56 protein-coding genes and 1 tRNA gene (1 of these 57 cut by a window edge) are annotated in these 56428 nt (G+C 73.9%); 24 read left to right on the top strand and 33 right to left on the bottom strand.

What is annotated here, in order from left to right; translation table 11 throughout:
- Positions 1-77 carry the 3' end of an acyl-CoA dehydrogenase family protein gene (locus tag DQ237_RS17450; RefSeq protein ID WP_113801414.1) on the top strand. The gene continues 1075 nt to the left of window position 1, outside the view, so the window shows 77 of its 1152 coding nt (coding positions 1076-1152); its start codon lies off the left edge, out of view; the stop codon is at positions 75-77.
- 23 nt (positions 78-100) lie between these two features.
- On the opposite strand, the gene DQ237_RS17445 is transcribed toward DQ237_RS17450, so the two are convergent.
- From DQ237_RS17445 to DQ237_RS17420, 6 genes are all read right to left on the bottom strand, one after another.
- Positions 101-631, bottom strand: a complete 531-nt coding sequence (locus DQ237_RS17445; RefSeq protein WP_205730271.1) for a hypothetical protein — start codon at positions 629-631, stop codon at positions 101-103.
- Entirely contained in the window at positions 621-1139 is a 519-nt protein-coding gene (locus DQ237_RS17440; protein ID WP_113801413.1) for a SigE family RNA polymerase sigma factor, read from the bottom strand. The genes DQ237_RS17445 and DQ237_RS17440 overlap by 11 nt, the downstream gene beginning before the upstream one ends.
- Before the next feature lie 121 nt (positions 1140-1260).
- Entirely contained in the window at positions 1261-1626 is a 366-nt protein-coding gene (locus tag DQ237_RS17435; protein WP_113801412.1) for a hypothetical protein, read from the bottom strand.
- Between the two features lie 100 nt (positions 1627-1726).
- Positions 1727-2740, bottom strand: coding sequence for an NADPH:quinone reductase (locus tag DQ237_RS17430; protein WP_113801411.1), 1014 nt, complete (start codon positions 2738-2740; stop codon positions 1727-1729).
- Positions 2741-2778: 38 nt separating this feature from the next.
- The gene (locus tag DQ237_RS17425; protein WP_113801410.1) at positions 2779-3147 is read right to left on the bottom strand and encodes a hypothetical protein; all 369 of its coding nucleotides are present in this window, start codon (positions 3145-3147) and stop codon (positions 2779-2781) included.
- A 116-nt stretch (positions 3148-3263) separates the two neighbouring features.
- Positions 3264-3680 carry a hypothetical protein gene (locus DQ237_RS17420; RefSeq protein WP_147251847.1) on the bottom strand — a complete coding sequence of 139 codons (417 nt, stop codon included), beginning with the start codon at positions 3678-3680 and terminating at the stop codon, positions 3264-3266.
- A gap of 245 nt (positions 3681-3925) precedes the next feature.
- On the opposite strand from DQ237_RS17420, the gene DQ237_RS17415 reads away from it, so the two are divergent.
- Positions 3926-4495, top strand: a complete 570-nt coding sequence (locus DQ237_RS17415) for a helix-turn-helix transcriptional regulator (RefSeq protein WP_205730270.1) — start codon at positions 3926-3928, stop codon at positions 4493-4495.
- Complete coding sequence (locus DQ237_RS17410) at positions 4492-5757, top strand: MFS transporter (RefSeq protein WP_205730269.1); 1266 nt, start codon at positions 4492-4494, stop codon at positions 5755-5757. Before DQ237_RS17415 ends, DQ237_RS17410 begins: the two co-directional genes overlap by 4 nt.
- On the opposite strand, the gene DQ237_RS17405 is transcribed toward DQ237_RS17410, so the two are convergent.
- From DQ237_RS17405 to DQ237_RS17375, 7 genes are all read right to left on the bottom strand, one after another.
- On the bottom strand, positions 5744-8347 hold the full coding sequence (locus tag DQ237_RS17405) for a bifunctional FO biosynthesis protein CofGH (protein ID WP_113801408.1): 2604 nt from the start codon (positions 8345-8347) through the stop codon (positions 5744-5746). The two genes, DQ237_RS17410 and DQ237_RS17405, sit on opposite strands and share 14 nt — an antisense overlap.
- Before the next feature lie 75 nt (positions 8348-8422).
- Positions 8423-9271, bottom strand: a complete 849-nt coding sequence (locus DQ237_RS17400) for an ABC transporter permease subunit (protein WP_113801407.1) — start codon at positions 9269-9271, stop codon at positions 8423-8425.
- On the bottom strand, positions 9268-10251 hold the full coding sequence (locus DQ237_RS17395) for an ABC transporter ATP-binding protein (RefSeq protein WP_205730268.1): 984 nt from the start codon (positions 10249-10251) through the stop codon (positions 9268-9270). The genes DQ237_RS17400 and DQ237_RS17395 overlap by 4 nt, the downstream gene beginning before the upstream one ends.
- Positions 10248-11318 carry a hypothetical protein gene (locus DQ237_RS17390; RefSeq protein WP_113801406.1) on the bottom strand — a complete coding sequence of 357 codons (1071 nt, stop codon included), beginning with the start codon at positions 11316-11318 and terminating at the stop codon, positions 10248-10250. Before DQ237_RS17390 ends, DQ237_RS17395 begins: the two co-directional genes overlap by 4 nt.
- Positions 11302-11898: an RNA polymerase sigma factor gene (locus DQ237_RS17385; RefSeq protein ID WP_113801405.1), complete on the bottom strand. Its 597-nt coding sequence runs from the start codon at positions 11896-11898 to the stop codon at positions 11302-11304. The genes DQ237_RS17390 and DQ237_RS17385 overlap by 17 nt, the downstream gene beginning before the upstream one ends.
- A gap of 46 nt (positions 11899-11944) precedes the next feature.
- Positions 11945-12457: a flavin reductase family protein gene (locus tag DQ237_RS17380; protein WP_113801404.1), complete on the bottom strand. Its 513-nt coding sequence runs from the start codon at positions 12455-12457 to the stop codon at positions 11945-11947.
- 48 nt (positions 12458-12505) lie between these two features.
- Positions 12506-12988, bottom strand: coding sequence for a hypothetical protein (locus DQ237_RS17375; RefSeq protein ID WP_147251846.1), 483 nt, complete (start codon positions 12986-12988; stop codon positions 12506-12508).
- A 206-nt stretch (positions 12989-13194) separates the two neighbouring features.
- Between DQ237_RS17375 and DQ237_RS17370 the strand changes: the two genes are divergently transcribed.
- The 3 genes from DQ237_RS17370 to DQ237_RS17360 are packed head-to-tail and all read left to right on the top strand — an operon-like array spanning position 13195 to position 16474.
- Positions 13195-14619, top strand: a complete 1425-nt coding sequence (locus DQ237_RS17370; RefSeq protein ID WP_113801402.1) for an NAD(P)/FAD-dependent oxidoreductase — start codon at positions 13195-13197, stop codon at positions 14617-14619.
- A 22-nt stretch (positions 14620-14641) separates the two neighbouring features.
- Positions 14642-15607 carry an epimerase gene (locus tag DQ237_RS17365; protein ID WP_113801401.1) on the top strand — a complete coding sequence of 322 codons (966 nt, stop codon included), beginning with the start codon at positions 14642-14644 and terminating at the stop codon, positions 15605-15607.
- 57 nt (positions 15608-15664) lie between these two features.
- The gene (locus DQ237_RS17360; protein WP_240619709.1) at positions 15665-16474 is read left to right on the top strand and encodes an SGNH/GDSL hydrolase family protein; all 810 of its coding nucleotides are present in this window, start codon (positions 15665-15667) and stop codon (positions 16472-16474) included.
- Between the two features lie 55 nt (positions 16475-16529).
- On the opposite strand, the gene DQ237_RS17355 is transcribed toward DQ237_RS17360, so the two are convergent.
- A complete protein-coding gene (locus DQ237_RS17355) occupies positions 16530-18482 on the bottom strand; it encodes a bifunctional diguanylate cyclase/phosphodiesterase (protein ID WP_240619708.1) in 1953 nt (650 codons plus the stop codon).
- A 241-nt stretch (positions 18483-18723) separates the two neighbouring features.
- Between DQ237_RS17355 and DQ237_RS17350 the strand changes: the two genes are divergently transcribed.
- The 3 genes from DQ237_RS17350 to DQ237_RS17340 all read left to right on the top strand — a co-directional run bounded on the left by DQ237_RS17350 (position 18724) and on the right by DQ237_RS17340 (position 21221).
- A complete protein-coding gene (locus DQ237_RS17350; RefSeq protein ID WP_113801400.1) occupies positions 18724-19761 on the top strand; it encodes an LLM class flavin-dependent oxidoreductase in 1038 nt (345 codons plus the stop codon).
- 13 nt (positions 19762-19774) lie between these two features.
- Positions 19775-20422: a LysE family translocator gene (locus DQ237_RS17345; RefSeq protein ID WP_205730267.1), complete on the top strand. Its 648-nt coding sequence runs from the start codon at positions 19775-19777 to the stop codon at positions 20420-20422.
- Positions 20423-20534: 112 nt separating this feature from the next.
- Positions 20535-21221, top strand: a complete 687-nt coding sequence (locus DQ237_RS17340) for a hypothetical protein (protein ID WP_113801399.1) — start codon at positions 20535-20537, stop codon at positions 21219-21221.
- A 68-nt stretch (positions 21222-21289) separates the two neighbouring features.
- Here the strand turns inward: DQ237_RS17340 and nadC are convergent, their stop codons facing one another.
- Genes nadC through nadA form a run of 3 tightly spaced genes read right to left on the bottom strand, consistent with a single transcriptional unit; the run spans position 21290 to position 24880 of the window.
- Entirely contained in the window at positions 21290-22186 is an 897-nt protein-coding gene (nadC, locus tag DQ237_RS17335; RefSeq protein WP_113801398.1) for a carboxylating nicotinate-nucleotide diphosphorylase, read from the bottom strand.
- Positions 22183-23865 carry an L-aspartate oxidase gene (locus DQ237_RS17330; protein WP_113801397.1) on the bottom strand — a complete coding sequence of 561 codons (1683 nt, stop codon included), beginning with the start codon at positions 23863-23865 and terminating at the stop codon, positions 22183-22185. Before DQ237_RS17330 ends, nadC begins: the two co-directional genes overlap by 4 nt.
- A 1-nt stretch (position 23866) precedes the next feature.
- A complete protein-coding gene (gene nadA, locus DQ237_RS17325; RefSeq protein ID WP_113801396.1) occupies positions 23867-24880 on the bottom strand; it encodes a quinolinate synthase NadA in 1014 nt (337 codons plus the stop codon).
- Between the two features lie 62 nt (positions 24881-24942).
- On the opposite strand from nadA, the gene DQ237_RS17320 reads away from it, so the two are divergent.
- Positions 24943-25656: an NUDIX domain-containing protein gene (locus DQ237_RS17320; protein WP_166509665.1), complete on the top strand. Its 714-nt coding sequence runs from the start codon at positions 24943-24945 to the stop codon at positions 25654-25656.
- Here the strand turns inward: DQ237_RS17320 and DQ237_RS17315 are convergent, their stop codons facing one another.
- Both DQ237_RS17315 and DQ237_RS17310 read right to left on the bottom strand, forming a co-directional pair.
- On the bottom strand, positions 25657-26958 hold the full coding sequence (locus DQ237_RS17315; RefSeq protein WP_113801395.1) for a lytic transglycosylase domain-containing protein: 1302 nt from the start codon (positions 26956-26958) through the stop codon (positions 25657-25659). It abuts the gene before it with no gap.
- Between the two features lie 139 nt (positions 26959-27097).
- A tRNA-Arg gene (locus DQ237_RS17310) sits at positions 27098-27170 on the bottom strand.
- A 316-nt stretch (positions 27171-27486) separates the two neighbouring features.
- Between DQ237_RS17310 and DQ237_RS17305 the strand changes: the two genes are divergently transcribed.
- Both DQ237_RS17305 and ettA read left to right on the top strand, forming a co-directional pair.
- Positions 27487-28002, top strand: a complete 516-nt coding sequence (locus tag DQ237_RS17305; RefSeq protein ID WP_113801394.1) for a single-stranded DNA-binding protein — start codon at positions 27487-27489, stop codon at positions 28000-28002.
- 101 nt (positions 28003-28103) lie between these two features.
- Positions 28104-29774 (top strand): energy-dependent translational throttle protein EttA, encoded by a 1671-nt coding sequence (gene ettA, locus DQ237_RS17300; RefSeq protein WP_113801393.1) that lies wholly within the window; start codon positions 28104-28106, stop codon positions 29772-29774.
- Between the two features lie 87 nt (positions 29775-29861).
- On the opposite strand, the gene DQ237_RS17295 is transcribed toward ettA, so the two are convergent.
- On the bottom strand, positions 29862-30290 hold the full coding sequence (locus DQ237_RS17295) for a protein phosphatase (protein ID WP_113801392.1): 429 nt from the start codon (positions 30288-30290) through the stop codon (positions 29862-29864).
- Between the two features lie 107 nt (positions 30291-30397).
- On the opposite strand from DQ237_RS17295, the gene DQ237_RS17290 reads away from it, so the two are divergent.
- On the top strand, positions 30398-30811 hold the full coding sequence (locus DQ237_RS17290) for a thioesterase family protein (RefSeq protein ID WP_113801448.1): 414 nt from the start codon (positions 30398-30400) through the stop codon (positions 30809-30811).
- A 71-nt stretch (positions 30812-30882) separates the two neighbouring features.
- Here the strand turns inward: DQ237_RS17290 and DQ237_RS17285 are convergent, their stop codons facing one another.
- The 8 genes from DQ237_RS17285 to DQ237_RS17250 form a co-directional block, all read right to left on the bottom strand.
- Positions 30883-31416, bottom strand: a complete 534-nt coding sequence (locus DQ237_RS17285) for an MOSC domain-containing protein (protein WP_166509664.1) — start codon at positions 31414-31416, stop codon at positions 30883-30885.
- On the bottom strand, positions 31413-32054 hold the full coding sequence (locus tag DQ237_RS17280; RefSeq protein ID WP_113801391.1) for an energy-coupling factor transporter transmembrane protein EcfT: 642 nt from the start codon (positions 32052-32054) through the stop codon (positions 31413-31415). The genes DQ237_RS17285 and DQ237_RS17280 overlap by 4 nt, the downstream gene beginning before the upstream one ends.
- Positions 32054-32785 (bottom strand): energy-coupling factor ABC transporter ATP-binding protein, encoded by a 732-nt coding sequence (locus DQ237_RS17275; RefSeq protein WP_113801390.1) that lies wholly within the window; start codon positions 32783-32785, stop codon positions 32054-32056. Before DQ237_RS17275 ends, DQ237_RS17280 begins: the two co-directional genes overlap by 1 nt.
- A 5-nt stretch (positions 32786-32790) precedes the next feature.
- Complete coding sequence (locus DQ237_RS17270) at positions 32791-33357, bottom strand: biotin transporter BioY (protein WP_113801446.1); 567 nt, start codon at positions 33355-33357, stop codon at positions 32791-32793.
- A gap of 43 nt (positions 33358-33400) precedes the next feature.
- Positions 33401-34957, bottom strand: a complete 1557-nt coding sequence (locus DQ237_RS17265; RefSeq protein WP_113801389.1) for a glycoside hydrolase family 13 protein — start codon at positions 34955-34957, stop codon at positions 33401-33403.
- 59 nt (positions 34958-35016) lie between these two features.
- Positions 35017-35415 carry a globin gene (locus DQ237_RS17260; RefSeq protein ID WP_113801388.1) on the bottom strand — a complete coding sequence of 133 codons (399 nt, stop codon included), beginning with the start codon at positions 35413-35415 and terminating at the stop codon, positions 35017-35019.
- Positions 35412-36716, bottom strand: coding sequence for an MFS transporter (locus DQ237_RS17255; protein WP_113801387.1), 1305 nt, complete (start codon positions 36714-36716; stop codon positions 35412-35414). Before DQ237_RS17255 ends, DQ237_RS17260 begins: the two co-directional genes overlap by 4 nt.
- A 102-nt stretch (positions 36717-36818) precedes the next feature.
- Positions 36819-38888 (bottom strand): prolyl oligopeptidase family protein, encoded by a 2070-nt coding sequence (locus tag DQ237_RS17250; RefSeq protein WP_113801386.1) that lies wholly within the window; start codon positions 38886-38888, stop codon positions 36819-36821.
- Positions 38889-39119: 231 nt separating this feature from the next.
- Here DQ237_RS17250 and DQ237_RS17245 point away from each other — a divergent pair, with 231 nt between their 5' ends.
- The 5 genes from DQ237_RS17245 to DQ237_RS17225 are packed head-to-tail and all read left to right on the top strand — an operon-like array spanning position 39120 to position 42859.
- On the top strand, positions 39120-39647 hold the full coding sequence (locus tag DQ237_RS17245; protein ID WP_113801445.1) for an HNH endonuclease: 528 nt from the start codon (positions 39120-39122) through the stop codon (positions 39645-39647).
- A complete protein-coding gene (locus DQ237_RS17240) occupies positions 39644-40507 on the top strand; it encodes a hypothetical protein (RefSeq protein ID WP_113801385.1) in 864 nt (287 codons plus the stop codon). The genes DQ237_RS17245 and DQ237_RS17240 overlap by 4 nt, the downstream gene beginning before the upstream one ends.
- A gap of 24 nt (positions 40508-40531) precedes the next feature.
- Positions 40532-41965 carry an amidase gene (locus tag DQ237_RS17235; protein ID WP_113801384.1) on the top strand — a complete coding sequence of 478 codons (1434 nt, stop codon included), beginning with the start codon at positions 40532-40534 and terminating at the stop codon, positions 41963-41965.
- Positions 41966-41995: 30 nt separating this feature from the next.
- Positions 41996-42346 (top strand): hypothetical protein, encoded by a 351-nt coding sequence (locus DQ237_RS17230; protein WP_113801383.1) that lies wholly within the window; start codon positions 41996-41998, stop codon positions 42344-42346.
- A 54-nt stretch (positions 42347-42400) separates the two neighbouring features.
- Positions 42401-42859 carry a DUF5130 family protein gene (locus DQ237_RS17225; RefSeq protein ID WP_113801382.1) on the top strand — a complete coding sequence of 153 codons (459 nt, stop codon included), beginning with the start codon at positions 42401-42403 and terminating at the stop codon, positions 42857-42859.
- Between the two features lie 87 nt (positions 42860-42946).
- On the opposite strand, the gene pepN is transcribed toward DQ237_RS17225, so the two are convergent.
- The gene (gene pepN, locus DQ237_RS17220) at positions 42947-45508 is read right to left on the bottom strand and encodes an aminopeptidase N (protein ID WP_113801381.1); all 2562 of its coding nucleotides are present in this window, start codon (positions 45506-45508) and stop codon (positions 42947-42949) included.
- Between the two features lie 128 nt (positions 45509-45636).
- On the opposite strand from pepN, the gene DQ237_RS17215 reads away from it, so the two are divergent.
- Together DQ237_RS17215 and DQ237_RS17210 are read left to right on the top strand one after the other, a co-directional pair.
- Entirely contained in the window at positions 45637-46302 is a 666-nt protein-coding gene (locus tag DQ237_RS17215; protein WP_113801380.1) for a DsbA family protein, read from the top strand.
- A 91-nt stretch (positions 46303-46393) separates the two neighbouring features.
- Complete coding sequence (locus tag DQ237_RS17210) at positions 46394-47155, top strand: SDR family oxidoreductase (protein WP_113801379.1); 762 nt, start codon at positions 46394-46396, stop codon at positions 47153-47155.
- Here the strand turns inward: DQ237_RS17210 and DQ237_RS17205 are convergent.
- Entirely contained in the window at positions 47152-47817 is a 666-nt protein-coding gene (locus DQ237_RS17205) for a DUF429 domain-containing protein (RefSeq protein WP_113801378.1), read from the bottom strand. The two genes, DQ237_RS17210 and DQ237_RS17205, sit on opposite strands and share 4 nt — an antisense overlap.
- 27 nt (positions 47818-47844) lie before the next feature.
- Here DQ237_RS17205 and DQ237_RS17200 point away from each other — a divergent pair, with 27 nt between their 5' ends.
- A complete protein-coding gene (locus tag DQ237_RS17200) occupies positions 47845-48336 on the top strand; it encodes a ribose-5-phosphate isomerase (protein WP_113801377.1) in 492 nt (163 codons plus the stop codon).
- A gap of 4 nt (positions 48337-48340) precedes the next feature.
- On the opposite strand, the gene DQ237_RS17195 is transcribed toward DQ237_RS17200, so the two are convergent.
- Entirely contained in the window at positions 48341-49585 is a 1245-nt protein-coding gene (locus DQ237_RS17195; RefSeq protein ID WP_113801376.1) for a GNAT family N-acetyltransferase, read from the bottom strand.
- Between the two features lie 202 nt (positions 49586-49787).
- On the opposite strand from DQ237_RS17195, the gene DQ237_RS17190 reads away from it, so the two are divergent.
- Complete coding sequence (locus tag DQ237_RS17190) at positions 49788-51395, top strand: hypothetical protein (protein WP_113801375.1); 1608 nt, start codon at positions 49788-49790, stop codon at positions 51393-51395.
- A gap of 71 nt (positions 51396-51466) precedes the next feature.
- A complete protein-coding gene (locus DQ237_RS17185; RefSeq protein WP_113801374.1) occupies positions 51467-52447 on the top strand; it encodes a sigma-70 family RNA polymerase sigma factor in 981 nt (326 codons plus the stop codon).
- Between the two features lie 65 nt (positions 52448-52512).
- On the opposite strand, the gene DQ237_RS17180 is transcribed toward DQ237_RS17185, so the two are convergent.
- Positions 52513-54033: an MFS transporter gene (locus DQ237_RS17180; RefSeq protein ID WP_113801373.1), complete on the bottom strand. Its 1521-nt coding sequence runs from the start codon at positions 54031-54033 to the stop codon at positions 52513-52515.
- Positions 54034-54116: 83 nt separating this feature from the next.
- On the opposite strand from DQ237_RS17180, the gene DQ237_RS17175 reads away from it, so the two are divergent.
- A complete protein-coding gene (locus DQ237_RS17175; RefSeq protein WP_113801372.1) occupies positions 54117-54998 on the top strand; it encodes an ABC transporter substrate-binding protein in 882 nt (293 codons plus the stop codon).
- A gap of 284 nt (positions 54999-55282) precedes the next feature.
- Here DQ237_RS17175 and DQ237_RS17170 read toward each other — a convergent pair whose 3' ends face one another.
- Positions 55283-55702, bottom strand: a complete 420-nt coding sequence (locus DQ237_RS17170) for a copper chaperone PCu(A)C (RefSeq protein ID WP_166509663.1) — start codon at positions 55700-55702, stop codon at positions 55283-55285.
- Positions 55703-56428: the final 726 nt, after the last annotated feature.

The following is a 56428-nucleotide window of genomic DNA, read 5'->3' as shown; positions in this document are numbered from 1 at the left end:
CCAAGATCCTGGAGATCGGTGAGGGGACCTCCGAGGTGCAGCGGATGCTCATCGCTCGCGACCTCGGCGTCGGCTGAGGGGTGGGCGAGGAGGGCAGGGCTCAGTTGCAGAGGATCTTCGGCTCCGTCGCACCGGGGCGGACCCGGAACCGGACCTCGTGCCCCGCGTCGTCGCGGAACACCGCCTCCGTCGGGCTGATCATGGTCATGGTCCCGGCCTGGTAGGGGTTGCCCCAACCGTCGGGCGGGCCGTACTCCATGACGTGCGGCCTCTCGGCCTCGAACCAGATGCCGCCGATGTTGGCCTCGTCGATGCCGCAGTGCGTGTACAGCTGGAAGGGCATCGGGGAGATCGCCGGTGCCTCCGGCGAGGGCGACACCTCCGGCCCGGCGGATGCCGTGGAGGTCACCGGCGCGGCCGGAGAGCCGCTCCTCGTGCCGTTCCCCTGGCCCAGGCCCACGGCCACCGTGACCGTGGCGACGCTGGCGGCCGCGACCGCCAGCGGGGCGCGCCACCGGACCCACCATCCGGGGTCGGGTGCGGAGGTGACCAGCGGCCGCGAGGTGTCGCCGGCCAGGTCGGCGTAGGCGGAGAAGGCGCTCTCCAGACGGCGTTCCAGGTCAGCGGACATCGGGATCTCCCAGGTGGTGCGTGAGCGTGGCGAGGGCGCGTGACGCGCAGGTCTTGACGGTGCCGCGGGACACCCCGAGCGACTCGGCGATCTCGGCCTCGCTCAGGCCCGCCCAGTACCGCAGCACCATCACCTCCTGCTGGCGGCGGGGCAGCCGCCGCACCGCCGCGAGCACGGTGCGGTGCTCCTCGGCGAGCAGGACGCCGTCATCGGCGGCGCCGCTCTCCTGCGGTTCCAGCAGGACCGGATGACGGCGCAGTCTCCGGCGGTGGGCCGAACGGGCACCGTTGACCACGGCGGTGCGCAGGTAGGCCGGCATGCGGGAGCGGTCGGAGAGGTCGGCCCACCGCCGGTGCAGCGACAGGAACGCGTCCTGGACGAGGTCCTCGGCCAGCCCGCGGTCGCCGGTGAGCAGGAAGGCGAGCCGGAGCAGCGATGCCCGCTGCTCGGCGTACAGCTGCGCGACGTCGTCGGACTCCACGACGTCGACACGCTCGCTGTCGAGCATCCCCAGGCCTCCTCCGACCGCGCCTACCGCGGTCCTACCTGTAGAACGCTCGCGAACGGGCGCAGGTTGACACGAGCTCTCGACGACCTCCCCGTGGTTCAGCCGTACGGGGGCGCCGTGCTCAGCGGAAGACGTGGCCCGCGGCGTCTTCGTGGGACCGATACAGCTCACCCCACCCCACGATCTCCAGATCGTCGGACCGCAGGGGGCTGCTCGGCTCCAGGCCCGCGACCCGCGGAATCGCGATGAAGACGAAACAGGGGAACTCGTCGATCGGTGCGAGAGACGCCCCCTCGTGTCGAGTGGTGATCACGACGGTGTCGATGTCGTCGCCGCGGCCGAAGTCCTGCCCGGGCACCGGGGGGTCCAGGCTGGCGCGAACAGCCACCTTTCCGGTCTCGAAGGCGAGGGTCTCGAGGAGACGGCACTCCCGAACCGGCTCGAATCGGGTGCTCTCGAGGGAGCTCAGGTAAACGGTCTGCTGCATGTCGCCAGAATTCCGGATCCACGCCTGGCGCGGACCGTGCGAGAGTGCACTTGTCGGCGTCTCAGAGCGCGCGAGACCCCGACAAGTGCGCACCGGGCGGTCAGGCGGTGACGTCGATCAGCACCTTGCCGACGGCGCCGTCCTGCACGGCCTGGTGCGCCTGCGCCGTCTCGGCCAGCGGGAACACGTGCAGCGGCAGGCCGGCGTCCTCGCCCACGCGGATCGCGCCGTCGCCCACCGCGGTGGCGACGTCATCGATGCCGAGCACCTTTGACCGCTCCGGCTCGGTGTAGACCAGCACGAACTGCCAGCGGGCGTTCGGCCCCATCCGCGCGCGCACCGGGACGGTCACCTCCGCGCCGCCGTCGTCGGCGTACATGGCGACGGCGCCGTGCATGCCGATCACCTGGGCGTCGACGGCGGCGTTCACCGCGGCCGACACCTCCACGATGGCGTCCACACCCTTCGGCGCGATCTTCCGGACCTCGGCGACGACGTCCTCGTCGCGGTAGTTGACGACGTGGTCGGCGCCGGCCGCCGCCGCGAGCTGCGCCTTGCGCGCACTGCTGACCGTGGCGATGACCGTCGCGTCGGACCACCGGGCGAGCTGGATCGCCGCGTTGCCGACCGCTCCGGCGCCACCCTGGACCAGGACCGTGTGCCCCGACAGCGTGCCCGGGCCCAGCCGGTCGGGCAGCGACTCGGCGACCGTGAGGCAGCGGTGTGCGGTGAGGAACGGGATGCCGAGTGCCGCGCCCAGCTCGAAGGAGGGGTCCTCGCCGAGCAGGACCACGTGTCGGGCCGGGACGACCGTGTGCTCGGCGGCCGTGCCCCACGGGCGTTGCCAGGCCGCCTCCCAGATCCACACGCGCTGACCGACCATCGCGAGGTCCACGCCCTGCCCGACCGCCTCGACGGTGCCCGACCCGTCCTGGTTCGGGACCTGGCCCTCGGGGCCGGGCTGAGCGCTGGACCGGGACTTCCAGTCGGTCGGGTTCACCCCGGAGAAGGCGACGCGCACCCGCACCTCACCCGGTCCGGGCTCGGGCACCGCCCGGTCGACCAGCTCGAGGACGTCGGGACCACCGGGACGGCTGTAGGAGATCGCTCGCACGCCCGGCCCCTACCCGGTGCGGCGGTCCTGACGCGTGCTCAGGGAACGGGCGGCCCGGCCGGGACGGCGGGGGCCGGACGCGGCGGCAGCTCGGACTGGACCCGGCGCCAGTGGTACAGGTACAGCGGTCCCGCGATGAGCAGGGTGGTCCCGGCGCCGACGACGTCGAGGATCTCCTGGCGGCGCAACGAGTCCTCGGCGAGCTCCTCCTGGCGGCGGACCTCGTCCTCGTCCATGCCCATCTCCGGGTCCTCCGGGTAGTACCCGTAGTAGCCCGGGTCGGGATAGGCGATCCCGACGGCGCTGCGCACCAGCTGGACGGCGGCGAAGATGCTCACCACCAGCGTGATCAGGCAGACCAGGTACAGGTAGACGTTGCGCAGGGTCAGTCGTTCGGGGGCGACCATGCCGGCTCCTCTCCAGATGCGGCCGCGTGCCGCGCTGGAGGCGGATCGTGCCGGATCCGGGGCGCCGACAGCCGGGAATGGCGCGAAAGCGGAACCGGCGTGTCCCCTGGGGGCGGTCAGCCCGCGTAGGCGTGCGGGTCGGTCGGCCACTCGAGTGCCGGGAGCCCGGCGAGCGCGATCATGCGCTCGACGGTCAGCTCGACCACCTCGTCGACCGGTGGCGCGCCGGCCGGCGAGGCCAGGAGCCCCAGCGCATCGGCTGGGTCCATCGCGGTGCCGGTCGCCTCCCTCACCCAGCCGGCGAAGCCCTCGGCCTCGGCGGGTGCGTCGACCGGGTCGGCGGCGTCGGCGTCGTCGAAGTAGAAGCGGGGCTCGTAGCGGAGGTAGAAGCGACCACCGGAGGCATCGGCTCTCCGGTAGTCCACCGTCGCGAAGCCGCTGTCGTGCACGTCGACGATGAGGAACGGCACGGCGGTCGGGCGGCCGGTGCTCCACCGACCGTCGCTGTAGGAGAACGTGCCGAACAGACCCACGCCCCCGAGGCTAGTGAGCGCCTCCGACACGGCCGGTGCGGGGACTCGTCGCCGTGGGCCGGCCGGCCGACGCTCCCGGGGTCGAGCACCAGGTCGACGCCCTGCGGCGTTGTCCGCCAGGACGGCGTCCACCGCAGGCAGCTCGCCGTGGACGTCGGAGATCGCCGCGATGCGCTCCCGGAACCTGGCGGCCGATTCCGGCAAGACCTCTTGTACAACACCTCTTGCGGATCCAGGATGGACTCGTGAGCGAGCGGCGGGTCCACGACATCACCGATGCGCGCGTCCTCGCGGTGCTGGGGCACCCCCTGCGGCGTCGCCTGATGGACGTCCTCCGGGTGCACGGCGCCTCCACCGTCAGCGCCCTGGCCGAGCGCACCGACCAGAGGGTTGGGAACGTGAGCCACCACGTGCGGGCACTGGCCGACGTCGGCCTGGTCGAGGAGGCGCCCGAGCTGGCGCGCGACCGGCGGGAGCGCTGGTGGCGTCTCGTCGCACCGTCGCTGCGCTGGTCCGAGCACGGCTTCTCGGGCGACCCGGCGAGCGAGGCCGTCGTGCACGCCGTGCAGTCGGTCAACCTCGACCGGCAGACCAGCCTCGTGCGCGCCAGCACCTCCTCCGCGGACGAGGAGCTGGCCCCCTGGCGATCGACGGCGTTCGCCGCCGAGCGCTGGCTGCACCTTACGCCGGATGAGCTGGGCGAGCTGTCCCGGCAGATGGTCGAGCTCCTCGACAGCTGGAGCGAGCGGAGCGCCTCGGGGCCCGGCCGGGAGCCCGTCCTGGTCTTCGCCTACGGCGTCCCGGCCCGACCGTGAGATCCCGCCGCGGCGGATTGCTGCGCGAGCACGACTTCCGGATGCTCTGGGTCGGCGAGACCGCCAGCGCGATCGGCACCCAGGTCACCAAGCTGGCGGTGCCGCTGGTCGCGGTGCTCACGCTCGACGTGAGCACCTTCCAGGTGAGCCTGCTGACCGCGGCCGGCTGGCTGCCCTGGCTGCTCATCGGCCTGCCCGCGGGGGCGTGGGTTGATCGGCTGCCCCGTCGTCCGCTCATGGTGGTGTGCGACCTGGCCGCCGTCGGCCTGCTCGTGACCGTGCCGCTCGCCGCGTGGCTGGGGGCGCTCACCTACGTCCACCTGCTGGGCGTCGAGCTCCTCGTGGGTGTCGCGACGGTCTTCCTGCAGACCTCGTTCCAGGTGCTGCTGCCCGGGATCGTCGACGCCGAGCACCTGCCCGAGGCGAACGCGAAGGTCCAGGGGAGCGAGGCGGCCGCCTTCGTGGCCGGTCCGGGGATCGCCGGTCTGCTCAGCCACGCGGTCGGTGCGGTCCAGGGCCTGCTGGTGGACGCCGCCGGCTTCCTGGTCTCCGCGGGCACGCTGCTGCGCATCCGCACACCGGAGCGGATCGGGACGCCGGTCGCTCCGCGGCGAGCGCTGCGGTCGGAGATCCGCGAGGGCTTCGCCTTCCTCGTGCGCGACCCCTACCTGAGGGTCCTGGTGGCCGGCGGCGCCGTGACCAACGTCGCGCTGACCGGTTACCAGGCGATCCTCGTGGTGTTCCTCGTCCGCGAGGTGGGGGTGGACGCGGCCACCGCCGGGCTCCTCATCGCGGGCATGAGCGTCGGAGGGCTCATCGGTGCGGCTGTGGCCACGGCGGGTGCGCGTCGCTTCGGCAGCGCCCGGTTCACTCTCACCGCCGCGTTCACCATGGGTCCGTTCGCGTTGCTGCTGCCGCTGACGGCACCCGGGTGGCGGCTGGCCCTCGTTCTGATCGGCGGGGTCGGGGTCGGCATCGGGGTGGCCGTCGGGAACGTGCTCCGCGGCAGCTTCCGGCAGGCCTACACCCCGCGGGCGATCCTGGGGCGGGTCGTGGTGAGCATGCAGTTCCTCAACCTCGGCGCCATCCCGCTCGGGGCGCTGGTGGGCGGTAGCCTCGGGATGGCGCTGGGGCTGCGGCCGACGATGTGGGTCATGGCCACCGCGTTGGCACTCGCACCGTTCGTCCTGCTGCTCGGCCCGCTGAAGCGCGCCCGCGACTTCCCGGTCGCGCCGGTCACCGCGCCGGTCAGCGCGGCGTGATCGACAGGGTGAGCCGGCGGCGGCCCTCGTCGGAGCGGGCGGTGGCCAGGCGCTCGGCCGACGGCGTGCCGTACTCCGTCGTCCGCTGACGGGCCGGCCGGCCGATCGCGGCAGCCATCGCCTCCAATTCGGCGATGGTCTTCAGCGAGCCGTTCTCGCTGCCGGCCATCCGGCTGATCGTCTCCTCCATCAGCGTGCCGCCGAGGTCGTTGGCACCACCCTGCAGCACCGCCTGGGTGCCGGTGTCGCCGAGCTTCACCCACGAGGTCTGGATGTTCGGGATCCGGCCGTGCAGCAGCAGCCGGGCGACCGCGTGCACCGCCCGGTTCTCCCGCACCGTCGGGCCCGGGCGGGCGACGCCGGCCAGGTAGATCGGGGAGTTGTGGTGCACGAAGGGCAGCAGCACGAACTCGGTGAACCCGCCGGTGCGGTCCTGCAGCGCGGTCAGGGTGCGTAGGTGCGCCACCCAGTGCGCCGGGGTGTCGACGTGGCCGTACATCATCGTCGACGTCGTCGGGATCCCGACCTCGTGCGCGGTGCCGATGATCTCCAGCCAGGTCGCCGTGGGCAGCTTGCCCTTGGTCAGCACCCAGCGGACGTCGTCGTCGAGGATCTCCGCCGCGGTGCCCGGGATCGAGTCGAGCCCTGCCGCCTTGAGCTCGGTGAGGAACTCCCGGAACGACAGCCCGGTGCGGGCGGCACCGTTGACGATCTCCATGGGGGAGAACGCGTGCAGGTGGATACCCGGCCGCCGCTTCTTCACCTCGCGGGCCAGGTCGAAGTAGGCGGTGCCGGGCAGGTCGGGGTGGATGCCGCCCTGCATGCAGATCTCGGTGGCACCGGCGGCCCACGCCTCGTCGACCCGGTCGCCGACCTGCTCCATCGACAGCGTGTAGGCGTCGGCGTCGGTGCGCCGCTGGGCGAAGGCGCAGAACCGGCAGCCGGTGTAGCAGACGTTGGTGAAGTTGATGTTCCGGTTCACGACGTAGGTGACGTCGTCGCCGTTGACGTCGGCCCGCACGGCATCGGCCAGCGCGCACAGGTTCTCCAGGTCGGTGCCGTCGGCGCCCAGCAGCGCGAGGTACTCGGCGTCGGTCAGCCCGGCCGGGTCCTGCTCGGCGTGCAGCAGCGCGGCCAGCACCTCGGGATCCCCGGACGCCAGCGCCGTGGAGTGCCCGTCGCGGGCGCTCTCGGTGCGGTCGCGGAGCTCGGCCCAGTCGCCGTAGACGGCGTCGAAGTCGCTGCGCCGGTCGGTCGTGCGCCCGACGGTGTCGACCTCGACGTGCAGGTCGACCCGGCCCGTCGACGTCCATGCCTCGTCCGGCTCCTGCCAGGGCAGCCCGACCGGCAGCCGGCCCTCGATGGCCAACCCGTCCGGACCGGCCAGCGCGTCGACGTGCGGGCGCACCCGTGGGTCCAGCCACGGCTCGGGCTGCAGCACGTACGGCGGCTGGGCGGCCAGCCGCTCGCGCAGCTCGAACCCCGCCTCGGCGGACAGCGCCGCCAGCTTGTCGATGTTCGGCCAGGGTCGCTCGGGGTTCACGTGGTCCGGCGTGAGCGGGGAGACGCCGCCCCAGTCGTCGACGCCGGCGCGCAGCAGCAGGCCCAGCTCGGTGGAGTCGCTCAGGTTCGGCGGCGCCTGCACCCGCGCCTTCGGGCCGAGCAGCAGCCGGGTGACGGCGACCGCGGCGACGTACTCCTGCAGCTCCAGGTCGTCGTGCGCCTGCATCGCGGTGCGGGGCTTCGCCCGGAAGTTCTGGACGATCACCTCCTGCACGTGCCCGTGCCGCTGCGCCGAGGCCCGGATCTGCAGGATCGCGTCGACCCGCTCGGCGTAGTCCTCGCCGATGCCCAGCAGCACGCCGGTGGTGAAGGGCACGGCGGAGCGGCCGGCGTCCTCGAGCACCCGCAGCCGGACGGCGGGCTCCTTGTCCGGGGAGCCGAAGTGCGGGCCGCCGGGCTCCGACCACAGCCGGGTCGCCGTCGTCTCCAGCATCATCCCCATGGAGGCCGCGACCGGCTTGAGCCGCTGGATCTCCTCCCAGGTCAGGACGCCGGGGTTGAGGTGGGGGAGCAGCCCGGTCTCCTCCAGCACCCGGATCGCCATCGCGCGCAGGTAGCCCAGGGTGGAGTCGAAGCCGTGCGCCTCCAGCCACTCGGCGGCGACCGGCCAGCGCTCCTCGGGGCGGTCGCCGAGGGTGAACAGCGCCTCCTTGCAGCCCAGGGCCGCACCCGCGCGGGCGATGTCGACCACCTCGTCGGGGGAGAGGTAGGGCGCCCTGCCCTGCGCCCGGAGCCGGCCCGGCGTCGTCACGAAGGTGCAGTAGTGGCAGCGGTCGCGGCACAGGTGGGTGAGCGGGATGAACACCTTGCGGCTGTAGGTGACGACCCCCGGCCGCCCGGCCGATGCCAGACCCGCGTCGCGCACCCGGCCGGCGGCGGTGAGCAGCCGGGTCAGCGGTTCGCCCTCGTCGAGGCCGCGGGCGTGCAGCAGGGTCTCGGCCTCCACGGCGTCGAGGCTCACGCCGCGCTCGGCACGCACCAGGGCGCGGCGGACGGCGGACTCGGTCGGTGCAGGCAGGGCGCTCATAGCAGGAACGACGCTAACCCCGGGAGATGTCGATCGTGCTCCCGCCCCGTTCGGCAGGGGGAACCTCCCTGCACCTCAGAGGTCGCGGCGACCGAACGACACGGCGGCCAGGGCCCACACCATCGCCACCCAGACCGCGGTCCACGCGAGATAGGTGGCGGTCAGCGGGGCCACGCTCAGGAACGGGAAGGCACCGCCGTCGACGTCGCCGAAGAAGGAGAGCGCCGTGGGGTCCTGGAACCCGTTCATCGCCCCCCGCCACAGCCCGTCGGTGGGCAGGACCATCCGCGACACGCTCCCCACCCGGGCGACCGCGTCGTTGCCGAGGGAGGCCCCGATCCCGCCCACCACGCCGGCGACCCAGGTCGTGCAGAACAGCCCGACGGCGACCACGCCCGAGGCCATCGGGGAGATGACCGTGGAGAGCAGGACCGCGAGGGTGAGCAGGACGACCGTCTGCGCGGCCAGCAGCGCGAGCGCCTTCGCCGGCTCCGGAGGCCAGTAGTCGACGGTGGCCCGGACGATCAGGCACTGGGCCAGGCCGGCGAGCACGACGAACCCGCTGCCGAAGACGACGAGCCCGAGCCACTTGCCCAGCAGGAAGGCCGACCGCCGGATCGGGCGGGCCAGGACGGCCAGTGCGATGCCCGACTCGGTCTCCCCGGCCAGGGTGGGGCCGGCCAGGAACGCGGTGCCGAACGCGGCGATGAGGCTGTAGCCGAACATGACGAGGTTGAGCAGGATCGAGGCGGTCAGCCGGGCCTCGCCGCTGGTCAGCGTGCCGCCGGCCTCCGCCGCGAAGCGGGAGAACCCCCACCCGCTCAGCCCCAGCAGGAGGAGGGTGAGCGCACCGAGCGCGAGCAGCACGCGGCGGCGGCCGGCCTCGCGCAGGGTGAGGCCGGCGATGGTCAGGACGGCGCTCACGGCCGGGTCCCTCCGGTTCCGTCGCGGAGGATGCCGAGCAGTCGTTCCTCCAGGCTGATCCGCCCCGGTTCCACCGCGTGCACGCGGGCGCCGAGGCCGGCGAGGTCGCGGACGAGGTCGGGCACGGTGTCCTCGTCGTCGGCCGGGAGCGCCACGGTGAACCAGTCGCCCTCCCGCTCCACCCGCCCGGCGGCGGCGAGCCGGGCCTGGCCGGCGGGCGGCAGGCCGGTGAGATGCAGGCGGACCTCGTGCTGGCCGAGCAGTTCCAGCAGGGTGCCCGAGGCCGCGACCCGACCGCGGTCGAGGATCACCACCCGGTCGCAGACCCGCTCGACCTCGCCGATCAGGTGCGAGTTGAGCAGCACCGCGATGCCGCGCTCCCGGAGCGACAGCACGATGTCGCGCACGTCGACCCGGCCGAGCGGGTCCAGGGCGCTGGTCGGCTCGTCGAGGACGACGAACTCCAGGCGCGCCACCAGGGCGACCGCGAGCCCCAACCGCTGCTGCATGCCCTTGGAGAAGCCACCCACCCGATCCCCGGCCCGGGCGTCCAGCCCCACCAGGGCCAGCGCCTCGCGCTGCTCCGCGGCGGGCACCTCGATCCCCGACAGCCGCACGTGCAGCGCGAGGACCTCCGCCGCGCTCAGCCAGGGCTGGTACCGGAAGAGCTCGGGGAGGTAGCCGACGCGGCTGCGGGCGGCCGGATCGGTGGCCGGCCGCCCGAGCAGCATCACCTCGCCGGCGTCCGGACGGACCAGCCCGAGGAGCATCTTGATGACCGTGGTCTTGCCGGCGCCGTTCGGCCCGAGCAGTCCGACCACCTCGCCGTGGCCGATCTGCAGCGAGACGCCGTCGACGGCGGTCCGCCTGCCGTACCGCTTCCGCAGGCCGGTGCACCGGACCGCCGGGGCCGGCGGCAGCCCGGCGACCAGCTCGGCGGCACCGCGCAGTGCTGCCTCACCCAGTGCGGCCTCGCTCACCGCAGCGCCCGGGCGACGGTGAGCACCTCGTCGGTGTCCAGGGCGCCGGCGACGACGGTGACCAGCCCGTCCTCGACCCAGACGACGGCGGCCAGCGCCTGGTCGCGGCTCTCGAGCACGGTCGCCTCCGCCCCGTCCACCGTGGCGGTGGAGGTGCTGACGTAGTCCGACGGCACGGGAACGGGCAGGGTGGAGCCGTCCGCGGTGAACGTCCGCAGCTGGGCGGCGACGTCGCCCGGCAGGCCGGGAAGGGAGAGCAGGTAGTCGCGCACCGTCTCGAACGGGACGCCGGAGGAGAACGCCGTGGGGGCTACCGCCCGGCCGACGACCAGTGCCGGGACGCCCGACGAGCTGGTCCACACCTGGGCCACGCCCGGGCCGGCCACCAGGCGCACCGAGCTCCCGTCCAGCCCGGGCGGCGGGGGCGGCAGGGTGCCGCCGGCGGCCCGTGCGGCGCGCTCGGCCGAGAAGGTGAAGGTGGCGCTCACCTCGCCGCCGACCTGGTAGGTGGGCTCGCCCGTGACGCCGCTCGGGAGGGTGTCGACCTCGGGAAGGTCCAGACCGCTCTCCCGGGCCGCGGTGGCGGCGTCCGGCACCGCGTGCAGCCCGTCCTCACCGGTGAACGTGACGTCCCCGTACGCGGTGAGGTCCGGCAGTGCGACGAGCTCGGCGGTGCTCAGCCCGACGGCGGCGACGTCCTCGGTCCGGAAGATCTGCAGCCAGTCGTTGGCGGCGGCGGTGCCGGCACCGGCGAGGACCACGCCGAGCGCGAGGGCCGCGACGGCGGGCCGGCGCAGTGCCGCCCGGAACCGGCTGCCGCGATGCGTCGTCGCAGCCGGTCGCGGAGCCCCTGCGCGGGCAGCCGCGGAGAGCCGCGCCCACCCGGCGTCCACATCGGCCGCGGAACCCGCGGCCAGCGCGGTGCCGACCAGCTCGGCGTCGCTGCGGGCGGCGGCCAGATCGCTCAGGCACCGCGAGCAGTCGGCCACGTGCCGGCGGTCGGCGTCGGAGACGCCGGCGGGCTCGTCGATCAGGCGGCGCAGCACGCCCTCAGTCGGATGACGCATGACGGTTCAGCTCCTTGCGCAGGGCGGACTCGGCGCGACGGACCGTCGTGCCGATGCTGCCGGGGGACAGGTCGAGTGCGGCCGCGACCTCGGCGTAGCTGAGGCCGCTGTGCCGGAGCACCAGCGCCACGGCCTGGGTGCGGGGCAGGCGGGCGAGCCCGGCGCGGACCCGGGCCCGGTCGTGCTCGGTGAGCACCGCCTCGGCGACGTCCGGGACCACGGGGTCGGTGGCCGCGGCGACGGTCTCCTCGCGCGAGGAGCGACGGCGCCCCGAGCGGATCAGGTTCAGCGCCGTGTGCGCCGCGGCGACCGACAGCCAGCCGCCGGCCTCACCGGCGGGGACGCTGGAGCGGCTGAAGGACAGGAAGACCTCCTGGGCGACGTCCTCGGCCTGGTCACCGGACCCGAGGACCCTGGCGGCGACGCCCACCACGCGGCGGTACTCCCGCCGGAAGACTTCCTCGAGGTCGGGCCGCACCGAGGTCGCCACCGCGCCCAACCCTCCGAGCCGGCCACCCGCGCCGCGGGGGCGTGCCAGGACGACGGCGGCCGCCGGTCGTCCGTGCTGTGCGAGCTCCATACCTGCTCAGCACCGCCACCGTCCCGGATGTGACATCCGGACCCGGTCAGGCGCGGCCGGGCGGTGCTCCGGTCTCGTCGACGAACCGGCCCCGCAGCCGCAGCAACGGCGGGGCCGCCGGGTTCAGCACCGGCACGCCGACCACCTCCAGCAGCGCCAGCACGTGGTCACCGGCCTCCACCAGCCGATCCAGCCGGCAGTCCAGCGCCGCCGGCGCCTCGCTCAGGACGATCGCGTCGCTCTCGGGGGCGCGGGCCCACGGCACCGTCTCCAGCAGGTGGCGGGCGCTGGGCCGGCCCGCGGAGGAGAACCGGGAGGCGATGATCGCCTGGGGTGCCGCCAGCACGGTCAGCGCGCAGCTGCCGATCGTCCCCAGCACCTCGGCCGGGTAGCCGTCGGCGCTCAACCCCACCGCGACCAGCGGTGGCGCAGCGGACACGCTCATCACCGAGCTGACCGTGGTGCCGACGTCGTCGATGTCGTCGCGCACGGTCAGCAGGCAGACGCCGGCGGCGTACTGGGTGAGCGCGGCGGCGAACTCGGTGCGGTCGACCGGCATGCGTCCAGTCGACCACAGCCGGGTGTCCGCCCCGGGAGGGAGGCGCCGCTACGCGCCCGTCGCCCCGGACTTCTCGTCCAGGACCTCGTGGCGCATCTTCAGGCTGTTGGTCGTGGCGCCGAACATCGCGTAGTAGCGGGTGTGCGCCGGCTCCATGAAGGCGTCGCGGCGGGCCTCGTAGAAGGCCTGGTCGTACCAGTTGACGCCGAAGGAGATCCGCATGTGGTCCCGGAAGGTGGCGTTCCAGTCCCACAGGATCGCGACCTCGGGCCGTGCCCGCAGCCTCTCGTCGGACCACCGGAGCAGGCGCACGCAGGCCCGGAGGTCCTCCTCGTCGTCGAAGTCGATGTCCACGAGCGTCCGGGCGTAGGGAGTCCGGTCCTCGTCGGGACGCTCGGTCCCGTCCAGGATCTGGGACCGGCCCTTCCTCCCGCGCTCGAGGGCGTCCAGGGTCTCCTCGTCGAACTCGGCCATGTCGCCCATGACGTTCAACAGGTCCTGAGGGATACCGCGTGCGGTCGGTGTGTTCATGGCGACTCCCTGCCTCCGGGGAAGGCAGAGGGTGCTCCTGCCGGCCTCGACGCGGAAGGAGCGCGTCGCCGCTCCCGGCTCGGACGACGCCCTGCCACCGCGCGTGGCTGCGCCGTGCTGTCGGGTGCTGACCGAACGCACCCGCCCTGAGCGCGGATGGCCCCGGCCCCGTGGCGGGCCGGCATCGCCACCGACAGGATGGCCCGGTGAGCGGAGCGGAACGCACGTACGACGTCGTCGTCCTCGGGGGCGGTTCCACCGGCGAGAACGTGGCCGACATCGTCGTCCGCGGAGGACTCTCGGCCGTCATCGTGGAGCCCGAGCTCGTCGGCGGCGAGTGCTCCTACTGGGCCTGCATGCCGAGCAAGGCGCTGCTGCGCGGCACCGAGGTGCTGGCCGAGGCCCGGTCGGTTCCCGGGGCGGCCGAGGCCGTGACCGGGGAGCAGGACGTCGCGGCGACCCTCGCCCGCCGCGACTCGTTCACCTCGCACTGGGACGACTCGGGTCAGGCGCAGTGGGTCGGCTCCGCGGGGATCGACCTGCTGCGCGGGACAGGGCGGCTCGACGGTGAGCGCACCGTGGTCGTCACCGACGCCGACGGCGGCAGCGTCCGGCTGACCGCGCGGCACGCGGTGGCGGTCTGCACCGGGTCGCAGGCGTCGATGCCACCGGTCGACGGGCTGGACGGCGTCGGCCCGTGGACGCCGCGGGAGGCGACCAGCGCCAAGGAGGCGCCGGGTCGGCTGCTGGTGCTCGGCGGCGGGTACGTGGGCTGCGAGATGGCGACGGCGTGGCAGGCGCTGGGCTCGGAGGTCACCCTGCTCCAGCGCGGGGGGCGGCTGCTGCCCGGGCTGGAGCCGCAGGCCGGCGAGGCGGTCGCCGCCGCGCTCCGCGACGCCGGGGTCGAGGTGCAGCTGAACACCGCGGTGACCGGCGCCCGCCGCGAGGGCACCGAGGTGGTGCTCACCACCGACGGCGGCGAGGAGTTCCGGGGCGACGAGGTGCTGGTCGCGGTCGGGCGGACAGCGCGCACCGGCGACATCGGCGCCGACACCGTGGGGCTCGAGCCGGGGGAGTACCTGTCGGTCGACAGCACGCTGCAGGTCGAGGGGAAGCCGTGGCTGTACGGCGTCGGCGACGTCAACGGCCGCCGGCAGCTGACCCACATGGGCAAGTACCAGGCCCGCCAGGCCGGCGCGGCGATCGTGGCGCGCGCCCGCGGCGAGCAGGTCGAGACCGCGCCGTGGTCGCCGTTCGTGGCCACGGCCGACGACGTCGCCACCCCGTCGGTCGTGTTCACCACCCCGCAGGTCGCGAGCGTGGGGCGCACCGCAGCCCAGGCCGCCGACGCCGGGCTGCCGCACCGGGTCGTGGAGTACCCGATCGGGAGCGTCGCCGGGGCCTCGCTGTTCGCCGACGGGTACGAGGGCACCGCGATCGCCGTCGTCGACACGGAGCGCGAGGTGCTGCTCGGCGTCACCTTCGTCGGCCCCGCGGTGGCCGAGCTGCTGCACGCCGCGACGATCGCGGTGGTCGGTGAGGTGCCGATCGGCCGGCTCTGGCACGCCGTCCCGGCCTATCCGACGATCAGCGAGATCTGGCTGCGCCTGCTGGAGACCTATCGCGGGTGACTCCGCGCACTAGGTTCGCGACGTGAAGATCGTTCTTCCCGGGGGAACCGGGCAGGTGGGCGGCCTGCTCCGACGAGCGATGGTGGCGCGGGGCGCCGAGGTCGTCGTCCTCGGCCGCCGGCCCGAGCAGCCGACGGACGGCGTCCGCCACGTGGTCTGGGACGGCCGGACGCTCGGCGCCTGGGCCGACGAGCTCGACGGTGCCGACGCGGTGGTCAACCTCGCCGGACGGACGGTCAGCGCCCGGTACACCGACCGGAACCTGCGGCAGATGATGGACTCCCGCGTCGACTCCACACGCGTGGTCGGGCAGGCGATCGAGCGGGCCGCGCGGCCGCCGGCGGTCTGGCTGCAGATGAGCACCGCGACGATCTACGCCGACGCCCGGAGCCGCCCCGACGACCTCCCGCACGACGAGGCGAACGGCATCATCGGCGGAGAGGAGCCGGACGTGCCGCTGTACTGGGAGTACAGCGTGCGGATCGCCCGGCGGTGGGAGGAGACCCAGGCGGCGGCCGACGTCCCGGGCACGCGGCGGGTCGCGCTGCGGGCGGCGATGGTGATGACTCCCGACCGCGGCGGGGTCTTCGACTACCTGTCGTGGATGGCGCGCGTGGGTGTCGGCGGGCCGGTGGCCGGGGGCGGGCAGTACGTCTCGTGGATCCACGGGGATGACTTCGTGCGCGCCGTGGACCTGCTGCTGGAACGCGAGGACCTCGAGGGCCCGGTCAACCTGGCCGCGCCGGAGCCGGTGACCCAGCGGGAGCTGATGCGCTCGCTGCGCCGCGCGTGGGGGCGGCGTCCGGGCCTCCCCGCGACCCGGTGGATGGCGGAGATCGGGGCCTTCGTGCTGCGCACCGACACGGAGCTGCTGCTCAAGAGCCGCCGGGTGGTGCCGGGCCGGCTGCTCGACGCCGGGTTCACCTTCCGGCACCCCACCTGGGACGAGGCGGCGCGACACCTGGTGGCGGAGCGCCGTCGCCGGTGAGCCGGTTCACTCCCCGGCCGCGGGCGGGGGAGGGGAGACGCGTGCTGGAGTGGACGGGTGACGTCCGACCTGCCCCTACCGACCTCCTGGCGCCGCTACATCGCCCTCGGCGACTCGTTCACCGAGGGGCTCAGCGACCCCGACCCGGCGCGCCCCGGTGAGTACCGCGGCTGGGCCGACCGCCTCGCCGAGCACCTGGCTGCCGCCACGGACGGCGACGTCGAGTACGCCAACCTGGCGATCCGCGGTCGGCTGCTGCGGCAGGTCGTCGACGAGCAGGTGCAGGTGGCGCTCGACGCGGAGCCGGACCTGGTCAGCCTGGTCGCCGGGGGCAACGACCTGATGCGTCCCGGCTCCGACCCCGACGAGCTCGCCGCCGGGCTGGAGGCGGCGGTCGTGCGTTTCCGGGCCGCGGGCGCCGACGTGCTGCTCGCGACCAGCGTCGACACCCGCAACACCCCGATCCTGCGCCGGGTGCGCGGCAAGATCGCGATCTTCAACGCCAACATCTGGTCGGTCGCGAACCGCACCGGCGCCGTGGTGCTGGACCAGTGGGGAGCGGACTGGGTGCAGGACTTCCGGCTGTGGGACACCGACCGCATCCACATGACCGACGAGGGTCACCGGCGGATGGCGCTGGCCGCCGCCGCCGCGCTCGGCCTGCCCGGTGCTGACGGCGAGGACTGGCGCACCCCGCTCCCGCCGCAGGCGCCGCGGGCGTTCCGGGCCGCCGTCGCGGAGGAGGCGGCGTGGGTGCGTGGCTTCGTGGCTCCGTGGATCGGCCGCCGGCTGCGGGGGCGGTCCTCCGGGGACGGCCTGCAGCCCAAGCGCCCCGTCCCCCTCGTCCTCCCGAAGCAGGGCGTTTAGTGCACTTTCTGCCCCCACTCGGCACCGAGCGGGGGCGGTCGGTGCACAGAACGCCCTAGAAGTCGTCGTCGGGGTCGGCGAGCTCGTCGAAGAGGCTGCGGCCGGCGAACCGGCCGGTGTCCTGCAGGTCGTGGGCCTCGGGGGTCGAGGGGATCCGCGGCCGCGGCAGGTCGACGGGAGCCTCGACCGTGGGCAGCGGCGGGAGCTCGTGCAGCACCGGACCGGCGACCTCCTCGACCGGCGCCTGGGTCACCTCGCTCATGAGCACCTCGGCCGGGCTGGGCAACGGCGCGGGCCGGCCGAACGCGTAGCCCTGGGCCATGGCGCAACCGTGCCGCAGCAGCCAGTCGGCCTGGTCGAGGTCCTCGATGCCCTCGGCGATGACCTGCAGGCCCATGCCGCGGCCGAGCTGCAGCAGCCCGTGCACGAGTGCGGCGGTCGAGGGCTCGGTCACGACGTCGGCCACGAACGACCGGTCGATCTTCACGGTGTGGATCGGCAGCCGGTGCAGGGCCGTGATGGCGGAGTAGCCCGTGCCGAAGTCGTCCAGGGCCAGGGTGACACCGGCATCGGTGACGACGGCGACGGCGTGCAGCGTGGCCTCGGCGGCGAACAGCGCCGTCGACTCGGTGATCTCCAGCTCGAGGCGGTGCGGCGGCAGGCCCGACTCGGCCAGCGCGGCGGCGACGAGCTCGCTGAAGCCCTCCTCGGCCAGATGCCGGGCGGAGATGTTCACGTGCACGCGCAGCTCGTCGGGCCAGGTGACGGCGTCGAGGCAGGCGCGCCGGAGCACCCAGGCGCCGAGCTTGGAGGTGAGCCGGTTGTTCTCCGCGGCCTCGAGGAAGGCACCCGGGGGCAGCAGGCCGCGGGTCGGGTGCTGCCAGCGGATCAGGGCCTCGTAGCCGAGCAGCGTCTCGTCGGCCAGGTGCACGATCGGCTGGTAGAAGAGCCGCAGCTCGTCGTTCTCGAGGGCGTGGCGGAGGTCGGTCTCCAGCTGGAGGGCGTCGACCTCGTCGCGGCTGAGGGCGCCCTCGTGCACCTCGATGCGGGCGCGCTGACCGTCGGCCTTGGCCTTCTGCAGAGCGCTGTGCGCCTGCCGGAGCAGGTCGTCGGGGGTCATGTCGGCGCCCAGGGTGAGGCCGACGCTGGCCGACAGCGTGAGCTCCCGGTCGTTCACCACGAACGGCTCGTCGAGCACGCTGAGCAGCCGCTCGGCGAGCGTGCGCAGCCCCGCGAGGTCCTCGACGTCCTCGGCGACGACGAGGAACTCGTCGGCACCCAGGCGCACGGCGGTGTCCTCGACCCGGGTGCTCCAGCGGAGCCGGTCGGCGAACTGGCTGAGGAGCAGGTCGCCGGCCTCGTGTCCCATCGCCTCGTTGACCGCCTGGAAGCGGTCGATGTTGAGGTGGACCAGGCCCACCTGCAGCCCGCGGCGGCGGGAGAGGGCGACGGCGTGGCGCAGCCGGTCGGCCAGGGCGCGGCGGTTGGGCAGGCCGGTCAGCGGGTCGGTGTAGGCGCGGCGGACGGCGTCCTCCTCGGCCCGCCGGCGGTCGGTGACGTCGACCATGGAGAGGACGACGAACTGCGGCGTCCCGTTGTTCTGGCGCACGACCTCGTGCGACTGGACGACCCACAGCTCGCTGCCGTCGGAGCGCCGCAGCCGCCGCTCGCCGTCCAGGAGCAGGTTCGGGTCGAGGGCCGGCTCGCCGGGGGCCGGCTGGAGGCCGAGGTCGCCCACCGGCGGGTCGTCGGGGTGTGCGAGCAGGTCGATGTGGCGGCCGGAGAGGCTCTCCGGGGTGCGGCCGGTCAGGGCGCACATCCGGGGGTTGGCCACGAGCACGTGCCCGTCCAGGTCGACGAGGGCCTTGGCGATCGGCGCGGCCAGGAAGAGTGCCTGGAACAGCTGGCCCCGGTCGGCGAGCAGCGTGTCGATGGCCCGCAAGCGCTGCCCGGCGGCGCCGCCGGGCGTGCCCGGGGAGCGGGGCATCTCGGGTGCGGGAAGGCTCACCGGAACAGCGTCACCCATCGTCATCGAAAAGTGACGGAACCCGCCGACGGAGAGTCGTGATCGTGCCGTCACATTGCGTTAGTTGTGCGTGTCCTCTCGGCAGAACCCGACAGCCGGGGCGGTGCGCCCAGGAGGATCTCGCCTACGGCCGCGCAGTGCCGGCCGGACCGCGTGGGGCCACCCGGGAATCCCTCCGGCGCCGCCGGTGCTGCTGCGGGCGAGACGACGAGAGGTGAGTGCGGTGGAGAAGCGGATCGGGTTCCTGTCCTTCGGGCACTGGCAGCCCATTCCCGGGTCGCAGGTGCGCGGCGGGCAGGACGCGCTCGTCCAGAGCGTCGAGCTGGCGGTCGCTGCCGAGGAGCTCGGGCTGGACGGCGCCTACGTGCGCGTGCACCACTTCGCCCGGCAGCTCGCCTCGCCGTTCCCCCTGCTCTCGGCGATGGCCGCCCGCACCTCGCGGATCGAGCTGGGCACCGGTGTCATCGACATGCGGTACGAGAACCCGCTGTACATGGCGGAGGAGGCGGCCGCGACCGACCTGATCAGCGGCGGCCGGCTGCAGCTCGGCGTGAGCAGGGGATCACCGGAGACGGCGCTGCGCGGCTCGGAGGCCTTCGGCTACGTGCCCGGCCCCGACAGCACCGACGCCGACCTCGCCCGGCAGAAGACCGGCCTGTTCCTCGCCGCGATCTCCGGCGAGCCCGTCGCGGACGCCGATCCGCGGATGACCGGCGGCATGCCGGGCAAGCTGGCCGTCCAGCCGCAGTCACCCGGGCTGGTCGAGCGGATCTGGTGGGGGTCGGGCACCTTCGCGACCGGGGAGTGGACCGCACAGCAGGGCATGAACCTGATGAGCTCCACGCTGCTCAGCGAGGACACCGGCGTTCCCTTCGACGAGCTGCAGGCCGAGCAGATCGCCCGGTTCCGCGCGGCGTGGGCGGCGTCCGGCCACGAGCGCGAGCCCCGCGTGTCGGTCAGCCGCAGCGTGGTGCCGCTGGTCAGCGACCTGGACCGGCAGTACTTCGGCGACGAGCGGGCCAGCCAGGACCAGGTCGGCCTGCTCGAGGGGGTGCGGTCCCGCTTCGGCAGGAGCTACGCCGCCGAGCCCGATGTGCTGGCCGAGCAGCTGGCGAAGGACGCCGCCGTCCGCGAGGCCGACACCCTGCTCATCACGGTGCCGAACATGCTGGGCGTCGAGTACAACGCCCGCCTGCTGCAGAACATCGTGGAGCACGTCGCGCCGGCGATCGGCTGGCTGCCCCCGGATCAGCGCGCCTGACGGGCTGCCGTCCGTGGTGGTCGAGTGGTCCGCGATCGCGGGCATCGCGCTGGTGGGGCTCGGCCTGGTGCTGACGCCGGGACCGAACATGATCTACCTGGTCTCGCGGTCGGTGACCCAGGGCCGGCGGGCGGGGATGGTCTCGCTGCTCGGCGTCGCCGCGGGGTTCCTCGTGTACCTGGCGGCGGCCACCGCGGGGCTGACGGCGGTGTTCGTCGCCGTCCCGGCCGCGTACACCGTGCTGAAGCTCGCGGGCGTCGGCTACCTGCTGTTCCTGGCCTGGCAGGCGCTGCGACCGGGTGGGGTGAGCGCTTTCGCGCCGAAGGACCTGCCGGTGGACCGGCCCCGCCGGCTGTTCGCGATGGGGTTCCTCACCAACCTGCTGAACCCCAAGATCGCGGTCCTGTACGTCTCGCTGCTGCCGCAGTTCATCGAGCCCTCCGGGGTGCCGGTCGCCCTGCAGAGCCTGGTGCTCGGGGTCGTCCAGATCGCCGTGGCCCTGACCGTGAACGCGCTCATCGTGGTCTTCGCCGGTTCCCTGTCGCGGTTCCTCACAGCGCGGCCGACGTGGCTGCGGATGCAGCGCTGGCTGATGGGCGGCGTGCTCGGCGCGCTCGCCGTCCGGCTCGCCGTGGAGCCCCGGCCGGCCACCGCGGGGTGATCCGGCCGGGACAGCCGGCGCAAAAAAATTGATTGCGCCCGATCCAATCCGGATCTGCGACTGGTCCCGAATGCCTGGTGATCCGACACCCGAGACGCCAGGAGTGATCGCCATGAGCACGACCACCACCAAGAAGTCGATGATCGCCGCGCTCGCCCTCAGCGCCGCCCTCGGCCTGAGCGCCTGCGGCGCCGACAGCACGCCGACGGCCCAGGCCGCCGACACCAGCAGCTCGAGCTCCAGCTCGCGTCCGGAGCCGGTCGCCAGCATCCCCGCCGTCTCCGGCGGCACCACCTCGGTGGCCCTGGACGCCGACTTCGTGAGCGCCCTGCAGTCCCTCGGCCTGACCCCCGGCGTCGTGGGCAACGCGACCCTCACCCCCGAGGGCTCGGTCGAGTTCCCGATCACCGGTGGCACCGTCACCGTGTTCGACCAGGAGAGCGGCTACCGCCCGTGGGTCCAGGGCACGCTGCTGCACCAGAACAGCGGCCTGAGCCTCACCGCCGGTGGCACCACGGTCGAGCTGACCAACTTCACCGTGGACCCGGGCAAGCCGGCCCGCCTGTTCGGTGACGTGTCGGCCAACGGCCAGCAGGTCGTGGCCAGCGCCCCGCTGTTCATCCTCGACGGCCGCACCCTCGAGCCGCTGAAGACCGAGGGTGGCAACGCCGTCCTGCAGGGCACCCAGGTGAAGCTGACCCAGGCCGCCGCGGACCTGCTGAACAAGACGTTCAACACCGACGCGCTGTCCGAGGGCTTCCTGATCGGCGTCGCCACCATCACGGTGCCGACCTCCTGACCCTCCGCACGACCCATGACGGGACGCCGGCCCCTGCGGGGGTCGGCGTCCCGTCGTCGTCCGTGGGGTCAGTCCCGGAGGTCGAACCCGAGGTCGAGCACCGGTGCACTGTGGGTGAGCGCTCCGACCGCCAGGTAGTCGACGCCGGTCCCCGCGACCTCCCGCGCCCGCTCCAGGGTCAACCCCCCGCTGGCCTCCAGCCGCACCCGGGAACCCTGCACCATCTCCACGGCGGCGCGGGTGTCCTCCAGCGAGAAGTTGTCCAGCAGCACCAGCTGCACGCCTGCCTCGATCGCCTCGCGGACCTGCTCGAGGGTGTCGCACTCCACCTCGAGTGCGATCGTCGGCGCGTGCGCGCGCACGGCCTCGACGGCGGCGGTGATCCCGCCGGCCGCGGACACGTGGTTGTCCTTCACCAGCGCGGCGTCGCCCAGCGCCATGCGGTGGTTCTCGCCGCCGCCGCAGCGGACGGCGTACTTCTCCAGCACCCGCATGCCCGGGATGGTCTTGCGGGTGTCGCGGATGGCGGCGGAGGTGCCGGAGACGGCGTCCACCCACCGGCGGGTCAGCGTGGCCACGCCGGAGAGGTGGCCGATCAGGTTCAGCGCCGTCCTCTCCGCGGTGAGCAGCGACCGGGTCGCGCCGGTGACGCTCAGGACCGGCGTGTGCGGGCGCGCCGCCATGCCGTCCGCGGCCTGCAGCGCCAGCTCGACGTCGTCCCCGCCCACGATCGCGAACACGGCCGCGGCCACCGGGACGCCGGCCAGCACGCCCGGGCTGCGCGGAACGATGTCGCCCGTCGTCCGAGCGCCGTCGGGCACCGTCGCGATCGTGGTGACGTCCGGGCCGAGCGCCAGGTCCTCGTCGAGGGCGCGGCGCACCACCCGCTCGACCGTGGCCGGGTCCAGACCGCCCTCGCGGAGGACGTCGGCCACCTCCGCGCGCAGCGGGAACCACTCGGTCATGCCACTCCCTGGGTCCGGTCGGGGCGCGCCGCGCTCCGCGGCACGGTGCGGGTGTGCAGGTGTCCGGAGGCGTCGATCCGGTGGGCCAGCCGCAGCTGCCACTCCGGGCGGGTGCCGGGCGCATCGGCGCGGCGGTGGCAGCCGCGGCTCTCCGCGCGGGCGAGCGCGGCGGTCGCCAGCAGGGTGGCGACGGTGTGCGCGGCCGTGGCCTCGACGGCGGTCAGGGTCAGCGCCTCGCCGTCCGTCCGCGGGACGGCGGCCAGGGTGCCGGCCAGTGCCGCGAGCCCCTCGGCCGTGCGTACCACGCCGGCCCAGCGGCTGGTCGCGGTCCCGATCGCGGTCCGCGCTGCCGGGGCGATCACCGTGCCTCCGCCGGCCGTCCCCGGCCGAGGAGCGGCGGGCGAGCCGGACGGGAGCTGGGCCGCGAGCAGGGCGGCGCACCGCCGGGCGACGACCAGCCCCTCGGTGATCGAGTTGGAGGCGAGCCGGTTGGCGCCGTGCACGCCGGTGCAGGCGACCTCCCCGACCGCGTAGAGGCCCGGCACCCCCGTACGGCCGTCGAGGTCGGCCAGCACGCCGCCGCAGGTGTAGTGCGCGCCCGGGACCACCGGCACCGGCTCCGTCACCAGGTCGCGGCCGGCGGCCCGGCAGGCGGCCAGGATGCCGGGGAAGCGGCGCTCCAGGAACTCCGCGCCGAGCGCCGTCGCGTCGAGGTGCACGTGGTCCGCACCGGTGGCGGTGAGGTGGGCGGCGATCGTGGCGGAGACGACGTCGCGCGGGGCGAGGTCGGCCAGCGGGTGCGCGCCGGTCATGATGCGGCGCCCCTCCCCGTCGACGAGCACGGCGCCCTCGCCGCGCACCGCCTCGCTGATCAGCACCTGCTGACCGGTCACGTCGGGGCCCTGCCAGAGCACGGTCGGGTGGAACTGGACCATCTCCACGTCGGCGACCTCGGCGCCCGCGCGGAGAGCCAGTGCCAGGCCGTCGCCGGTCGCGCCCGCGGGGCTGGTGGCCGAGGCGTAGGTCTGGCCGTAGCCACCGGTGGCGAGGACGACGGCGTGCGCGCGCAGGTCGCCGGCGTCCACGAGCCCGCCGTCGTCGCCCACGCGCGCCACCCGCACGCCGACCACCTCTCCCCGCGCGCTGCGCAGGGCGTCCAGGGCGACGGTGTGCTCGAGCACCTCGACGCCCGCCCCGGCCAGGGCCGCGAGCAGCGTCCGGGTCACCTCTGCGCCGCTGGCGTCGCCCCCGGCGTGCACGATGCGGTCGCGGCTGTGCCCACCTTCTCGGGTGAGCGCCGGCAGGCCGTCGGCGGTCACGTCGAGCCGGGCTCCCAGCTGCTGCAGCAGGGCGATGGCCGCGGGAGCCTCGGCGACGAGCGCGGCGACGGCGGCCTCGTCGCAGAGACCGGCTCCGGCGACGAGCGTGTCCCGCAGGTGCAGTGCGACGTCGTCGTCCGCGCCGAGCACGGCGGCCAGGCCGCCCTGCGCCCAGCGGGTGCTGCCGTCACCGAGCTCGCTCTTGGTGACGACGGCGACCCGGCGTCCGGATCCGGCGAGTGCGAGAGCGGTCATCAGTCCGGCGGCCCCACTGCCGACGACGACCACGTCGGTGCTGCGCTCCCAGCCCGCGGCGGGCAGCGGGAGCGCCGGGACGACCCGCGCGAGGCTGGCGGTCACCTCACTCGCCGACCAGCGACGGGGTGCCGAGCGCGATCATCGCCTCGACGGCGGAGCGGGCCCGGGCGGCGATCTCCGGGTCGACGGTGACCTCGTCGCGCCCCTCGCGCAGCGCGCGCAGCAGCTTTTCCGGGGTCGACATCTTCATGTAGGGGCACTCGGCGCGCGGGTTGACCGGCTCGAACACGGCGGCCGGGTTGGCCTGCCGGAGCTGGTGCAGCATGCCGATCTCGGTGGCGACCAGCACGCGCTTCGCCGTCGTCCGCTTCGCCTGGTCGAGCATCGCTCCGGTGGAGAGCACGTGCACGCGGTCCTCGGGCAGGTCGCCCTGGCCGACCATCCACAGCGCACTCGTCGCGCAGCCGCACTCCGGGTGCACGAGCACCTCGGCATCGGGGGCGTCCTCGATGCTGTGCCGCAGGTCGGTGGGGGAGATGCCGGCGTGCACGTGGCACTCGCCCATCCAGATGCGCATGTTCTTCCGCCCGGTGACCCGCTGCACGTGGGCGCCGAGGAACTGGTCGGGCAGGAACAGCACCTCGCGGTCGGCCGGGATGGAGTTCACGACCTCGACGGCGTTGGAGGAGGTGCAGCAGATGTCGGTCTCCGCCTTCACCTCGGCCGTGGTGTTCACGTAGGAGACGACGGCGGCGCCGGGGTGCTCGGCCTTCCAGGCGCGCAGCTGGTCGGCGGTGATGGTGTCGGCCAGCGAGCAGCCGGCTGCGGCGTCGGGGACCAGGACGGTCTTCTCGGGGCTGAGGATCTTCGCGGTCTCGGCCATGAAGTGGACGCCGGCGAAGACGATCGTGGAGGCGTCGCTGGACGCGGCGATGCGCGAGAGGGCGAGTGAGTCGCCGACGTGGTGGGCGACGTCCTGGATCTGTGCGGCCTGGTAGTTGTGCGCCAGGACGACGGCGTCGCGCTCGGCGGCCAGCCGGCGGACCTCGTCGCGCCAGTCCTGCCACTGCTCCGGCGTCCACTGCGCGCTGGTGGGGTCGGGGAGCGTTGCGGTCACCGGGACCTCCGGAAGAGTGGGTTTCAGACTACGAGGCGAAAACCTCTGCCGAGAAACCTAGCATGGGATCCGTGACATCCGTGTGGTCCTCGCCGGAACGACCGGCCTATCCGCACCAGGCTCTCGCGGTGGTGCTGCAGGTCAGGGCCGCGCGGCTGCACGTGATGCTGTGGCGGCGCGCCGGTGAGCCGTTCGCCGGGGCATGGGCGCTGCCCGGCGGGCCGCTGCTGCCGGAGGAGACGCTCGGGGCCGCGGTGGGGCGCCAGCTCGCCTCCAAGGTCGAGGTCGCCCAGCTCGCGCACCTCGAGCAGCTGGAGACCCGCAGTGACCCCCACCGCGACCCGCGGAGCCGGACCGTCGCCACCGCCTACCTGGGTCTCATCCCCTCCGACGTCGACCCGGTGCTGCCCGAGGACACCGCCTGGCACCCGGTCGACGGGCTGCCGGAGACGGCGTTCGACCACGGCTCGATGGTGGAGTCGGCGCTGGAGCGGCTGCGGGCGAAGCTCTCCTACACGAACGTGGCGTTCGCGCTGACCCCGCCCGCGTTCACCATCGCCGAGCTGCGCGAGATCTACGTGGCCGCGCTCGGCTACGAGGTGACGGCGACCAACCTCCAGCGGGTGCTGCTGCGCCGCGGCGTCCTGGAGCCGACCGGCGAGCTGGCCGCACCCGGTCGGGCCGGCGGCCGGCCCGCGGCCCTCCACCGGTTCGTGACGACGGGCCTGGAGGTCACCGACCCCTTCGCCGTGCTCAAGCCGCCGAACTCCCGCTGATCACCTCGGGCACTCGGGCAGCAGCGGCAGGTCGGGGACGAGGTTGCCCAGGACGTTGCAGCTGATGCCTTCCACGGGGTCGGTCACCGCCGGCGGCGGCGTCGGCGGCGGGGGCAGCTGGGGCACGGGGAGCTGCGGCAGCTGAGGCACCGGGAGCGGGGGCGCCGGGAGAGGGACCGGCGCCGGCTGGGGCTGCGGCGCGGGGGCCGGGGGAGGCGGCGCGGGCTGACCGGCGGACTGCTGCGGGGCACCGTTCTGCGCCGGGGGCGCGGCCTGGCCGCCGTCCTGGGGGCCGGGAGCCGGCTGGCCGGGCGGCGGGGCCTGCCCGACGGTGTCGCCGGAGGCCGGTGTCGTGTCGTCCTCGCCGATGGCGGGACCGGGGGAGGCCGGGGCACGGTAGTGGCCGGTGGGCGGCGGGACCGAGCCGCTGGTGATCCCGTTCAGCGGCAGGTCGGCGACCGGCACGCCCGACGCGTACGCCCGCGCCAGCGCGAGCACCTGGGCGACGTAGGCGTCGGAGTGGTTGTAGGCCAGGACGGCCTTGCGCTGACCGGCGTCGGTGCGCAGGTTGCCTCCCGCGACGCACAGGTAGTTGGCCGCGCCGAGGGCGGCGTCGTCGATGTCGAACGGGTCGGTGCTGCCGTTGCCGTCGGCGTCGATCGCGTAGGACCGCCAGGTGGTCGGGATGAACTGCATCGGCCCGACGGCGCGGTCGTAGGTGCTGTCGTGGTCGAAGCGGCCGTCGTCGGAGTCGCCGATGTAGGCGAACTTGCCCCCGTCGAGCGCCGGGCCGCGGATCTCCGGGACCGAGGTCCCGTCACCCTGCAGGGTCGCGCCGCCGAAGCGGCCGTGGTTGGACTCGACCCGGCCGATGCCGGCCAGCAGCGACCAGTCGATGCCGCACTGGGGCTTCGCGCTGCCCATGCGAGCCGCGGCGACGCGGTAGGCGTTGAGGGCCACGGAGGGGATGCCGTTGGCGGCGAGACCGCTGACGGCCTCCGGTGTGTCCGGCGCCGGCTGGGCCACCTGTGCGGGGGTGTCGCTCAACGTGCGCGCACCCGCCGGGGCTCCGGTCGACAGCGTCGCGATGCCCCAGACGGGGACCTGGTTGTCGGGCATCTCGTCGGCGGACTGCTCGGTCAGTCGTGGTTCGGCCGGTTGGGCCACTCCGGCGACGACCCCGCCCAGCCCGACGAGGACGGCGGCGAGCAGCAGCCCGCGCCCGCCCGGTGACCGGCCCGCGGACGTCAGGGCGCCCCCGCGGCGCCCCTGATCGACACCTGTTCTGCTGGACCTGCGCATCCGTCTCTCCGCATGACCGCTGCTGGATCTGGCCCCGTCCCCCGACCGGTGGCGGCGCGTTACCCGTGACCTGCGTTACTCAATCCCCGGATCGGTGAGGCCGGGAGGAGTTCAGGTCGTCCAGGAAGGACTGCATGTGCGCGCCCGGCAGGGATCGAACCTGCGACCAAGTGCTTAGAAGGCACCTGCTCTATCCGCTGAGCTACGGGCGCTCGGCGCCCGATCATCGCACTCCCCACGGCCGGGTCCACCGGTGCCGCGTACCGGACCGCGGGGAGCCCGGGCGCCGTCCCGGCGCGGTCGGGCACGAGGTGCGCGCCGGGTGACGGCTGGGCGGCTCCATGAGCGGTTCGTACACGCGGGCAGCTGAGCACGAGCCGCCGACGGGCGCTCCTCCTGCGTCCACAGGCACGGAGTCCGTCCACAGATGTCCCGACCCCGCTTCCCGGTGCCCCGACCGCGGAGCACGGTCGTCGCAACCGGCACCGTGCCGGCCGCGCCACCGGGCGCATCTCCCGAGGGAGCACCGTGAACGACACCATCGTCACCGTCGTCGGCAACGTCGTCGACGCACCGCGTCGGAACAACACCCAGAACGGCACGGTCACCAACTTCCGTCTCGCCTCGACCGCGCGCCGCTACGACGCCGGCACCGGGCAGTTCGTCGACTCCGGCACGTTCTGGGTCGACGTGGAGTGCTGGAACGGCCTCAGCAGCAACGTGGCCGGGTCCGTCAGCAAGGGCGATCCCGTGATCGTCCACGGCGCGCTGACCACCGACAGCTGGGAGTCGGAGAGCGGGCCGCGGAGCAAGCCGCGGATCAAGGCCTTCGCCGTCGGCTCCAACCTGGCGAAGGGGATGTCGGTGTTCAAGCGTTCGGCCCGCGCGACCGACCCGGCGGGCACGGTCGACACGAACACCGGCGAGGTCCTCGGTCAGGCGGGCGCCGGCTACTCCGCGGCCGACCGGGAGTACGACGAGGACGGGTCGTCGTTCCCGTCGATGGACGCCGACGCCTCCGAGCAGGAACCGGCCAACGCCTAGTTGCCCCGGGCTGGGAGGATCGAGGGCGAGAACGTAAGGGGTGGGGTCGCGTCCGGCGGCCCCGCCCCCGCTCGCGAGACGACGGAAGGCCCGAGAAGCCAGTGGCTCAGTACATCTACACGATGGTCCGCGCGCGCAAGGCGCACGGCGACAAGGTGATCCTCGACAACGTCACCCTGTCGTTCCTGCCCGGCGCCAAGATCGGTGTCGTCGGCCCCAACGGCGCCGGAAAGTCGACGGTGCTGCAGATCATGGCCGGCATGCAGCAGCCCTCCAACGGTGAGGCGTCGCTGGCGCCGGAGGCCACCGTCGGCATCCTCCTGCAGGAGCCGCCGCTGAACGAGAACCTCGACGTGCGCGGCAACGTGGAGGAGGCCGTCAAGCCGCTCCGCGACGCGCTGCGCCGCTTCGAGGAGGTCAGCGCGGCGATGGGCGAGCCCGACGACGACTTCGACTCCCTCCTCGCCGAGCAGGGCGAGCTCATGGAGGTCATCGAGAACCAGGACGGCTGGGAGCTCGACGCCCGCATCGAGCAGGCGATGGACGCGCTGCGCTGCCCGCCCGGCGACGCCGACGTCACCGTCCTCTCCGGTGGTGAGCGCCGCCGCGTCGCGCTGTGCAAGCTGCTGCTCGAGGCGCCCGACCTGCTGTTGCTCGACGAGCCCACCAACCACCTCGACGCCGAGAGCGTCGCCTGGCTGGAGCAGCACCTGGAGAAGTACGCCGGCACCGTCGTGGCCGTCACCCACGACCGGTACTTCCTCGACAACGTGGCCCAGTGGATCCTCGAGCTCGACCGCGGCCGCGCCTACCCCTACGAGGGCAACTACTCGACCTACCTCGAGACCAAGGCGGCGCGCCTCCAGGTCGAGGGCGCCAAGGACGCGAAGCGGCAGAAGCGCCTCAAGGAGGAGCTGGAGTGGGTCCGCTCCGGTGCCAAGGCCCGCCAGGCCAAGAGCAAGGCACGACTGGCCCGCTACGAGGAGATGGCCGCGGAGGCCGAGAAGTTCCGCAAGCTGGACTTCGAGGAGATCCAGATCCCGCCGGGCCCGCGCCTGGGCAGCGTCGTCGTCGAGACGAAGAACCTCACCAAGTCCTTCGGTGACCGCGTCCTGATCGACGACCTGTCGTTCACGCTGCCGCGCAACGGCATCGTCGGTGTCGTCGGCCCGAACGGCGTCGGCAAGACGACGCTGTTCAAGATGCTGGTCGGCGAGGAGAAGGCCGACGGCGGCGAGATCAAGGTCGGCGAGACGGTCAAGCTCTCCTACGTCGAGCAGAGCCGCAGCGGCATCGACCCGAAGAAGACGCTGTGGGACGTCGTCTCCGACGGCCTGGACCACATCAAGGTCGGCAACGTCGAGATGCCCTCGCGGGCCTACGTCGCGGCGTTCGGGTTCAAGGGGCCGGACCAGCAGAAGCCGGCCGGTGTCCTCTCCGGTGGCGAGCGCAACCGGCTGAACCTGGCCCTGACGCTCAAGCAGGGCGGCAACCTGCTGCTCCTGGACGAGCCGACCAACGACCTCGACACCGAGACGCTGACCAGCCTGGAGAACGCGCTGTTGGAGTTCCCCGGTTGCGCCGTGGTGGTCAGCCACGACCGGTGGTTCCTGGACCGCGTGGCGACCCACATCCTCGCCTACGAGGGCGACTCGAAGTGGTTCTGGTTCGAGGGCAACTTCGCCGACTACGAGAAGAACAAGATCGAGCGCCTCGGGGCCGACGCGGCACGCCCGCACCGCGCGACCTACCGCAAGCTCACCCGCGACTGACGCGTCAGCGGTCGCCGACACCCGTGCCAGGCCGGTCCCCTCGTCGGAGGGGACCGGCCTGACGCGCATCCGGGCGCCGCGTCCGCGTCAGCCGAACCCTCGGACGAACTGGCGCTGGCCACGGGTCTCCACCGCTCGCCGTCGGTAGCGGGCACGGACGAAGGCGACGGCCTCGTCCGGGGGTATCCCGTCCAACACGGCCAGGCAGGCCAGTGCGGTCCCCGTCCGCCCGGTGCCACCGCCGCAGGCGACCTCCACGCGCTCGGTGGCGGACCGCTCCCATGCCTCCACCAGCGCCGTTCGCAGTTCCGCCGGGTCGCGCGGCAGCCGGAAGTCCGGGCAGCGGATCCACCGGCTCTCCCAGTCCGTCGGCGGGCCCGGGTGCCGAGCCAGGTACACGCCGAGGTCCGGGAGCGCTCCCGGCGGCCGCGGTGCTCGCAGCGATCGACCGCGCACCAGTCGACCCGAGGGCAGCATCAGCACGCCGGGGGCCGCCGGGTCCCACGGCTCGCTCACGCACCCGAGGCTAGGGCGCGCTTGTCGCGGCTCAGGGGACGACGGCGCGGCTCGACCCTCGGCGCCGCCTGGCCCCGAACGCCGGTCCGTAGGGCAGGGTGCTCACCGTGAGGCACACCGTGCAGGTCCCGATGCGCTGGTCGGACATGGACGCCTACCAGCACATCAACAACGTGGCCTTCCTCGGCTACTTCGAGATGGCGCGGGTCAACCTGTTCTTCGAGCAGCCGAGTCACGACGAACGCACCGGGCTCCGCCGCGGCCTCGTGGTGGCCTCGCACGAGATCGCCTACAAGCGCCCGGTCGTCTACTCCCGCGACCCGCTCGAGGTGCAGCTGTGGGTGTCCGGCGTTCGCGCGGCCGCCTTCACCTGCCACTACGAGCTCTTCGACCACGGCGCCCTGGCCGTCACCGGCAGCACCCTGCTCGTTCCGTTCGACTTCGCGCTGAACCGTCCTCGCCGGCTCACCGCCGAGGAGAAGGAGTTCCTTGCCCGCTGGACCGACGAGCCGGCGGCCTGAGAGGTTGCCTCCGGCACGCTCGGGCTCTGCTGACCGGTGCACGCAGAGTCGGAGCTTCCGGGGTGGTCGCTCTAGCCGTTGACGATGCGCGGAACCGGCCGGTCGGCGCCGGTCGGAGCGCCGCGACGGGCAGCCTCCTCGTCCGACACCGGCCGGACGACCGCGCCCTCGGTGACCGTCCCGCCGCCGAACACCGCCGCATTGATCCCGCCGCGGTGCACCATCGCCTTGACCAGCTTCAGCCCGGTCAGCCGCTCCAGGTGCGTGCAGGGCGGGCAACGCTTCATCCCGAACAGCAGCGCGTCGCCCACCGCGAACCACCCGCCGACCAGGGAGGGCAGCGCGATGCCGCTGGTCACCAGGTTGCGCCGGGTGTCACCGGGGGAGAGCTCGGCGCCCACCTCTGCGGCGACGGCGGCCACGTCGTCGGCGTCGATCAGCGTCAGCTGCTTCTCCAGGTCCGGGTACTGCGCCCAGGTGCCGCCGCCGAGCGCGTAGCGGTCACCCTCCAGCCCGACTCCGGGCCGCAGGCGGCCGCTCGGCACCCGCCGCATCGGCGCGGCCGCCGTGCCGGTCAGCCAGATCTCCCGAACGGCCCCGGTCACGCGGCCAGCCTCGCGCGCCGTCCGCCCCGGCGCACGGGGACGTCGTCGGCTCCCCGGGCGTCCAGTGCCTCGCCGACCGTCGTCGCCATGCGCAGCACCTCGATCAGCAGCGGAACGGCCATGCCCAGCCGCACCCGGCTGCCACCGCGGGCTGCCTGGGCCTCCCTGATCCGCGCCGCCTTGTCGGCGACCAGCGGGATGAAGCGCAGCGTCATCGCGAGAACCAGCCCGATCCGGTCCGGACGCACGCCGACCATGCGCAGGGGCGAGGCCAGCCACTCGATCACGGCCACCATCGCCGTCACCCGGGTCGTGGCGGTGACGACGGCGGCGGCGACCAGCAGCGCGAGCAGCCGGAGGACGGCGACGGTCCCGGTGCGCAGGTCCGTCGCCAGCAGGTGGAAGCCGAACAGCAGCGCCAGCCACAGCCACACCGGCCGGACCTGCACCGCCAGTGCGAGCCAGGGCAGGTGCGCGACCGCGACGCCGACGACCAGGGTCAGCAGCAGGGCGCCGGTCATCAGCACCGGCGAGTCGCCGAGGAAGAGCCCGACGCCCAGCGCCGCCAGGACGGCGAGCTTCAGGCCGGCCCGGACCCGGTGGACGACGCTGTCACCCGGCACGTAGAGCGACAGCATCAGCCCATCCTCGCCACGTACCAGGGCACGGTCTCGGCGGGCGCGCCGTCGGCGACGACCTGCCCGTCCTCGACCACCAGCACGCGGTCGAATCCGTCCAGCAGGTCGAGGTGGTGGGTGACGACCACGACGTCCTGCTCCAGCTCGTCGATCACCCTGGCCACCCGGCGCGTGTTGGCCAGGTCCAGGAGCGTCGTGGGCTCGTCGAACACGATCCGCTGGGGGCGCATCGCGAGCACCCCGGCGATGGCGAGCAGCTGCTTCTGGCCGCCGGAGAGGAGGTGCGCCGGGTGGTCACGGTGCCCGGCCAGGCCGTAGCGGTCCAGCATCTCCTCGACCCGGTGGGCCACCTCGGCGTCGTCCAGCCCCTGGTTGTGCGGACCGAAGGCGAGGTCCTCGGCGACGGTCGGGTGCACGATCTGCGCGTCGGGGTCCTGGAAGACGAACCCCACCCGGCGGCGCACCGCTCGCACCTGGGTACGGGTGTCCAGCCCGTCGACGCGGACCGTTCCGGAGGTCGGGACCACGAGCCCGTTGAGCAGCCGGGCGAGCGTGCTCTTGCCCGACCCGTTGCCCCCGATGACGCCGACCCGGTGCTCGGTCAGGGTCAGCGTGACGCCGTCGAGGACGACGCGCTCCCCGAAGGCGTGCCGGACGCCGCGCAGCTCGATGCCGGCACCGGTCGCGACCGCGTCGTCGGCGCCCCCGGCGGCGCGCCGTCCCCAGCGCACCGGGGTCAGCCCGCGGTGGCGCGCCGGCTCGGCAGCTCGATCACCGGGTAGGCGCGGCGGACCGCGACGGCCACCACGGAGGCGGCGACGGCCTTCACCAGGTCACCCGGGATGAAGGTGAACGAGCCGGTGAAGGAGGCCCAGAGCGAGACGTCGCCGAACAGGGCGGTGAAGGGGATGCCGATCGCGTAGATGACCACGATGCCGCCGATCATGTTGGCGACCAGGGCCCAGGCCAGGTTGAACCGCTTCCAGAACAGCTGGGTCAGCAGGCCGATGACGAAGGCGGCGATCGGCCAGCTGTACAGGTAGCCGGCAGTGGGGCCCGCGAAGACGGCCAACCCTCCCCGCCCGCCCGAGAGCAGGGGCGCGCCCGCGGCGACCAGCGCCAGGAAGACCAGCAGCGACAGTCCACCGCGCTTCGCCCCGAGCACCGAGCCGGCCAGCATGACGCCGAGCGTCTGCGCGGTGATCGGCACGGGCAGCCCCGGGACGTTCACGGGCGGGAGCAGCCCCAGCACCGCGACGATGGCGGCGAACAGGGCGACGTAGGCGAGATCCCGGGACTTCACGCGGCGGAAGGTACCGGAGCCGTTCCGCACGCCCGCCCGGCGGTCACCCCTGCAGCCACACCGCGGTGTCGGGCGTCACGCTGCCGCCGTCCACCGGGGCGCTGCTGAGCAGCACCTCGCCCTCGGGGAGGGGAACCGGGGCCTCCGAGAGGTTGACGAAGCAGACCAGGCCGCCGGGCCGCCGGAAGGCGACGCAACGGTCGGGTGCCTGTAACCACTGCACATCCTCGCCCGTGAACAGGGACGACGCGCTGCGCAGCGCGAGCGCCGTTCGGTACAGCGACAGCATCGAAGCGTCGTCCGCCGCCTGCGCCTCGACGGTCAGCGGGCCCCAGCCGGCCGGCATCGGCAACCAGGTGTCGGGGCGCGAGGAGAACCCGTAGGAGGGTTCGGTGCCCGACCACGGGACCGGGATCCGGCAGGCATCACGCCCGCGCTCGGCGCCCTCGGAGCGGAACCAGATCGGGTCCTGCAGCACCTCGTCGGGGAGGTCGACGTCGGGCATGCCGAGCTCGTCGCCGTTGTAGAGGTAGGCCGCTCCGGGCAGCGCGAGCTGGAGGAGCGCCGCCGCGCGTGCCCGCCGCGTGCCCAGCTCACCGCCGCCGTAGCGGGTGACGTGCCGCGGCCGGTCGTGGTTGGACAGCACCCAGCAGGCCGGGGCCGGCGTCCCCGAGACGGCGGCCAGCGAGTGGGTGATCGCATCGCGCAGGTTCTCCGCGGTCCACTCCGCCGTCAGCAGCTTGAAGTTGAAGGCCAGCTGCAGCTCGTCCGGCGCCAGGTACTGGGCCAGCCGGTCGTCGTCGGAGACCCAGACCTCGCCGACGGCCATCGTGCCGGGGTACTGGTCGAGCACCGCCCGGATCCGCCGGTGCACCACGTGCACGCCGTCCTGGTCGAACCGGTGGTCGCCCGGCCCGTGGTCGTCGAGCAGACCGGTGTCGTCCATCGGCACCATGTCGGGGAGCCCGTAGGGCTTGGCCATGCCGTGGGCGACGTCGATGCGGAAACCGTCCACACCACGGTCGAGCCAGAAGCGCATCGTCTCCTCGAGGTCGGCGACGACCTCGGGGTTGGCGAAGTTCAGGTCGGGCTGCTCCGGGGCGAAGATGTGCAGGTACCACTGGCCGTCGGGCACGCGCGTCCACGCCGGGCCGCCGAACACCGAGGGCCAGTTGTTCGGCGGCTCGCGGCCGTCGGTACCGCGGCCGTCGCGGAACAGGTACCGGGCCCGCTCGGGAGACCCGGGCGCCGCGGCGAGCGCCGCCCGGAACCACTCGTGGTCGTGCGAGCTGTGGTTGGGAACCAGGTCGACGGTCACCCGGATGCCGAGCGCATGTGCCTCGGCGAGCATCGCGTCGAACTCCGCGAGGTCACCGAACACCGGCTCGACGTCGCGGGGATCGGCGACGTCGTAGCCGTGGTCGGCCATCGGGGAGGGGTAGAACGGGGTGATCCACAGCGCGTCGACCCCGAGGTCGGCGAGGTGGGGCAGCCGGGACCGGATGCCGGCCAGGTCGCCCACGCCGTCGCCGTTCCCGTCGGCGAAGCTGCGGATGTAGATCTGGTAGAAGACCGCGTCCCGCCACCACTGCGACTCCATGGACGGCCTTCCTGCAGAGGCCCGACGAGAGCCTGCGAGCGGTGGGGGAGCGAGATCCCTCAGCGGTTCTGCATGCTGCGGGCCGCCATCTCCAGGTAACCCCACAACGTCGCGTCCTGCTCGGGAGGGAGCTCCAGGGAGTCGACGGCGTCGCGCATGTGCGACAGCCAGGCGTCCCGCTCGACCGGACCGATCGCGAAGGGGGCGTGCCGCATCCGCAGCCGGGGATGTCCGCGCTGCTCGGAGTAGGTCGTCGGGCCACCCCAGTACTGCTCGAGGAAGCCGCGCAGCCGCGTCTCGGCGCCCTCCCAGTCGTCCTGGGGGTACATGGGCTGCAGCACGGGGTCGGTGCGGACGCCGGCGTAGAAGCGCTGCACGAGCGTGCGGAAGGTGGGCTCGCCCCCCACCTCGTCGTAGAAGGACCGCGCCGACGGCAGCGACCGCCTCGACTCGCTCATGCCCCGGATGCTCCCTCAACGTCGACCGCGGCGGGCACCTGGTCGCGTGTCCGCCGATAGGCCACCAGCGTCGGCGCGACCGCGATCATTCCGAGGCCACCCGCCACGGCCACCACCACGGCGGCGCCCACCCCTTCGGCGGCCACGCCGGAGACGAGCGCGCCCAGGCCCTGGATGCCGGAGAGCCCGCTGGCCGCCACCCCGAACGCCCGGCCCCGGTAGGCGCTGGGCACGGCCTGCACGAACGCGACGTTGAGCGGGATCGTCCACGCGCCGGCCAGGCCCGAGAAGAAGAGCAGCACGACGACGGCCCAGAAGGTCGCCGGGGAAGGGGCGGCCACGACGGCGACCAGGCCGGCCGCCAGTACCGCGAGCAGCGAGGCGACCACGAGCGGGCCGACCAGCCGCTCGCGGCGGTGCGGCGGCACGAGCCGCGCGATGACCAGGCCGCTGATCGTCAGCCCCAGCGGATTCGCGGCCAGCAGGACGCCGACCGCCGTCTGCGTGCGGCCGAGCTCGTCGACCAGCGGTGCGGCGATGCCCTCTGGTGCGTACAGGAACCCCGTCGCCAACCACGCGACGCCGACGATCGCCAGGAGTCGCGGTGTCCGCCGGATGAAGCGGAGCCCTTCCACGGCGTCACGCCACAGCGTCGTCGGCTGGTCGCCGATCTCCGAGGCCGGTGCCGGACGCCGCTGCAGCCCGGCCCACAGCCACACCGCGGAGACGAGGAAGGTCGCCGCGTCGACGAGCAGGGCCGTGCTGGGGCTGAACACGAGCAGCAGGGCACCGCCGGCCAGGAAGCCGCCGACCTGCGCGAGCTGCACCGTGATGCCGGTGAGCGAGGTGGCCACGGCGTACCGGTCGCCGTCGAGCACGTCGGCCATGAGCGCGGACCGGGCCGACTCGAACGGCGGCGCGCACAGCCCGACCAGGAAGAGCAGCACCAGCAGCAGCCACAGCGGGACGCCGGGCAGTGCCATCAGGGCCACCACGACGGCGCGGGCGGCGTCGGTGGCGATCAGCACCCGGTGGCGCGGGAACCGGTCCGCCAGCACCGACAGCAGCGGGCCGCCCAGCAGCCAGGGCAGGTAGCCGATGGCGAAGGTGAGCGCCGCCAGCAGGGGGGAGTCGGTGCGGGCGTAGACGAGGACGGTCAGCGCGACCCGCGCCAGCTCGTCACCGGCCGCCGACAGCAGGAAGGTGCCGAAGAGGGGGCGGAACTCGCGCACCGCGAACACCTCGCGGAACGTCGCCTGACGCAGCGAGGAGGACGCCGTCCCCGACGCGTCCGTGCTCATGCCAGCACGGTGGGTGATCCGGTCATTACCGAAATACTGACAGGTCGGCGGCGCGCCGTCAGCAGGGCACCGCGCGTGTCCGACCGAGGACGTTCCGCAATCTCACGACGTGAGACCGGTGTGCGCCGCGAGGAACGCCAGCTGGTCGGCGGCCAGCCCCACGGTGCGGCTGACCGCCCGCGCACCGTGACCCACGGACTTCTCGCTGCGCAGCACGACCGGACCCTCGCCGCTGGTCGCGTGCTGGAGGGCGGCGGCGAGCTTGCGGCCGTGCAGGGGGTCGACCCGGGTGTCGGAGTCGAACGTCGTCAACAGCGTCGCCGGGTACGCCGTGCCCTCGCGCACCGCGTGGTAGGGCGAGTACCCCAGGAGCCAGCCGAGCTCGACCGGGTCCTCCGCGGTGCCGTACTCGTCGTTCCAGGTCCGCCCCAGCCCGAACAGCTCGTACCGGACCATGTCGAGCAGCGGCGCGCTGCAGACGACGGCGGCGGCGAGGTCCGGCCGCTGGGTGAGGGTGGCGCCGACCAGCAGCCCGCCGTTGGACCCGCCCATGACGGCCAGCTGGCCGTGCGTCGTCCAGCCCTGCGCCACCAGGTGCTCGCCGGCGGCGGCGAAGTCGTCGAACACGTTCTGCTTGCGCTCGCGCATGCCGGCCCGGTGCCACTCCTCGCCGTGCTCGGAGCCACCTCGCAGGTTGGCCACCACCCACACGCCACCCGCGGCCACCCAGGAGAGGGCCTGTGCCGAGTAGGCCGGCGTGAGGGAGACGTTGAACCCGCCGTAGCCGTAGAGCACCGTCGGCCGCGGGCGGTCCGGGGCGCCCGCGCTGGACAGCACGAACAGGTGCACCGGGGTGCCGTCCTCCGACGTCGCGTGGGTCTCCACGACGGTCAGCTCCGGCACCTCGCCGGCGACCGGTGCCTTCTCCTCCTCCTCCAGCGCCCCGGGGTCGGTGGAGTCCCAGCGCAGCACCGAGGGCGGGGTCGCGTAGTCGGTGTACCCCACCCAGGCGCTCGTACCGCCGGTGTGCGGGGCGCTGACGCCGGAGATGCTGCCCGCGCCGGGGGCCGGGACCTCGGCCAGCCGCCCCGTGCCGTCGGCCGCCCAGACCGACAGCCGGTCGGTGGCGTCGACGGCGTGCACGGCCAGCACCTGCAGGGCGCCGTCCGGACCGTCGACGAGCGCGATGTCGGAGAGGACCGCGTCGTCCTGCTGCGGGATCACGTCGGTCCACGCCTCGGGCGCCCACGTCGACGGGTCGGTGGGCTCGGCGACCGCCAGCCGCCAGCGCGGTGCGTCCCGGTCGCTCATCAGCCAGAGCCGCCCGTCGCGGGCCACCCAGGCGGCGGTCTGCGCATCCGCCCCCACCTGCAGCTCGCGGAGCGCGCCGTCGCCGGCGAGGTCGGCGAGCCACACGTCGTCCCGCGGGGCGGTGCCGGCCGACGCGGAGACGACCAGCCAGCGGCCGTCGGCGCTGGTGCGCACGCCGTAGTAGTTGCTCGGGTCCAGCCCCTCCCCGTGGACCAGCACGTCCTCGGCCGGGTCACCGCCCACCCGGTGGCGCCAGACGCGGCGGTGGAACTGCTCCTCCCCGGCCGGCACCTGGTCCGGTGCCAGCCGGCGGACGTAGAACAGCTCGTCCCCGCCGGGCAGCCAGCCGACAGGGGAGTAGCGGCACCGGTCGACCGGGCCGTCGAGGAGCTCGCCGGTCGCGACGTCGAGGACGTAGAGCGTCGACTCCTCGTCGCCGCCGGTGCTCACCTGGTAGGCCAGCCGGTCGCCCTCCCACGACGGCGACCACGCGTCGAGCGTCGTCGTCCCCGCCGGGTCGAGCCGCATCGGGTCGACCAGCACGCGCACGGTGCCGTCGGGCTCGCGCACCCGGAGGACGGCGTGCTCCTGACCCGGGTCGCGGCGCGTGGAGAATGCCCGCCCGCCGCGCCACACCGGTACCCCGACGGCGCCGGCGTGCACCAGCTGCTCCAGCCGCTCGGCGAAGCGGGCCCGCAGCGGCAGGCCGGAGAGCACCTCGGCGGCGAGCGCGTCCTGCGCCGCCGACCACTCCACGGTGCGCGGGTCCGCCGGGTCCTCCAGCCAGCGGTAGGGGTCGGCCACCCGGTGGCCGTGGAGGTCGTCGACGAGGTCCAGGCGCGGGGCCTCCGGGTAGCGCATTCCCGGCACGCTAGTCGCGGGTGGGGACACCCCGCCGGGGCCGCTCGGGGCCGCCGCGAAATTCCACTGCGCCGACGGGCCTCCCGCGGGTCAGAATGGGCCTGCCCGCGGGTCGCGCAGCACCCGGCGGTCCGGGGCGTCCGGAGGTGATCCGTGCCGCGTTCCGCGCCCGGGTCGTCGACGGCGGGTCACCCAGGCCCGCGTCGCGACCCCGTCCCGCCGCTCGTCCCCCTGCCCTCCCCGGCCACGACCGCGGCCACGCTGCTGCTCAACGCCACGTACGAGCCGCTGTGCGTGGTGTCCAGCCGGCGGGCGATCGTGCTGGTCCTGGCGGCCAAGGCCGAGTCGGTCGACGTCGCACCCGACGTCGTGCACGCCGAGACCGTCAGCCTGCCGGTCCCCGTCGTCGCGCGGCTGACCCGGTACGTCCGGGTGCCCTACCCGGCGGCGGTGCCCCTCTCCCGGCGGGCGGTGTTCACCCGCGACGACCAGACCTGCGTCTACTGCGGGGGCTCGGCCACCAGCATCGACCACGTGGTCCCGCGCAGCCGCGGGGGCACCCACACCTGGGACAACGTGGTGGCCGCCTGCCGCCGGTGCAACCACACCAAGGCCGACCGGTCGCTGGCCGAGCTCGGCTGGAAGCTGCCGCACCCGCCGCGCACCCCCACCGGCGCCGCCTGGCGGCTGCTCGGCGCCCGGACCGTCGACCCGCGCTGGCGGGAGTGGCTGGGCATGCCCGAGAGCGTGAGCGCGTGACGGCAGCAGCTGACGCGCGCCGGCTGTGGGCCCTGGGGGAGCCCATCCACGCGCTCACGTACTTCGCCCGGGAGGTCGTCGACGCCGGTGAGCAGGTGGGCCTGCGCGGCTTCTGGAACGCCTACTTCGCGATGCGCGCCGCGCCGATGGGCGCGGTCGGCACCGAGGTGGTGACGGCGGTCTTCTACAACTTCGCGCCCGCGTTCGTGGCCCGCCGGGTTCCCGGCGTGTGGACGGTCGTCCCTCCGGCCGCGGCGCTGGAGGCCCGGGTCTCCGGAGTCGACGCGGCGGTGCGGCGGGTGCTCGGCGACGACTGGCCGTCCTCGCCGGAAGCCGCCGAGGCGGCCGACCTGGCCGCCATGGCGGCGGCTGCCGTCGACCTGCCCGGTCGTCCCCTCGCCGCGGCCAACACCGCGGTGTCCGTCCCGGACGAGCCGCACCTACGGCTGTGGCAGTCCCTCACCGTCCTGCGGGAGCACCGTGGCGACGGCCACAACGTCGTCCTCGTGCAGCACGAGGTCGACGGGATCGCCGCCCACGTGCTCGCCGCCGCGGCCGGCCGCTCGGACCGCGAGTGGCTGCTGCGCGCCCGCGGCTGGGACGACGCGGCCTGGGACGACGCATCCGCTCGCCTCGCGGGCCGCGGATGGCTGGACCAGGGAGGGCTGACCCCCGAGGGACGGGCGACGGTGGCCGCGATCGAGGCCGACACCGACCGCCTCGCCCTGCGTCCGTGGGAGGCGCTGGGGATGGCCGGGTGCGACCGGCTGGCCGAGCTGCTGGGACCGGTCCGCCGAGCCGTCGTGGCGGCGGGGGAGTGGCCGTCGGGCAACCCGATCGGCGTTCCCGACCCGGAATGACCGGGGACCGCTAGCGTCCGCGGCATGTCACAGCTGCACGATCTGACCGCGCTGGAGCAGGCCGCCGCCGTTGCTGCGAAGGAGGTCAGCCCGACCGAGCTGGTGGAGCACGCGTTGGCGCGCATCGACGCGCACGACGCCGGCCTCGGAGCGTTCATCACGGTCACCCCGGAGCGGGCGCGCGCCCAGGCGGCCCAGGCCGAGGCGCGGGTTCGGTCGGGCGGCGACCTCCCGCCGCTGCTCGGCGTCCCGACCGCGATCAAGGACCTGAACAACACCGCCGGGGTCCGGACGACGTTCGGCTCGGCGGCGCTGGCCGACTTCGTGCCGCAGGTGGACGACGCCGTCGTCACCCGGCTGGCGGCCGCCGGGACCATCAGCGTGGGCAAGACGAACACCCCGGAGTTCGGCTTCCCCTGCTACACCGACAACCAGCTGGTGGGACCGGCCCGGTGCCCCTGGGACCCCTCGCGGCTGGCCGGTGGCTCGAGCGGGGGTGCCGGCGTGGCCGTCGCCGCCGGGTTCGTCCCGTTCGCGCAGGGCAGCGACGGCGGCGGCTCGGTGCGCATCCCGGCCAGCATCAACGGGCTCTTCGGGATCAAGCCCACGCGCGGGCGGATCAGCAACGCCCCCTACGGCAGCGAGGTCACCGGCCTGGGCACCGCCGGACCCCTCGCGCGGACCGTGCGCGACGCCGCCGCGATGCTCGACGCGATGGCCGGCCCGGAGATCGGCGACCCGTTCTGGGCGCCGCCGCTCCCGCCGGGGGAGACCTTCCTCGGCCACGCCGACCGCGAGCCCGGCCGGCTGCGGATCGGGCGCTACACCGAGTCGGCCATGCCGGGCACGGAGCTCGAACCGGAGGTCGCCGCCGCGTTCGACGACGCGGGCCGGTTGCTCGAGAGCCTCGGGCACGACGTGGAGGACGTGCCGCACGGGCTGCTCGACCCCGCGGTGCTGCCCTCGTTCGAGCGGGTCTGGGCGCTGAGCGCGACCACCCTGCCCGTGCCCGCCGACCGGGTCGACCTGCTCCAGCCGCTGACCCGCTGGATGCGGGACCGGGGCCTGGCGCTCTCGGCCCGCGACGCGATGGAGGCCATGTTCGCCCTCCGGGTCTTCTCCCGGAACTTCATCCGGGCGACCGCGGGTTTCGACGTGCTGCTGGCGCCCGTGCTCACGATGACCCCTCGCCCGGTCGGCTGGTTCACGGAGGACGGCGAGGGCGGCCCCGACTTCGAGCGGCAGAAGCGGTACGCCGCGTTCACCGCTCTGTTCAACGTCACCGGGCAGCCGGCGGTCAGCGTTCCGCTGCACTGGACCGACGACGACCTGCCGGTCGGGACCATGCTCGTCGGGCGCCCCGCGGACGAGGCCACGCTGATCGCGCTGTCGGCGCAGCTGGAGGCCGCGCGCCCGTGGGCGGCGCGACGCCCCGCCGTCTGGGCGGCGAGCCGGTGAACAGGGCGCGCCACCGGTAAGTTGTCGGGCGTGAACACCGCCGAAGCCATCCTCGTGTTCGCGGGCATCCCGCTGGCCATCGTCGTCGTCCTCGCGCTGCTGACCCTGAAGCCCGGCGCCAACCGGCGGCCGCGCTACAAGCCGGGCCAGGCCTGGGACCACGCGCCGATCTGGTTCGAGCCGCACCCCGCGCACGCCCCGGCCGCCGGCCACGGCGGCGAGACCCAGGCGATCGGCTCCTCGGTCTACGGCGAGCGGCACGGCGGCGACGCCGCGGCCACCCACGCCGTGAGCGGCGGCCAGTCGCACGGCGGGGGCGCCAGCACCGCGCACGCCGCCCAGCCCGCCGGCCCGCTCGGCGGCGCCCGCGGCACCTGGTGACGGTGCCCCGGTGACCCCTTCCGACGTCCTGACGAACACCCCCGGAGACCGGCGATGACCCGCGCCCTCGAAGTTGACTCGCACGACACCGCCACGGCCACGACCGGCGCCGCTCGCACCGACGAGGGCAGCCGGCTCGACGAGGTGTTCAGCTACAAGGAGCTGGCCCGCCTCGACGAGGCGCTGACCATGTCCTCGCGCGAGACGGGCCTGCGCTTCACCCTGTACGTGGGTGAGCTGCGGACCCCCACCCGGACCGCCGCCGAGGAGCTGCACGCCCGCTCCGGCGTCCACCCGTCCGACTCGGTGCTGATCGCGGTCTCGCCCGGTCAGCGCGTGGTCGAGGTCGTCACCGGGGCCGGTGCCGGCCGCCGGCTGCCCGACCGTGCCTGCGCTCTCGCGGTGCTGTCCATGACCAGCTCCTTCGCCAACGGCGACCTGGTCGGCGGTGTGGTCAACGGCCTGCGCCAGCTCTCCGACCAGGCCGGTCACCCGGCGTCCCTGCGCCACTGACGAACGACCCCGCTGGTCGTCCAGCGGGGCCGGGAACGACGAAGGCGCCGCACCCCTCGGGTGCGGCGCCTTCGTCGTTCGTGCGTGCTACGCCGTGGCGTGCCCGGCGTCGGCGTCCCGCTCGCGGGCGCGCAGCGCCCGGGCGATGCCGTCGCGACCCTCGAACACCAGCCGGCGCAGCGCCGGCGGCTGCTCGGCGTCGGAGAGCCAGGCGTCCGCGGCCACGATCGTGCGCGGCTCCACGACGGGCGGGAACAGGTACTGGACGGCGTTCTTCGCGATCTCGCCCGGGCGCCGGTCCCACAGCGGCCGGATGTCGGCGAAGTAGCGGTCGACGTACCCCGCGGTGAGCTCCCGCTGGGCGTGGTGCCAGAAGCCCTGGAGCATCGCCTCGTGGACGGCGTTCGGGATCGTCTCGTCGGTGAAGGCCCGCTGCCAGGTCTCCTCCTTGGACTCCGCGGGCGGCCGCAGCGCCCGGGCGGTGGCGGCCCGCCGGATGCCCGTGGCTGTGGCGTCCCGCTCGGCCTCGGCGTCGATCTCGGCGTCGCCCGCCGCGCCGATGGCGACCAGCCCGTGCAGGAACGCCCAGCGCGCGTCGGCGTCGACGGTCAGCCCCTCGTAGCTGCGCGACCCGTCGAGCAGGCCCCGCAGCGCCGCGGCGTGCTCGTCGCTGCGGGCCGCCGTGGCCAGGGTTCGCGACCACAGCAGCTGCTGGTCGCTCCCGGCCGGCGCGGCCTCCAGGGCCGCCAGCGCGTGGTCGGCGAGCTGGGCCCAGCCGGTCGGCGCCCACGTCGGGTCGGCGAAGGAGGACAGCGCCGTCTGGACCCGGGCCAGCAGCGACTGGATGACGCTGCTCTCGGTCTCCGCGCCGATCCCCGCCAGCACCAGCTGCACCCACTCGCGGGCCGGCAGCTCGGCGTCCCGGGTCATGTCCCAGGCGGCCGACCAGCACAGCGCGCGGGCCAGCGGGTCGGGGATGGCCCCGATGCGGGTGCGCAGGGTGGCCAGCGAGCGCTCGTCGAGGCGCAGCTTGGCGTAGGTCAGGTCGTCGTCGTTGACCAGGACGAGGTCGGCCGCCGGGTGGCCGACGAGCTCGGCGACCTCGGTGCGGGCTCCGGCGACGTCCAGCTCCACCCGGTGCGTGCGGGTCAGACCGTCGGGGCCCTCGCTGTAGAGGCCCACGGCCAGCCGGTGGTTGCGCAGCACCGGGTGCTCGGCGACGGCGGTCTGCTCGATCGCGAAGCTCGCGTAGCGGCCGTCGTCCGTCAGCTCGGAGACCGGGCGCAGCGTGTTCACCTGGCTGGTGCGCAGCCACTGGTCGGCCCACTCCGACAGGTCACGGCCCGAGCTCTCCGACAACGGGCCGAGCAGGTCGGCCAGCGTGGTGTTGCCGTACTCGTGCTTGCGGAAGTAGCGGCGCACCCCGGCGAGGAACTCGTCGCGGCCCACGTAGGCGACCAGCTGCTTGAGCACCGAGGCGCCCTTGGCGTAGGTGATGCCGTCGAAGTTGACCTCGACGGCGGCGACGTCGGGGATGTCGGCGGCGATCGGGTGGGTCGAGGGCAGCTGGTCCTGCGCCTGCGCCCACGCCTTCTCCGTGTTGGCGAAGGTGGTCCAGGCGGTCGTGTACTCGGTCGCCTCGGCCTGGCACAGGGTGCTGATGTAGGTGGCGAAGGACTCGTTGAGCCACAGGTCGTCCCACCAGCGCATGGTCACCAGGTCGCCGAACCACATGTGGCCCAGCTCGTGCAGGATCGTCTCGGCGCGGCGCTCGTAGCGGGCCCGGCTCACCTTGGAGCGGAAGACGTAGTCCTCCAGGAAGGTCACCGCGCCGGCGTTCTCCATGGCCCCGGCGTTGAACTCGGGGACGAAGAGCTGGTCGTACTTGTCGAACGGGTACGGGTAGTCGAACACCCGGTGGTAGAAGTCGAAGCCCTGCTTGGTGACCCGGAAGATCTCCTCCGGGTCGAGGAACTCCGCCAGCGAGGCGCGGCAGTAGATGCCCAGCGGGATGCCCTCGTGCAGGTCGGTGACCCGCGCGTACGGGCCGGCGATCAACGCCACCAGGTAGGTGGAGATGCGCTTCGTGGGCGCGAAGTGCGCCAGCTGCGATCCGCCGTCGCCGGCCTCGATGGTGCGGTCCCCGGAGTTCGAGATGACCTGCCAGTCGAACGGCGCGGTGACGTGCAGGGTGAACGTCGCCTTGAGGTCCGGCTGGTCGAAGCAGGTGAACATGCGCTTGGCGTCGGCCGGCTCGAACTGGGTGTAGAGGTACACCTGGCCGTCGACCGGGTCGAGGAAGCGGTGCAGGCCCTCGCCGCTGTTGGAGTAGCGGCAGTCCGCCGTCACCACGAGCGTGTTCTTCTCCGCCAGCCCGGGCAGCGGCAGGCCGCCGTCCTCGGTGTAGGTGCTGACGTCGAGCTCGGTGCCGTTGAGCGTCGCCGACAGCACGTTCTCGGCGACGAGGTCGATGAAGGTGTCCGCCCCGGCCGTGCGGCTGGTGAACTCCACCGTCGTCGTGGACCGGAAGGTGTGCTCACCCGGGCGCCCGGCGCCGTCGGTCACGTCGAGGGAGATGTCGTAGCTCTGGACGGCGAGCAGCTCCGCGCGGGCGGCGGCATCGGTGCGGGTCAGGTTGGGTACGGCCACTCCGGCAGCTTTTCATGCGGGCACTGCGCCCCGCCCGGCGCACGGGAACAACCACCGCGCGGCCTGACTTGCCAGCCACCAGACGGCGCCGGGCGCTCCACTGCCCGGCCACGGAACGAGGAGTACGGATGACCGAGGCAGTGCAGAGCGCGCCGGTGAAGGCCCGCGTCGACTTCTGGTTCGACCCGCTGTGCCCGTGGGCCTGGCTGACCAGCCGCTGGGTGCTCGAGGCGGCCAAGGTGCGCGACATCGACCTGCACTGGCACGTCATGTCGCTGGCGGTGCTCAACCGGGGGCGCGACCTGCCGGAGGAGTACCAGGAGATGATGAAGAAGGCGATCGGCCCGGTGCGGGTCGCCATCGCCGCCGCCCAGCAGCACGGCGACGAGGTGCTCGGCGACCTCTACACCGCCATGGGCACGCTGCGGCACCACGAGGAGCGGGAGCTCGACGAGCTGATCGCGCCGGCGCTGGAGCGCGTGGGCCTCCCGGCGTCGCTGGCCGAGGCCGCGGAGTCCACGGAGTACGACGAGGCGCTGGAGAAGAGCCACCACGCGGGCATGGACCCCGTCGGTGACGACGTCGGCACCCCGGTCATGCACATCGACGGCGTCGCGTTCTTCGGTCCGGTCATCAGCAAGGTGCCCACGGGCGAGGACGCCGGCAAGGCCTTCGACGGCGCCGTCCTGCTGGCCAACCTGCCGGATTTCTGGGAGCTCAAGCGCACCCGCACGTCCGGCCCCGACATGAGCTCGGTGCCCGCCGACGCCCTGGAGCTCACCCGCTCCCGCTGACCAGCGGGCAGATAGTGCACGAACCGCCCGGGCAGAAAGTGCACGAAACGCCCCGGTGGGGCGCGGTCGGGGGGTGCGGCATGCTTCGGGCGTGCCGCACCCCACTCGTCAGCGCATCTTCATCTCCGGCGCCAGCGCGGGCCTCGGCGAGGGCATGGCCCGCCGGTTCGCCGCCATGGGCCGCGACCTGGCCCTCTGCGCCCGTCGGGTCGACCGGCTGGAGGCCCTGCGCGAGGAACTGCTCGCCGCGCACCCGGGGATCCGGGTCGAGGTCGCCGCGATGGACGTCGACGACCCGCGATCGGTCGCCGCGGCCTTCCGCGAGCTGGCCGACCGGCTCGGCGGGCTGGACCGGGTGATCGTCAACGCCGGCATCGGCCGGGGCGCCTCGGTCGGCACCGGGGAGAGCGAGGCCAACCGCGCCATCCTGGTCACCAACGTGCTCGGCTCGCACGCGCAGTGCGAGGCGGCCATGGAGCTGTTCCGCGCCCAGGGGATGGGGCACCTGGTGCTGATCTCCTCGGTGGCCTCGGTCCGGGGTATGCCCGGCTCGCGCACGGCGTACGGGGCGAGCAAGGCGGCGCTCAACTCGCTGGCCGAGGGGATGCGCTCCGACGTCCACGGCTCGCAGATCGTCGTCTCGGCGATCCTGCCCGGCTACATCGAGACGGCCATCAACGAGGGCCGCCGTGGCCCGCTCGCCGTGGGGTTGGACAAGGGTGTGCGGGCGCTCACCGAGGTCATCGAGCGGGAGCCGGTGCGTGGGTACGTCCCCGAGTTCCCGTGGCGCCCCGTGGCCGGGCTGCTCCGGGTGCTGCCGCTGTCGGTGGTCCGGCGCCTGACCGGCTCCTAGAAGGAGATCCGCATCCGGCGGCCGCGCGCGTCGCGGATGTCGTCACCGACGCACTCGGCCGTCGCGGTGGCGATCCGCCGGGCCGACCACGCCGCGGCGCACGCATCGAGCGCGTCGACGGCGGGCAGCCGCGGTGGGGCCTCGGCCAGGGCACGGTCGACGTCCATCACGGGGCGCAGCGCCGCCAGCCGCTGGGCCAGGCCGCGGGCGGTCACCTTCGGGTCGCGGACGCGCTCGTCCAGCGCCCGGAAGGCGAGCTCGGGGTGGACCTCGTGCACCCGCGGGTCGGGCGGGTCGCCGAGCGCGTCGTCCAGCGAGCGGATCGAGGGCACGAGGAACCAGGTCTGCTTCGACAGCGCCCTGCCCGACGCCGCGACCGAGACCCGGCACGCCTCGGCGTAGTCGGCGGCGGCCAGCACCGGGCGCAGGGGAGCGGGGAACACCGAGCTGCCCGCGCGGCCGAGCAGTCGCCGAGCTTCCACGTCGCAGGTCCGTGAGCCGTTCTCGGACAGCCCGATCGGCATGTCGACGGCGACCGCCTCGATGCCCGGCAGCGCGAGCGCGGCAGCGGCGTCGGCGAGCGCCAGCAGGGTCACCTCGCCGTCGTCCAGCAGGGCGCCGGCCCAGGCGCCCCGCCAGCCGTCCAGCCCCAGCACCGCCACGGAGGCGAGCCTGACAGACTCGCCGGCATGCGCGTCTTCATCGGTACCGACCACGCGGGCCTGGAGTTCAAGGAGCACCTGAAGCAGGTGCTCACCGACGCCGGGTACGAGCCGGTCGACTGCGGCGCGTTCGAGTACGACGCGCAGGACGACTACCCGCCCTTCTGCTTCGAGGTGGGGGAGCGGACCGTCGCCGAGCCCGGCTCGCTCGGCGTCGTCATCGGCGGCTCGGGCAACGGCGAGCAGATGGCCGCCAACAAGGTGCCCGGCGTACGTGCCGCGCTGGTGTGGAACACCGCCACCGCGCAGCTGGCCCGCGAGCACAACAACGCCAACGTCGTCTCCATCGGTGCCCGCCAGCACAGCGACGACGAGGCCGCAGCCCTGGTCCTGGAGTTCCTGAGGACGCCGTTCAGCGAGGACGAGCGGCACGTGCGCCGGATCGGCCTGATCTCCAACTACGAGCGCGACCGGCACCGCCCGGCCGGTGGTTTGCCCACCCGCACCGACCACCCCTGACCGCTCAGAAGCCCTCGGGGCACCACGGGGTCACCGGCCAGCCGAACGCCGTGCTGGCCAGCGTCACAGCGCCGGGGCTCACCTCGGTGACCCGGCCGGCCGCCTGCAGCGTGGCCAGCGACACCCCGCCCAGGTAGGCCGACGACAGCGCCTCGATGTCCAGGACCAGGTCGGGGTCACGGTCGGTCGTGCCGCAGTACCCGCCCGCGGGGTGTCCGGAGAGCCGCCAGCGCCCGTCGTTCCAGGGGCAGAACGGGTCGCGGACCTCGAGGACCAGGTCGATCGGCGCCGGGTAGCGCCGGGCCGCCAGCGCGCGGCCGACGTCGACCAACCGCACCCACAGCGCGTCGGAGGGGCGGGCGTTGAGCGCACGTGAGTCGGCCAGCAGGTGGCGCAGCGGGTCGTCGGGCGAGGCGTCGGAAACCTCGATGGTCCGCATCAGGTCGTGCGAGAGCAGGAACTGCCAGAGCGACGCGTAGGCCGCCGGGGTGGTGGCCCGCACGTCGGTGACCGTGAGCACCCCGGTGGGCTCGCCGGCGTCGCTCCACCCCTCCTTCATCCGGTACACGGCATATCCGGTGACCGAACCGTCGGTCTCGGTGTGCAGCGCGAAGTTCAGCGCGGTCGCGCCGTGCCGCTGCTCGGGGTCGTCGACCAGCGCGCGGGTCCACCAGCGCTCGTCGCGGGCGGTGTTGCCGGGCACGAAGCGGCGGACGGACTCGTGCACGGCCGCGGCCGGACCACGGAACGCGTCCTCCTCGACCAGCCGCACCCGCCCGCTGCCGGTGTCGACGTCGTCGCGCAGCCGCAGCCGCTCGAGCTGCCCGGTCCAGCCACCGCGCCAGGTCGCCGGCCCGTAGCCGAACCGGCCGTAGATCGAGGCCTCCGCCGCCCACAGGGCCGCGACCGGCTCGCGCTCCTGCTCGTGCAGCTCGGTCAGCTGCCGCCGCATGACGGCGGTCAGGATGCCGCGCCGGCGGTGCGTGGGGGAGACGGTCACCCAGGTCACCCCGGCCATCGGGACGACGGCGCCCGGCACGGTCAGCTGCATGCTGTAGATCCCCGAGGTCGCGACCACCCGGCCGTCCTCGACGATGCCGAGCGAGCGGTCCAGCTCGGCCACGGGGGACGGGGTCTCCTGGTACGGACCCGAGGGTGCGTGGCCGAACACCGAGCTCATCGCCCGGGTGACGGCCGGCCACTCGTCGGTGGTGAACGGGCGGAGGGAGGAGGAGACGTCGTCGGCCACGCGGTCTGTCTACCTGCCGGTGCCGACGCGCCGCGAACCGATATCGCTCGGCCGCTCAGGGTGGCCAGCACCCGAGGGTGCTGGTCCTCGTCCGGGGCCGGCCCGAGCCCGCACACCTCCGTCTCGCGCGGCGTCAACCGGCGGACCGCTCCCTCGCTAGGGTCGGGGGCTCGCCCCGCCCCCGACGGATCGGAGACCGCCCGTGCGCCCCCGCACGCTGCCGCTCGTGGTCGCCACGGGCCTGCTCGCCGCGTGCACGGGAGCGCAGGACGAGGCGGAGGCGAGGGCGGCGACGGTCGCGCTGTCGACGCCCGACGAGCGGTTGACCGTCGTCCCCGGGAGCGGCCCTGCCGCGTCGGTGGGTGCGAGCCGAGCCCTGTTCGAGCGGTCCGACGTCGCCGTCGTGGCGGAGGCGGACGACCGCGCCGCGACCCTGCTGGGCGCCTCGGCCGCCGTCGGGCTGGGGGTGCCGCTGCTCGTCACCGACGGGTCGCCGGTGGTCGGCGAGGAGCTGGAGCGGCTCGCCGTCACGGACGTGCTCGCTGTGGGAGAGGTGGAGCTGCCCTCCGGAGGTCCCGCAGTCGTGGCCGTGCCCGCCGTCCCCGACGCGGTGGAGAAGGCGGCCGGGCTGGAGTTCTCGGGCGCGGACGACGTCGCGGGCGGCGGGGACGCCGCGGCGGTGGCGGGGCTGGTCGGCGATCGAGTGACCGCGTTGCGCGCGGAGGGCGAGACGCCGTCCGGCACGGCGGGGGAGCGCTCGCTGCCTCGCGTGGACCGCTCCGAACCGGTGGACGACGTCGTCGTGCTGGCCACCGGGGAGTCGGTCGCCGGCATCGCCACGGCCCGGGCCGCCGGCGCCCGGGTGGTGGTCACCGGCGGGACCGACCCGCGGGCGTCGGCCGACGTCGTCAGCGCGCTCGCGGAGGACCCGGAGGCCGCTGTCATCGCGCTCGGCGCCGGCTTCGCCACGGAGGACGGGCTGGACTGGAAGGTGCGGACGGCGGCGACGGGGGAGGAGCTGCCCGGCGGCGGTCAGCTGCTCTTCCCCGGCCGCCTGCTGGTGGCGCTCTACGGCCACCCCGGGACGTCCTCTCTCGGACTGCTCGGCGAGCAGGACCTGGCCGGTTCGATCACGCGGGCGCGCGAGCAGGCCGCACCGTACGAGGACGTCGTCGACACGACGGTGGTGCCGACGTTCGAGCTGATCGCGACCGTGGCCTCCTCGGCTCCCGGCGAGGACGGGGACTACTCGTCCGAGGCGCCGGTCGAGCAGCTGCGGCCGTGGGTGGAGGCCGCGGGCCGGGAGGGCGTGTACGTCGTCCTGGACCTGCAGCCCGGGCGCACCGACTTCCTCACCCAGGCGAAGCGGTACGAGGAGCTGCTGGCGCTCCCGCACGTGGGGCTGGCGCTGGACCCGGAGTGGCGGCTGCGCCCCGACGGGGAGCACCTCAGCGAGATCGGGCAGGTCGGCGTGGACGAGGTGAACCAGGTGGTCACCTGGCTGGCCGACCTCACCCAGGAGAACGCGCTGCCGCAGAAGCTGCTCGTGCTGCACCAGTTCCAGCTGCGGATGGTGACCGGTCGCGAGCGGCTGGACCTGACCCGCGACGAGCTGGCGGTGATGGTGCACGCCGACGGTCAGGGGGCGACCGGCGCCAAGCTCGGCACGTGGGCGGCGCTGCGGGCCGGGGCCCAGCCGGAGCTCGCCTGGGGGTGGAAGAACTTCATCGACGAGGACGAGCCGATGCTCTCGCCGGCCGAGACCATCGCCCGGGTCTCGCCGACACCGCAGCTGATCAGCTACCAGTAGCCGCCGACCCCTCCCGTTCCGTCGGTGGCCTGTGGTCTGCTGGTCGCCTCATCGATCCGGAGGTGGTTCCCGTGACCAGCGTCGCCCTCGGCCCGGCCGAACAGCTCGATCCGCGGCTGCTCGAGCACCGCCGCGAGCTGACCGGCTACTGCTACCGGATGCTGGGCTCGATCTTCGACGCCGAGGACGCGGTGCAGGAGACGATGGTGCGCGCATGGCGGGGGATCGCCGACTTCGAGGGCCGGTCCGCGCTGCGGTCGTGGCTCTACCGGATCGCCACCAACGTCTGCCTCGACCAGCTCAACGGCCGGCAGCGGCGGGCCCTGCCGATGGACCTCTCCGGGTCGCCGTACCCGCCGGTGGAGGCGTCGTTGGCCGGGCGGCTGCCCGCGTCGGCGTGGGTGGAGCCGGTGCTGGACCGGCAGGTCATCCCCGAGGACGGCGACCCGGCCGAGCAGGCGGTCGCCAAGGAGTCGGTGCGGCTGGCCTTCGTGGCCGCGCTGCAGCACCTGCCGCCCCGGCAGCGGGCGGTGCTGATCCTCCGCGAGGTGCTGCGCTGGAAGGCCGAGGAGGTCGCCCAGCTGCTCGACACCACGGTGGCCTCGGTGAACAGCGCCCTGCAGCGGGCCCGCGCGACGATGGCCGACCTCGACGGGCGGCCGGCGCCGAGGTCGCTGGACTCCGACGACCGGGCACTGCTGGAGCGGTACCTGGACGCCTTCGAGCGCTACGACATCGACGCGTTCGTGCAGCTGCTGCACGAGGACGCCACGCAGCACATGCCGCCGTTCGAGATGTGGCTCAAGGGGCGGGAGGACATCGGCACCTGGATGCTCGGCCCGGGCGCGGGGTGCAAGAACTCCAAGCTCATCCCCACCTCGGCGAACGGCACGCCGGCGGTGGCGCAGTACCGGCCCGCGGAGGGCGGTGGCCACGTGCCGTGGGGGTTGCACGTGCTGGAGATGGAAGGCGGCCGGATCGCCCACATCTCCAGCTTCCTGAACCTCGACTGCGAGCTGTTCGCGGCTCTCGGCCTCCCGACGTCGCTGTAGCCGGGGGCTCCCATCGCGCGCCCGGACCGGGTTCGTGCCCCCGCGCCGCGGGGTGAACGACGGCGTCACGGCCGACCGTGGCGGTTCACGGCCGTGGTGTCCTGCGTCGGCGGGTGGACGGCCGGACCGCTCACGCCGCAGTGCACGCACCGCTCGAGCGGGACCCGCGCAATCGCGGCCGGCGCCACCTCGCTCAGGGGGCGCCGCACGAAGACGGCCGACACGAGGCCGCCCGCGGCGAGCAGCGCCGCGAGGATCAGCACCGCCGTGCGGAAGCCGGCAGCGAACGCCGTCGGATCGGTGTAGTCCTCCCCGCCCAGCCCGGCGGCGACCGGCACGACCGCCACCGCCAGCAGCCCGGCGGCCCGCGCGACGGCGTTGTTCACGCCCGAGGCCACTCCGGCGTACCGGTCGGCGGCGGAGGCCAGCACGGTCGCGGTCAGCGGGGCGACCAGCAGGGTGAGCCCCGCACCGAACAGGGTGACGGCGGGCAGCACGTCGCCCAGGTAGCCGGCGCCCGGGCCGATCCGCAGCATCAGCAACACCCCGCCGGCGGCCACCCAGGGGCCCGCGGTGAGCAGCGGCCGGGGCCCGATCCGCTGGGCCAGCGCCCCGACCCGGGCCGAGAAGACGAGCATCAGCGCCGTGACCGGCAGCAGGGCGGTGCCGGCCAGCAGGGGGCTGAACCCCGAGACCACCTGGAGCTGCAGCACCAGCAGCACGAACAGCGCGCCCAGGGCGGCGTAGACGAACAGCGTGGTGGCGTTGGCGGCGGTGAACTGCCGATCGGCGAACAGCGCGGGCGGGACCAGCGGGTGCCGCGACCGCCGCTCCACCGCGGCGAAGGCGGTCAGGGCGAGCGCGCCGGCCGCGACGCTCAGCCACACCGCAGGTCCGCCGCCCTGCTCGCCGGCGGCGGTGAGGGCGTGGGTGACCGCGCCGAGCCCGACGGCGACGAGCACCGTGCCGGCCCAGTCCAGCCGGGGCGGGGCCGCCGGGTCCCGGGACTCCGGGACGTGCCGGGCCGCGACGGCGACGACCAGGGCGGCCAGCGGCAGGTTCACCAGGAACACGGCCCGCCAGCTCCACTCCACCAACCAGCCGCCGGCGAAGGGCCCGACGGCGGCGGCGACACCGGAGAGCCCGGACCACGCGCCGATCGCCGCGGCCCGGTCGGGACCGGAGAAGGACGCCGAGATGATCGCCAGGCTGCCGGGGGTGAGCAGTGCCCCGCCGACTCCCTGGAGGGCGCGGGCCGCCGCCAGGGTGCCGATGTCGGGGGCCAGGCCGCACAGCGCGGAGGCCGCAGCGAACCAGCACACGCCCACGACGAAGACCCGGCGGCGACCGAACCGGTCGCTCAGCGATCCGCCCAGCAGGATCAGCGCGGCGAGTGTCAGCGTGTAGGCGTTGACCGTCCACTGCAGACCGGAGAAGTCCGCGTCGAGGTCGGCGCCGATCCGCTCCAGGGCGACGTTGACGACCGTCGCGTCCAGCATGGCGATGCCGGAGCCGAGGACGGTGGCCAGCAGGACCCAGCGCCCCTGAGCCGTCCCCATGCGCAGCCCGGCGGGAGGTCCCGTCATGCCCGTACCTCCTCGGCCGGCTGCCGTCAGCATCGCCGTGCCGCCGACGGCGGTCAACGTGAGCCCCCGCCTACGGTGGGCTGGTGCGCGTCGTGTCACTGCTGCCGTCGGCCACCGAGATCGTCTACGCGCTGGGGCTGGCCGACCAGCTGGTCGGCGTCACCTTCGAGTGCGACGAGCCCCCTGCCGCCCGCCGCGACAAGGCGATCGTCGTCGGCGGCGCCGACACCTCGGGGATGACCCCGGCGGAGATCGACGCCTCCGTCCGTAGCCGGCTCGCGGCGGGGGAGGACCTCTACACGCTGCACGCCGGCGCGCTGGCGGCACTGGACCCCGACGTGATCCTCACCCAGGACCTCTGCCGCGTCTGCGCGCTCCCGTCGGGTCAGGTCGACCAGGCGCTGACCCACCTCGGCTGCCGGGCCGACGTCGTCGCGCTGGACCCGTACACGCTGGACGAGGTGCTCGCGACGATCAGGACGGTCGGCGACCGCATGGGCGTGCCGGAGCGGGCGGACGCCGTGGTGCGATGGCTCCGCGAACGGCTCGCGACGGTCGCGGCCCGCGTGGCCGACCGACCACGGCCGCGGGTGGCCGTGGTCGAGTGGGTCGACCCACCCTTCCCCGCCGCCCACTGGGTGCCCGACCAGGTGGCCGCTGCCGGCGGGGAACCCGTGGCCTGCCGGCCGGGGCAGCGCTCGGTACCGGTCGACTGGAGCTTCTTCGCCGCCGCCGATCCCGAGGTCGTCGTGGTCGCGCCGTGCGGATTCGGCCTAGAGGGGGCCGTGGCGCAGGCCGCCACGGTCGCGGCGGCACTTCCGGGCCGACCGGTCTGGGCCGTCGACGGCGACGCCGTCATCGTCCGGCCCGGTCCCCGTCTGGTGGACGGCGTCGAGATGCTGGCGGCGCTGCTGCACCCGGCTCCCGACGTCGAGCCGCCCTCGCTGGCGGTCCGGGTGGCCTGATCGGGGCGGTCGGGCAGGCCACCGTGGGCTCGTGGAGCGGGTGACCGGGATCGAACCGGCATGGCCAGCTTGGAAGGCTTGGGACTCCGAGTGTCATCGTCGCTGGTCAGACGCGGGGAGGGCAAACCTCGTGCCTTTGGTGTGCCTCAACGTCGCCTGGAGGCGGCCGGAGAAAGGGGTGGAGAGGGGGCTCCCCGGCCTCACGTAGCTAGTGGTTGCTGCCTGACCGCGTGCGGACGGCGACCGAGGGTTGGATGTCCGCGTGAGCTTGACCGCGTGAGTCATCAGCTCTGCGTCGGGTCCTCGGCCGGATTGGGGAAGTCGTAGGTGGGCTTGGGATTCCGGCCCTCGGACGCTACTGGAGCGTTGACGATCATCTCACCGGCGTCCTCGAACACCAGGATTACCGGGATGGACTGCGACGAGCGCAACGAGCGCTTGAGGTCGATCAGCGTGATCCTCGGAGCCCCCTCGGCTCCGACGTAGACGTTGTCGTTCTGTTGAACGCGAATCGCACCCGGCTCACCATCGACGAGGAGCTGGGCGTTGGCGAAATCCGGCCCGCGGACGTCGAGCAGGTCGTCGTCGGTGTTCCCGGTGTTGGCGATGCCGAGGAACAGGTTGGCGTCCTCGCCCTCCTCGTACACGCCGTCGAGGGGGTACTCGAGCTGCACCTGCAGGATCGACAGGTCTTCGGTGATCATGCGGTCCGGTCCCACGGCGCCACCGGGGACTTCCTTGCCTTCGTCGGCGTCCGGGTTGTCCTGACTACAGCCTGTCAAGGCCATTGACGTTATGAGTGCAATGAGGGCGAGTGGCTTCCTCAACGTCGCATTTCGGTCCTTCCGTTGGTGGATGGGATGAGCGGGAGGTACCCGCCGCCCCATCCGGGACGCCAACTGTTGTCGTTTTGCAACATTCGCCGCTCGTGCGAGAAAAGCTCGGGATGGGGGATCCCACTTCCGGCTTGTTCTCTTGGCAGATGACGACGTGGTCGTCCTCGAAGGCGGTGCGCACGTCTGCGACCGTGGCGGTCGCGGGCAGTGTCTTGGGTCCGGTGATCATGACGTGCGCGACCGCGGGCGGAGGCGGGTCGGGCTGCGGGGACACCATGGCCTTCCGCTCCTGTCGGACGACGTGCCGGCGGCGCGACGCGGTCGCGCCGTTCGGCGCTGACTAATCGTTGCCGTGTGAGATCTGTCGATTCGTCGTTCCATGGTCGGGACGGCGGCTCGCCTGGTCCCGTCCAGACGAGGAGGGAGGGCGAGATGTCGACGGCACAGAGTCTCGCCGGAGCGCTAGTTGTCGTGACTACGGACGTTGTTGACAGTCGGCGTGGTGGCTTGATCACGAAGGAGACCTCCGGAAGGAGTGGCGATGTCTGACGTCCCCACTCCCGACCGGAGGTCTCTATGGCTCACGCTAATGCC

The sequence above is a fragment of the Blastococcus sp. TF02-8 genome (genome assembly GCF_003319175.1).
Classification (GTDB): Bacteria; Actinomycetota; Actinomycetes; order Mycobacteriales; family Geodermatophilaceae; genus Blastococcus.
Note: the sequence above shows the minus strand (reverse complement) of the source record. Positions and strands in the feature narration are given on the sequence as shown.

Coding starts and splice junctions, on each gene's coding strand:
- DQ237_RS17445 (WP_205730271.1), bottom strand. CDS start 631: ATGTCCGCTGACCTGGAACGCCGTCTGGAGAGCGCCTTCTCCGCCTAC.
- DQ237_RS17440 (WP_113801413.1), bottom strand. CDS start 1,139: ATGCTCGACAGCGAGCGTGTCGACGTCGTGGAGTCCGACGACGTCGCG.
- DQ237_RS17435 (WP_113801412.1), bottom strand. CDS start 1,626: ATGCAGCAGACCGTTTACCTGAGCTCCCTCGAGAGCACCCGATTCGAG.
- DQ237_RS17425 (WP_113801410.1), bottom strand. CDS start 3,147: ATGGTCGCCCCCGAACGACTGACCCTGCGCAACGTCTACCTGTACCTG.
- DQ237_RS17405 (WP_113801408.1), bottom strand. CDS start 8,347: ATGAGCGCCCTGCCTGCACCGACCGAGTCCGCCGTCCGCCGCGCCCTG.
- DQ237_RS17390 (WP_113801406.1), bottom strand. CDS start 11,318: ATGCGTCATCCGACTGAGGGCGTGCTGCGCCGCCTGATCGACGAGCCC.
- DQ237_RS17385 (WP_113801405.1), bottom strand. CDS start 11,898: ATGGAGCTCGCACAGCACGGACGACCGGCGGCCGCCGTCGTCCTGGCA.
- DQ237_RS17380 (WP_113801404.1), bottom strand. CDS start 12,457: ATGCCGGTCGACCGCACCGAGTTCGCCGCCGCGCTCACCCAGTACGCC.
- DQ237_RS17375 (WP_147251846.1), bottom strand. CDS start 12,988: ATGAACACACCGACCGCACGCGGTATCCCTCAGGACCTGTTGAACGTC.
- DQ237_RS17340 (WP_113801399.1), top strand. CDS start 20,535: ATGAGCACGACCACCACCAAGAAGTCGATGATCGCCGCGCTCGCCCTC.
- nadC (WP_113801398.1), bottom strand. CDS start 22,186: ATGACCGAGTGGTTCCCGCTGCGCGCGGAGGTGGCCGACGTCCTCCGC.
- DQ237_RS17320 (WP_166509665.1), top strand. CDS start 24,943: ATGGGATCCGTGACATCCGTGTGGTCCTCGCCGGAACGACCGGCCTAT.
- DQ237_RS17315 (WP_113801395.1), bottom strand. CDS start 26,958: ATGCGCAGGTCCAGCAGAACAGGTGTCGATCAGGGGCGCCGCGGGGGC.
- DQ237_RS17280 (WP_113801391.1), bottom strand. CDS start 32,054: ATGCTGTCGCTCTACGTGCCGGGTGACAGCGTCGTCCACCGGGTCCGG.
- DQ237_RS17265 (WP_113801389.1), bottom strand. CDS start 34,957: ATGGAGTCGCAGTGGTGGCGGGACGCGGTCTTCTACCAGATCTACATC.
- DQ237_RS17260 (WP_113801388.1), bottom strand. CDS start 35,415: ATGAGCGAGTCGAGGCGGTCGCTGCCGTCGGCGCGGTCCTTCTACGAC.
- DQ237_RS17255 (WP_113801387.1), bottom strand. CDS start 36,716: ATGAGCACGGACGCGTCGGGGACGGCGTCCTCCTCGCTGCGTCAGGCG.
- DQ237_RS17250 (WP_113801386.1), bottom strand. CDS start 38,888: ATGCGCTACCCGGAGGCCCCGCGCCTGGACCTCGTCGACGACCTCCAC.
- DQ237_RS17235 (WP_113801384.1), top strand. CDS start 40,532: ATGTCACAGCTGCACGATCTGACCGCGCTGGAGCAGGCCGCCGCCGTT.
- DQ237_RS17225 (WP_113801382.1), top strand. CDS start 42,401: ATGACCCGCGCCCTCGAAGTTGACTCGCACGACACCGCCACGGCCACG.
- DQ237_RS17215 (WP_113801380.1), top strand. CDS start 45,637: ATGACCGAGGCAGTGCAGAGCGCGCCGGTGAAGGCCCGCGTCGACTTC.
- DQ237_RS17200 (WP_113801377.1), top strand. CDS start 47,845: ATGCGCGTCTTCATCGGTACCGACCACGCGGGCCTGGAGTTCAAGGAG.
- DQ237_RS17180 (WP_113801373.1), bottom strand. CDS start 54,033: ATGACGGGACCTCCCGCCGGGCTGCGCATGGGGACGGCTCAGGGGCGC.
- DQ237_RS17170 (WP_166509663.1), bottom strand. CDS start 55,702: ATGATCACCGAAGACCTGTCGATCCTGCAGGTGCAGCTCGAGTACCCC.